This window comes from Streptomyces albiaxialis (genome assembly GCF_039530985.1).
Classification (GTDB): domain Bacteria; phylum Actinomycetota; class Actinomycetes; order Streptomycetales; family Streptomycetaceae; genus Streptomyces; species Streptomyces albiaxialis.
On record NZ_BAAAPE010000013.1, the window covers coordinates 961,759 to 1,016,685 of the forward strand.

The window sequence follows — 54,927 nt, forward strand, 5'->3', positions numbered from 1 at the left end:
CCCCTTCTTGCCGACGGCGAGGTCGTCCTTCCCGTCGCCGTTGAAGTCGCCCGCGGCCAGCTTGGAGCCGTCGACCTCCTTCTCCACCGCGTTGGCGCCGTCGAGGCCCTTGCCCTTCGAGCCCCACAGGATGGTGACGCCGGTGTCGTTGCCGGGCGCGGAGACCGCGAGGTCGGTGACGCCGTTGCCGTCGAAGTCGCGGGCCGCGAGGACACCGCCCCAGCCGCCGCCCTGCTCCGGGTCACCGGGGACCCACGAGGTCTTCTGGGTGATGATCTGGCGGTGCTTGGGGTCGGCGCCCTTGGCCGAGCCGTAGACGACCGTGACGTAACCGGCGCCCTTGACGCCGGCGACCGTCCCGTTGGAGCCGGCGCTCACGGTGTCCGCGTAGCCGTCGCCGTTGAAGTCCGCCTTGTACGCGGCGGCCTTGGCGGCCTTGGCCGCCTTCTTCCCTGCCTTCGCGTCCGTGTCGCCGGTCGCCGCACCTGCCGTCTGCACCGCGACGAGGGAGAGGCCCGCCGCCATGGCACTCGCCACCGCGATGCCGGCGGTAAGAGATCGCTTGCGCACTGTTCCTCCAAACAGGACTGCCCGGTAGCTGTGGGGGGTGGCGCTCCTGCGCGCCAGCGCTCCGTGCTCTGTGGGGTACGACACGGCGCCGCCGTGGTCGGTTGTACGAACCTGTGCGTTCTCGGGCGATTGTGAAGGGATCATGACATTCCGCTTTCGCCCCCGCGTTGCCCCACGTTCACCTCCCAGGACACACGGGCCCCGGCCAACGGTTCCGGCTTGCCCGGATCCGCCCCCTGTGTTCGGGCAGACTTTCCCTTATGCCCCACTACACGTCGTACGACGGAGCACAGCTCGCCTACCGCGTGCTCGGCGGCGCTCATCCGGGCGGCGACGACGGCCCGGAAGCGGAGCTTCCCGCTCCTCTCGTCTGCCTCGCCGGAGGGCCCGCGCGTGATGCCGCGTATCTCGGGGACCTCGGCGGGCTGAGCGCCTTCCGCCCCCTCGTCGTCCCCGACCAGCGCGGCACGGGCGGCTCGCCGCCGCCCGCCACGCCCGGCGCCTACGCCTTCCCGCGCCTCGCCGAGGACGTCGAGGCCCTGCGCGCCCATCTCGGCCTGGAGCGCTTCGCGCTGCTCGCGCACGACGCGGGGACCGCCACGGCGCAGGCGTACGCCGCCGCGCACCCCGGCCGCCTCTCGCACCTCGTCCTCCTCAACCCCGGCTCCCGTCTCCAGGGCCTGCTGCCCGACGACGCCCGCGAGATCTTCGAGGCCCGTGCCGCGGAGGAGGACTGGTGGGAGGACGCCTACGTCGCCGTCCGGCTCCTCTCCCACGCGACGGATCTCGACGAGATCCGCAGCCTGCTGCTGCGGGCCGCGCCGATGGCGTACGGGCGCTGGGAGCCGCCGCAGCAGGAGCACGCCGCCGACGAGGGCGTCCAGCTCAACCCCGTGCCGCGCGCGGCCTTCTGGCAGGGCGTCACGGAGGGCGAGCGGCAGGCGGTCGTCGACGGGCTGGCCGCCGTGGAGGCGCCGGTGCTCGTCGTGACCGGCGACCGCGACGCGGTCACGGGCATGCGCGCGGGCGAGGCCGTGGCCGCCTGCTTCCCCGACGCCCGCCTCCGCCCCCTGCACGGCGTCGGCCACTACCCCTGGGTCGACGAGCCGGAGCTTCTCCGGCCGCTCCTCGACGAGTTCCTCGCGTAGCGAGCTATTGCACTGCCCAGTGCAATAGTTCTACTGTTCAGTCTCCTTGCTGCACCACATGGTGCAATCCGCTCACGGTCAGCTCAAGGAGAGCCGCGTATGCCCGATCCCCCGGCGCCGCGCCCCGGCGGCGGCAGGCCCGACAAGCGCCAGGCCATCTGCCGTGCCGCGCGGCTGGTGTTCGGGCGGGAGGGGTACACCCGCGCGAGCGTGGACGCCATCGCCGCCGAGTCGGGCGTCGCCAAGCGCACGATCTACAACCACTTCGCGGACAAGGAGGACCTCTTCCGCTCCGTCGCGGTCGAGGGCGCCGACGCGGTCACCGAGGCCGTGCACGTCCTGCTGGAGAGGCACCTGCGGAAGATCGTGGACCTGGAGGAGGACCTCACCGCCTTCTGCCTCGAACGGGCCCTGGCCGTCACCGAGTTCCCCGAGCACTTCGCGCTCGTCCGCGCGATCCACGCCGAGGTGCACCGGCTGCCCCCGCACGTGCTGGAGAAGTGGCGCGAGCACGGCCCGCCCTCCGCGCACCGGCGGCTCGCCCCCTATCTGCGGCGGATCGCGGACCGGGGCCTGCTGGACCTCGACGACGCGGAGAAGGCCGCCGCCCGCCTCAACTCGCTGACCCAGAACGACGTGCTGCTCCGCTCCTTCCACGGAGCGCTGCCCCTCCCCCCGGCCACGGTCGAGGAGATCGTCACCGACGGCGTACGGGCCTTCCTGCGCCTCTACGCCCCCGCACCCACGCCCCGAAGGAGCCGGCCATGACCTTCCTCTCCCCCGACTATCCCGAGATCCGCTACGACGGCGACGAGGGCGAGGTCAGCGCGTCCTTCCGGCCCGCCGACGCCCCGGCCGACTACGCGCCGCGCCCCGGCACCGAGTTCCACTATCTCTCCACCCGGCTGAGCACGAACGGCCTCTTCGGGCTCTACAGGAACGTCATGGGCCCCGAGCCCGGCGGGACCAGCACGCACTTCCACAAGACGATGTCCGAGTCGTTCTACGTCCTGTCCGGCGAGATCCATGTCTTCGACGGCGAGCGCTGGTTCGACGCGACGCAGGGCGACTACCTCTACATCCCGCCGGGCGGCGTGCACTCCTTCGGCAACATCTCCGGCGAGCCCGCCGAGTTCCTCATGCTCTTCGCGCCCGGAGCGGCACGCGAGGGCTACTTCGAGGGGCTCGCCACGGTCGGCGGCATGACCGACGAGGAGCGCGCCGAGTTCTTCCGCCGCCACGACAGCTTCTTCCCGGACATGGCCAAGGGCCCCGCGGCGGAGTCCTGGGAGGACAAGGCGGCGCTCCGCCGCTCGTTCAAGACTCGCTGACCCGGGGCGCGCCCGCTCAGCCCCCGCTGACCGCCGCCTGGGGGCGGATCGGGAGGCGGTTGACCGGGCGGCCCGTCGCCGACCGTACGGCCGCGGCGACCGCCGCCGGGGAGACGACGACCGGGACCGTCGAGGCCGCCTTCGCGCCGAACGGCGCGACGACGTCCCGCTCCTCGATCAGCTTGACGATCTTGACGTCCGGGGCGTCCAGGGCCGTCGGCAGCGCGTACGCCGTCAGGTCGGGGTGGCGGACGACGCCCTTGGCGACGCGCAGATGCTCCGTGAGCGCCGTGCCGACGCCCTGGGTGACGCCCGCCTCGATACGGGCCCTGAGCTGGCGCGGGTTGAGGACCCGGCCCACGTCCTGCGCGAGGGCGACCTCGACGACCCGGACGGAGCCCAGCTCGATGTCCACGTCCACCACGGCCCGTACGGCGGCGAAGGCGAGGCCGACGAAGGCGTCGCCCTGGCCCGTCTCGTCCAGGGGCTCGGTCGGGTGGGGGCGGCACTGGGCCGTGGCCCACAGCTCCTTGCCCTCCAGGGCCTCGGCGACGGTCGTGGAGAGGACGCCGTCGTACGAGGTGATCTTGCCGTCGGCGATCGACAGCAGCTCCGTGGACATCCCGAACTTGGCGGCGAGCGGCTGGAGGAGCTGGGTGCGGACCATCTTCGCCGCGCGCTCGACCGCGCCGCCCGAGACCCAGGTGTGGCGCCCGCGCGCGCCCGCGCCCGCCGGGGGCTGGTCGGTGTCGATGGAGGCGACGTGCACCTCGTCGATGCCGAGGGTCTCCTGGACGATCTGCCGGGCGAGCGTCGCGAAGCCCTGGCCCGCCTCGACCGCCGCGCACATCACCGTGGCGACCGAGCCGCTGACCTTGACGGTGGCGGTGGAGACCTCGTCGGTGCCCTCGGCGCCGAGCATGTGGACCATGCCGAGCGCGTATCCGATCCCGCGCCGCACGGCCGACGGCTCGCCCGCGCCCTCGGGGCCGCCGGGCAGCAGCCACTCGGACTCGGGGCCCTCCTTGGGCAGCGCGGGCAGCGGCGCCTCCCGTACGGCGGTGAGGAGTTCGGCCACGGGCGCCGGGCAGGTCACGGTCTGGCCGGTGGGCAGCAGGTCGCCGGTCGCGAGGACGTTCCGCATCCGCAGCTCGGCCGGCTCGATGCCGAGCCGCTCGGCGAGCTTGTCCATCTGGCCCTCGTACGCGGCGCAGACCTGCATGGCGCCCTCGCCGCGCACATGGCCCGACGGCGGGTTGTTCGTCCGTACGACCCAGCCGTCGATCACCGCGTGCGGCACGACGTAAGGGCCCGCGGCGAAGGAGACGGCGGCGGCGAGCGCGTCCGAGGACGTGTCGGCGTAGGCGCCGCCGTCGAGCAGGATCTGCGCCTCGACCTTGAGGAGCTTGCCCTCGCTGTCCGCGTGGTGGCGGTAGCGCAGCAGGGTGGGGTGGCGGTGGGGGTGGCCCAGGAAGGATTCCTCACGGGTCACCGCGATCTTCACCGGGCAGCCGGTGCGCATCGCGAGGAGCCCGAGCGGCACGCCGAGACTCGCGTCGTCGCGGTCGCCGAGCGCGCCGGGGACGCCGGTCACGACGATCTTGACCTGCTCGGGCGGCAGTCCGAAGCAGGCGGCGGCCAGGTCGCGGTCGGTGTGCGGGTCGGTGGAGGCCGTGTAGATCTCCACGCCGCCGTCCGGGCGGGGCACCGCGAGCGCGGCCTCGGCCCCTACGGGCGCGGGGTCCTGGCGGCCGATCCGGTAGAGCCCCTCGACCACCACGTCGCCGACCACGTCGTGGTCGCCGTAGCGCAGCGGGATGTGCCGGAGCAGATTGCCGTCGGGGTGCAGCGGCTCGGACTCGAAGGACTTCTCCGGGTCGGTGACCGGCTCCAGCACCTCGTACTCGACGTCGATGGCGGCGGCGGCGAGGCGCGCGGTGTCGGGGTGGTCGGCGGCGACGGCGGCGATCGGCTCGCCGTAGTACCGCACCACGTCCCGCGCGAACGCGGGCTGGTCGGCGACGCGGCGGCCGTGCGCGGCGTCGCCCGGCACGTCCGCGTGCGTGATCACGGCGCGCACGCCGGGCATCGCGGCGGCCTGCTCGGTGTCGATCGAGACGATACGGGCGTGCGGGTGCGGGGCACGGTGGACGGCCGCCCAGAGCAGGCCCTCGGCCCACAGGTCGGCGGCGTACGGATACGTGCCCGCCGCCTTCGCGTAGACGTCGGCGGCCTGCACGGAGGCCCCGAGCCCGTGCGGCTCGGGCTCGCCGTCCAGGCGGATGCCGGATGTGTCAACGGTCTCGGTCATCGCCCTGTGCCTTTCTGTGCGTACCCGGCATGGGGGGCTGCGCTTGCCCACCCTGCGCCCCTGGCGCAGGGTGCCCAAGCTTCGCGGGAGGCCGAAGCGGAGGTGCCCCGTCAGGGGCGCGGGGAACTGCGCGACCGGCCACGAAGCACGCGCGGTCGCGCACGCGCCGCACGGGGCTGCCCGGAAGGCGTCCACAGCAGACAGCAGGACGCATCACGCGCCACCCCACTCGGGGTGCCGGGCCTGCTGGGGGATCTCGGCATCGTGTCCCCCTGCCCCCTCCGCGGACGCGGCCTGGGCGGACCGGTCGCTCACGACCTTCTGGACGGCGTCGAGCACGCCCCGGTACCCGGAGCACCGGCACAGGTTGCCGCTGATCGCCTGGCGGGTCTCCAGCTCGGAGGGCGCGTGGTTGCCCTCCAGCAGGTCGTGCACAGTCATGGCCAGACCGGGCACGCAGAAGCCGCACTGCACGGAGCCGCTCTCGGCGAGGGCGCACTGCACATCGGACGGGACGCCGCCCGAGGCGAGCCCCTCGACCGTACGGATCTCGCACCCGGCGGTCGTCGCCGCGGGCACCAGGCAGGAGGCCACGAGGCGGCCGTCGACCTGGACGGAGCAGGCGCCGCACTCGCCCTGCGCACAGCCGTCCTTGGCCCCGGCGAGGCCGAGGCGCTCCCGCAGCACGTAGAGCAGCGACTCGCCGATCCACGCGCTGGTGACGGGGCGGTCGACCCCGTTGACGTGCAGGACGTAGGAGGTGTGCGGGTGTTCGCTGTCGACGGCCGGGGTGTTGGGCGCGAACGGGTCGTCGGCGTCGGCCTCGGCGGCGTCCGCCCCGGGCTCCGGCGAGGGCTCGGCACCGACGGGCTCGGCCGCCTCGACCGCGACCTCGCGCGAGGGCTCGGGCGACGGCGCGGGCCCGGGCTCGGGCTCGGACAGGGCGGGCTCCGGCTGGGCCGGAACCGGTGCCGCGCCCGGCCACTCCTCGGGGGCCGGGGCCGGGGCCGGAGGCGCGGCCGGAGTCATGGGCGCGGGCTCCGCCTGCCACGGCTCGGCCACCGCACCGGCATCGGCGACGGTGCCACCGGCACCGGGGACGCCCGGCGTGCCCGGAACACTCGGCGCACCCGGAACGGCCGGTTCGCCGCCCGGAACGCCCGTGCCCGGAACGGCCGGGTCGCTGCCCGGAACGCCCGGTGTGCCCGCGCCGCCGCCCTCGCCGAGCGGGCGGCGCTGGGTGCGGGCCTCGTGCGAGCCGGCGAGGGCCGCGGCGGCGCCCTGGCCGAGCGCGGCGGCCGGGCCGCCGTACGTCTCCTGCTCCGGTTCCGCTTCCGGTTCCGCCGCGGGCGCGTGCCCGGACGCCTCCGGCGCCGTTCCGGCGAACGGCATCGTCCAGTGGCCCGTGGCCGACGGGTCGGTGGCGGCGGCGGGCGTCATCGGGGAGCCGTGCGGCGGGGTCGGGTCGATGGGCGGCGGGGTGTAGCCGCCCTGGCCCGTGCCGGGCGCGGCGAGCGGCATGTCCTGCGGCGGCAGCCCGTCGGGCGGGAGCTGCACGAAGGCGGTGGCGTCGGCGTCGTACTCGCCGGTGCCCCAGGCCTGCGGGCGCTCCTGGCCGTACGGGCCGCCGGGGCCCCCGGGACCGCCCTGCGCGTACGGGTCGGGCGTGCCCGGCGAACCGTACTGCTCCGGGTTCCGGTTGGCGTTCCGGTCGGGGTGCCCCTCGACGTTGCCCTCGTCGTCCGGGTAGTTCCGGTTGTCGTGCGGTGCGCCGCTCATGCGAGTGCCCTCCCGAGTCCACGGCGGGCCAGTGTCGCCACCGTACGCCGCAGGTGCAGCGCGGCGGGCGGTAGTGCGGGGGCGGCTCCCGGCGCTCCGGGATCCGCGCCCTCCTCAGGGGGCGGGTCGGGGATGCACGCCATCGCGACGTACTCCCCGAAGGCGCTCAGCGCCTCCGGCGCCAGGCCCCTCTCCCCGTCCCAGTCGATCAGCGAGGCGATCCAGCGTTCCGCCTCCAGGGGGCGCAGCGGCATCGGCGCCACCGCGCCCACGGCGCACCGCACCCCGCGCCGCACGGGGTCGAGCACCACGGCCACCGAGGCGAGCGCCCTGCTGGGGCCCGTGCGCCCGGTGGCCTTGAGGAAGGTCTGCGGCGCGTGCAGCAGCGGCACGCGCACATAGCCGACGACCTCGCCGGGCCGCAGCATCTCCATGCCCGCGAGGAGGTGGCTCACGGGCAGCTCGCGGCGGGCGCCCTCGGGGCCCGCGATGGAGAGGGTGGCCTCCAGCGCGGCGAGCACGGGCAGCGCGTCGCCGGTCGGGGAGGCGCTGACGACGTTCCCGCCGAGCGTTCCGGCGTTACGGATCTGGGGCGGGCCCGCGGCGCGGGCCGCGGCGGCGAGGGCGGGGATGAGCGCGGCGAAGTCGGGGCGGCCCATGCGGGCGTGGGTGAGACCGGCGCCGAGCACGGCGTGCCCGTCCTGGTACTCCCAGCCGCGGATCTCGCTGATCCGCCCGAGGCCGACGAGCGCGGCGGGGCGGAGCTGGCCGGAGTTCACCTCGGCCATCAGGTCGGTGCCGCCCGCGACGGGCACGGCGGCGGGCACGGCGGCGAGCGCCGCGACCGCCTCGTCCAGCGTGTTCGGCAGCATGACAGAGGGCACAGCGTGCGCGTCGCGCGGTGCATGCGATACGTGCTGTACGTGCGTGCTCAACCTGGCTGCCCCTTCCCCGGATTCCCCCGGTCTCCCGGCTGCACTGCCGTACGGTACGTGCTCACAGCCCGGACGAGGCAACTCTGGCACATCTCGGCGGGCTGCTGACACGAGGGTCCAGGAAGGGCGGATCCGTCCATGACACCCCATGTGTCCCCGCTGACGGACCTGTCCGAGCTGTCCCTTCGGGAGCGGAATACCGTGCTTGGCGAGTGTTGGGCAGGAGCCGGGAAGGCCGGGGCAGCCCCGGCGCTTCCTCACACGATCGGGGGCGGCCCTTCGAGCGGACGTCCGGGAACGCCGGGGCGACGCTGCCACGGAGAAGGCCCGGACGGCGGGCGGTAGTTCACCCCGAGGGCGTCCAGCCGCGCGTAGTGGGCGTCCGCCATGCGCCGCTCGAAGTCCGCGAAGTCCCTTTCGTCCGGTGCCGCGAGGGCCGACCACGCGACCTCGGCGAAGGCGCTGAGCCGGGGGAAGACCTGGTAGTCCAGGCGCTGCCGGGTGTCGGCGCACTCGGTCCACATGTTGGCCTGGGTGCCGACGACGTGCCGCGCGGCCGGGGTCCCGGCCAGGCGCGGGGGCAGCGGCTCGAAGCGGTAGACGTCGCGCAGCGTCCGTACGTAGCCGACGGGCGCGGGCTCGTCCTCGCCCTCCGCCTGCCGGAAGTTGAGGTACACCTGCTGCTCGGGGCACATCACCACATCGTGCCCGGCCTCGGCGGCGGCGACGCCGCCCGAGTAGCCGCGCCAGGAGCAGATGAGGGCGCCCTCGGGGATCTCCCGGTCGCCCGTGGGCTCGCCGGAGGGGCTTTCGCGGGGGTCTCGGCTCTCCAGGATCTCGTCCCAGCCCGCGAGCCGCCTCCCGCGCGCGGCGAGCCAGCGCCCGAAGTGCCGGTTGAACCACGCCTGGAGGTCGCCGGGTCCGGCCAGCCCCTCCTTCGCCACCCGCTCCCGGGCCGTGGCCGAGGCGCTCCACTGGCCGGTCGGGCACTCGTCGCCGCCGACGTGCACGTACGGCGAGGGGAACAGCTCCAGGACCTCTTCCAGCACGTCCTCGTAGAAGCGGAGGACGGCGTCGGTGGGCGCGAGGACATTGGGGTTCACGCCCCACTCGGTCCAGGGGGTCAGGGATTCGGTGTCGATGACGTCCGCGTTCCCCAGGAACGGGTAGGCGGCGATGGCGGCCTGCGAGTGCCCCGGGATGTCGATCTCCGGGACGACGGTGATGTGGCGGTCGGCGGCGTACGCGACGATCTCGCGGATGTCGTCCTGGGTGTAGAAGCCGCCGTGCGGCTGCTCGTCCCACATCTCGCCGTCGCGGTGCCCGACGCGCGAGCGGGGGCGGGTGGCGCCGACGGTGGTCAGCCGCGGGTGCCTGCGGATCTCGATCCGCCAGCCCTGGTCGTCGGTGAGGTGGAAGTGGAAGACGTTGAGCTTGTGCGCGGCGAGCAGGTCGAGCGTGCGCAGCACGCCGTCCTTCGGGGTGAAGTGCCGCGAGACGTCGAGCATGAACCCGCGCCAGGAGAAGCGGGGTTCGTCCTCGACGCGGACGGGACGTACGCGTGTTTCCGACGCTCCGGCGCGGCGGAGGAGGGCGGGCGGCAGGAGCTGGCGGAGCGTCTGGACGCCCCAGTACGTCCCGGCGGCCGATCCGCCGGTGATCCCGATCCGCCCGGCGCCGACGGTGAGGCGGTACGCCTCCTCGCCGAGGGCGGGGTCGAGGGCGAGGACGATCTCGTTGCGCTCGTTCCCGTCCGGGGGCAGGAGGGGCAGGGCGGGCAGTTCGCGCCGGAGCTGCCGGGCCACCTCTTCCGTGCCGTCGCCAGCGCGCAGCGCCGTACGCCCGTCCAGGACGAAGTCCTCCCCCTCTCCCTCCTGGACGAGGCGGGGGGCGGGGATCAGGTCGTGCATGGTGTTCCTTCCGTACGGAGCAGCGGAACGGGTCAGTCCTTGACGGCGCCGCCGAGGCCGGAGACCAGCCTCCGGTGCACGGCCACGAAGAAGATCAGAACGGGGATCGTCATCACCGTCGAGGCCGCCATGACGCCGCCCCAGTCCGGTGTCTCCTTGTCGAAGAAGACGAGGAGGGCCATCGGCAGGGTCTGGTTCGAGGGCTCGTTGATGATGAAGGACTTCGCGAAGAGGAAGTCGTTCCAGGTCGAGATGAAGGAGAAGACGCTCGTCGCGACGAGGCCGGGGAAGACGAGCGGGAAGAGGATCTGCCACAGGAAGCGGGTGCGGCTCGCGCCGTCGATGAACGCCTGCTCCTCCAGCGAGTCCGGCACCGCCTTCACGAAGCCCCGCAGCATCCACACGGCGAAGGGGAGCGAGAAGGCGAGGTGCGGCAAGACCAGCGAGAGCAGCGAGTTGAGCGCCCCGAAGTCCCGCATCAGGAAGAACATCGGGATCGTCAGCGCCTCGACCGGCACCATCTGGGCGACGAGGAAGAGGACGAGCACCGTCGTGCGCAGCTTGAAGCGGAAGCGGGTGACGGCGGTCGCGGCGAGGAAGGCGATCAGCGCGGAGACGACCACGACGCTCAGCGCGACGACCACGCTGTTGACGAAGTACCGCCCGAAGTCCTCGTTCTCGAAGACCCGCCGGAAGGAGTCGAGCGAGGGCGAGAGCGTCCAGGGCACGGGCCGGTCGCCGCGCACCTCCCCGGCGGGCTTGAACGCCGAGAGCACCATCCAGTAGAGGGGGAAGGCGACGACGACGGCGATGAGCAGCGCGCTCAGCTCGGCGGCCGTCCGCCAGGGCTTCTGTATCAGTGACCTCGATGGCCTCACAGCTCTTCCCCGTTCCGCCGCAGCAGCCGCAGATACACGAGCGTCACGCCGAGCAGGATGAGCAGCATGACGACGCCGATCGCGGAGCCGAGGCCGTACTGGGAGGAGGAGAACGCCTTCTGGTACGCGTAGACGTTGAGCACCAGGTTCTGGCCGGCGATGCCGCCGCCTCCCGTCATGACGTAGATCTGGGTGAAGACCTTGAAGTCCCAGATGATCGACTGGATGGTGACAACGATCAGGATCGGGCGCAGCATCGGCGCCATCACGCTGCGCCAGATCCGGAAGACGCTCGCCCCGTCCAGCGAGGCGGCCTCCAGCACCTCGGCGGGGATCGCGCGGATGCCCGCGTACGTGGTGACCATCACCAGCGGGAACGAGCACCAGACGACCTCGAAGAAGACGAGGGCGAACGCGCTCATCCGCTCGTACGTCCACGAGTGGTCGCCCAGGCCGAGGATCCGGTTGACGGGGCCGAAGTCGGGGTCGAAGAGGAAGACCCAGACCGTGGACCCGGTGATGGCGGGCGTGGCCCAGGCGCCGAGCGCGGCCAGCATCAGCGCCAGCCGGGGCACGGCCCGTATCCGGGTCAGCAGGACGGCCAGCGAGCAGCCGACGGCCAGGGTGCCGATCACGCAGGCGCCCGCGAAGAGCACGGTGGCCAGCAGGACGTCCCAGAACTGGCTGTCGCCGAGCAGCTCGGAGTAGTTGGCGAAGCCCTGGAAAGTGGCGGGCTCGCCGCCGCTGGCCTGTGCCTGGGTGTAGTGGAAGAGGGAGATCAGGCCGAGCTGGTAGATGGGGTAGACGAGGAGTCCGCCGATGACCACCAGCGCGGGCAGGAGATAGAGCCAGGGCGTCCACCGGGGGTGGCGGCGCACGGCGCCGCCGCGCCGCTCCCGCCCGCCTCCCCCGTCCTTCGGCCCCGGAGCCGTGGCGGCCGGGGACGCCACGGCGGTCGTCGTGCCGCTCACTTCCGGAAGACCTCGTCCATCTTCTCGGCGGCGTCGCCGGAGGCGCCCTCGACGTCCTTCTTACCGCTGACGATCTCCTGGAACATGCCGGGCAGGATCAGCGAGGCGTCGATCTCGCCCCAGGCCGGGCTGACGGGCACGAACTTCGTCCCGGCGTCGAGGGTCTCGACGAACGGCTCGACGAAGGGCTCCTTCTTCGCGACCTTCTCGCGGGTGTCGCTGAAGGTGGGCAGGAAGCCCATGGCGGAGAACAGCTCCTCCTGGGTGCGCTTGCCCGCGATCTCCTTGAGGAAGTCGACGGCGAGCGTGCGGTGGTCGCTGCTCTTGAGGACGCCGATGTTGTTGCCCCCGGCGAACGCGGGCGCGATGTCGCCCTTCTTGACGCCGGGCAGCGGGACGACGCCGTACTTGCCCTTGACCGCGCCGTCCTCCATGGCCTGGCGGTTGAAGTCGCCGCCGATGGCCATGCCGGCCTTGCCGCCCGCGAACGCCTCGACGGTCTCGTTGCCGCCCATCTTGGCGCACTTGCCCGCGGGGCAGTTGTCGTCGCCGAACAGGTCGGTGTAGGCCTTGATCCCCTTGCGGGCCTCGGGCGAGTCGACGGCCGCGGCGAACTCCTCGCCCTTGGGCTCGGCCAGTTCGCCGCCGTGCGCCCAGACGAAGGGCATCGCGCCGTACGTATAGGCGCCGCCGACCGCGATCCCGTACAGCTCGGGCTTCTTCTCGCGGATCTTCTTCGCGGTGGAGGCGATCTCGCCGAGGGTCTCCGGGGGCTTGAGGTCCAGCTCCTTGAAGACGTCGGTGCGGTAGTAGAGCGCGCGGACGCCGACGAAGAGCGGGGCTCCGTACTGCTTGCCGTCGACGGTGACCGACTCCTTGGCGGTCTTGTCGGTCTGGCTGGTGGCACCCCAGTCGGCGAACTCCTCGCTGATGTCGGCGAGTCCGCCGTCCTTGACGTATCCGGCGGTGTCGGTGTTGCCGTACTCGATGACGTCCGGGGCCGATTCGGGGTCGTTGAGGGCGCCCTTGATCTTCTCGGCGCGGCTGTCGACCGGGATGTACTGGACGTCGACGGTGACGTCCTTGTGCTTCTTCTCGTAGCGGGCGACGACGTCGTCGACGACCTTCTCCTTGGGCTTGTTGCCGACCTCCCTGAAGAGCCAGACGCGGAGCTTGCCGCTCTTCTCGTCCTCCTTCGCGCCGCCGTCCGAAGTCGACGGCGCGCAGCCCGCCGCGGCGAGCCCGGCCATCCCCAGTGCCGCCACCGAGGCGGCTATCCGCACGGACACCTTCACGACGTGACCCCCAAGTTCCGTTGCAGTATGTGCAATGCACGTTTCGCGCTGCACAACATGCGCAGGAGGCTACGAGTTCCGTGCCCGCGCGGCAATAGGTCCGGACCTGTTCGTCGGGGACAATGCGCGAAGGGCCCAGGCCACCCTTCCCGTGGCCTGGGCCCTCCCCTGTGCCGTTACTGGTAGCGCTGCCCCTCGATCTCGAGGAACTCCACGCGCTGGGCGAACCCGTTGTAGTGCGCGAAGAGGTACTGGCCCGGGAAGCCGAACGACCGCTGGATCAGGTCGATCTGCTGGAGGCCCAGGTTCTGCACGGGCACGATGCCGATGCCGTGCAGCTCGACGTAGAGCGAGGCGGGCTGGTGCGGGTCGGTCGCGACGCGGATCTGGATGCGCTGGACCTGCACGCGGACGAGCTGCGCGCCGCCCTGCTGCTGCGTCCCCGGCTGCTGCTGGCCGAACTGCTGGAGCAGCGACTGGAACGGCTGCTGCTGGCCGAGCTGCTGGAGCTGCTGCTGAAGCTGCGGCGGCACCTGCTGCTGCCCGGGCTGGCCCATCTGGCCCTGCTGGCCGTACGACTGCTGGCCGTAGCCCTGCTGGCCGAACGGCTGCTGCTGGATGCCGGGCTGCTGCTGCCCGTAGGACTGCTGCTGGCCGAACGGCTGCTGGCCGATGCCCTGCTGCTGGGGCGAGGTGCCGATGCCGCTCATGCCGGCGGGTGCGTACGAGGACATGCCTGATCTGCCTTTCGCTCGGGTGCTCGGGTGACTTACCGGTGACTCGGTGACAGGTACAGCGCCTGACGGCGCCGCCGACGGATCAGCCGTCGTCGGTGACGACCACTCCCACGATCTCGTCGTCGGCGTACCAGACGCGCACGGACGGCCGTCCGCCCGCGAAGGCGGTGTGCACCGCCTGCCGGACGTGCGGCTCGGGGTCGGTGAGCGCGCGCCACGCCCCGTTCACGAACAGCCGCAGCGTGGGGGCGTTGTCGCGCGGATACGGGACGAGTTCGTCCCAGTAGCGTTCGGCCGTGCCCATGACCACGCGCTGCGGCACGAGGTACGAGACGAGGGCACGGATGTCCGGACGGGCGCCGATGCGCTGGGACGCGGGACGGCCCGGCGCCTCCTGCTGCGGCGTGCCCGTCGCGCGGAGCAGTTCGCGGGCGCGGTCCGGGGAGAGCGGCGCGAGTCCGGCCGCGCGCAGCATCCCCTGGAGGGAGGCGAGCGCCCCGGCCGCCATGGCCGCAGCGGGCGAGGTGCCGGAGAACGCGTCCGTGTACCAGACCTCGTCCCCGTCGCCGCCCTGGAGGTCCCCGCTCCGGTTCCAGGAGCCGCCCGTCGTGGTGACCTCGTGGCCCCAGCCCTGGGCGTCCAGCCGCGTCCCGAAGTTGGAGAACTCCAGCCGCGAGCGGTCGGGCCCGTGGTCGCGGCCGTGGGTGCCGGGCGGCGGCGCGCCCGCGCCGATCACCAGCGCCCCGGAGGCGGGGCCCGAGGGGTTGAAGGGGTTGTGCCACCAGGCGGGGAAGCCCTCGGGCCGCGTCTCGTAGACGGCGTCGTCGAGGCTGTCCGCGCCGTTGCCCGCCGCCTCGACGACGAGGACGCCGCGCGCGGTGGCGTAGCGGATCGCCGCGTAGTCGTCGGGCCACCACTCCAGCGGGATGTGACCGCGCTGGTCGTCGCGTTCCGCGTACTCGAAGCGGGGCCCGGGACGGTGCAGCGGGAGCAGCAGCAGATCGCCGGGGGACAGCCGGTCGGCGGTCTCCTTGACGGCGCGCGCCGTGCCGATGCCGTACGGCGAGAGGCCCGCGGTCACCGTCTCCGGCACGATCCCGACGGTGCCGGAGCCCGTGCGCGCCGCGCTCAGTACGCCCAGCACATTGGTGCCGTGGTTGCGCCAGGCCAGGTCGTCCACGGGCGTCCCGCCCGCGGATCCGGCGACCCGGTGGCTCAGGCCCTGGTGCGCGAACTGCCAGGCGCCCTCGATGTCCACGAGGGTCACGCCCTCGCCGGAGCCGCCCGCCTGGCACCAGGCCCAGGCCGCGTCCACGCCCTGCGGCGCGGGCAGGAGATAGCCCTGCCGCCCGCTGAAGTCGGGGGTGACGACGGCCTTCTCGTGCTTCTCTCGCTGCTCCTCGTCGCCTTCCCGTCCCTCGCCCGCGCCCGGGACCGGACTTGGCCCGCGTGTCGCGGGCAGGGCGCTGGGCTTGACGTAGGCGGTGTCGATCTGCGGCAGCGCGGCGAGGCGTGCCGCCAGTTCCTCGGCGCGCTCCTCGGCGCCGCGCACCCGGTAGAAGAGCGTCAGGTCGGGTACGTCCTCGCGGGCACGGGGCAGTCCCGTGAGCGCGGCCGCGACCTGCTCCTCGCCGCCGAACAGCGGCTCCAGGGCGATCTGCTGGTCCGTCAGGAACATCTGGAGCGCCGAGGTGTCCGACCCGTTCACGGACCGGGGGCCCTCGCCGCCGGCGCGCAGCCCTGCCTGCGGGCTCGCGAGGACGATCAGCTCCCGTTCCACGGGGTGGTAGGTGAAGCCCGCTCCGTCCGGTCCTGGGTCCTGCGAACCGGCACGGGGGCCGGGGTGTCCGGAGTCGACCATCGTTCCACTACTCCCCATCCGATGAGTGAGCGTGCGTGCGGTACGGCCGATCGGCTCGGTCCGGAACTCTCTTCCGTCGCCAGCGCCAACCCTGCTGCGCGGTGCGGGGAGTGTCCAGGAGGATTTCGGGCCACTGCGACGGCACGGGACAGAGGGACGTTTTCCGGCCGGTTCGGGGTGACGGACTGGCCGTGGAGACTCCCTCACGGAATCTCCACAAAGTCCGGAATCGCCCTGGCCGCATGCGCGACAATCAGCCACCGCACTCGCACCGAGAGTGACCGGCGGGACGGGGGTCCGTCCCCTCCCGGGCATCCGCGTCGGAGAGACTCCCTCCGCAAGGTCCGGCAACAATATGTGAAGGGACAATCACTGTGCGCACAATCACCAAGCGGGTGGCGACGGGCGCCGCGGCGGTCGCGAGCTGTCTGGCCATGACGGCGGGCGCCGCGGGCACGGCGAGCGCCGCGCAGCCCGCGGAGGCCCCCAAGGCGGCGAAGGCCGCGAAGGCCGCGGGCACTTCGACGCTCGTGCTCGGCGTCGGTCACGGCGGCTTCACCGGCCGCATGGTCCCCTCGCGCGTCGTGACGCTGGAGTGCGGCGCCTACGTGCCCGGGGGCGACCACCCGAGGGCGGCCCGCGCCTGCGACGACCTGGAGCGGGTCGACGGCGCCTTCTCCAGCCTGGTCGGGCTCAACAGGAACGACGCGTGCACCAAGGAGTTCAGCCCGGTCACGGTGACCGTCGACGGCTACTGGAAGGGGCGGCACGTCAACTTCGCGCACACCTTCGAGAACCCGTGCGTGAAGCGGCTGAACGCCTCGTACCTGTTCCAGTTCTAGGCGCGTGACAAGAGGCCCCGGACAAGTGTGGTGTCCGGGGCCTCGGCCTGTTCTGTGGGGGGTTACCCAGCAGCGGGGCGCGCACGCCTCCGCGCGCCGGGCGTCTCAGGGGATGAGCACGAGCTTGCCCGTGGTGCGGTTGGTCTCGCCCAGCTCGTGCACCTTCGCGGCCTGCTCCAGCGGGTAGGTGCCCGCGACCTCCGCGCGGAGCCTGCCCTCGCGGGCGAGGTCCGCGACGGCCCGCATGCCCTCCTGGTCGGCCTCGACGATCATCACCTCGCCGCGCACGCCGTGCTTCTGCGCCGTCTCCGGCAGCGTCCGCATCACCCCGGGGCCCGGCACGATCGTCACGAGGGTGCCGCCCCTGCGCAGGGTGCGCAGCGAGCGTTCGGTGTAGTCGCCGCCGACGGTGTCGAGGACGACGTCGACGTCCGAGACGGCCTCCGCGAAGTCCGCCGTCCGATAGTCGATCAGTTCGTCGGCGCCGAGCCCCCGCAGGAACTCGTGCTTGGCGGCGCTGGCCGTGCCGATGACGTACGCGCCGCGCGCCTTGGCGATCTGGACGGCGAGATGACCGACCCCGCCCGCCGCGGCGTGGACGAGCACGCGCTGCCCCTCCTGGACGCCCGCCGTGTCGACGAGGGCCTGGTAGGCGGTGAGCGCGGCCAGGGGCAGGGCGCCCGCCTGGACGTGGTCGAGGGCCTCGGGCTTGGTGACCAGGGACCTGGCCGGGGCGACCACGTACTCGGCGAAGGCGCCCACCCCGTCCGGGTAGGGCAGCATGCCGAACACCTCGTCGCCCGCCCTGTGCACGGTCACGCCGGGGCCGGCGGCCTCGACCGTGCCGGAGACGTCCCAGCCGAGCACGAGCGGCAGGGGCTTGGTGACGGTGGACCCCGCGGCGCGGTTCTTCCAGTCCGTCGGGTTGACCCCGGCGGCGCGGACGCGGACGAGGACCTCCCCGATCCCCGGCGCCGGGCGCGGGATCTGGACCTCCTTCAGGACCTCGGCCCCGCCGAACTCGTCCTGGCGGATCGCGCGCATCGTGGGCGTGGACGCGGAGGTGGACGTGGGCTGTGTGCTGTCGCTGTTGCTCATACCCCCAGGTTCTCGCCCGGGCCCCGCCGGGAACATGGCATGATTGCCATCATTCGATAGAGTTCTGCCATGCACAGGATCGTGGTCCTCGCCCTCGACGGTGTCTATCCGTTCGAACTCGCCATCCCCCAGCGCGTCTTCGGCTCCGCCGGGGGGCGGTACGAGGTGGTGACGTGCGGCGTCGACGGAGGCCCCGTGCGGACCACGTCCGACTTCGCGCTCGCCGTGTCGCACGGCCCCGAGGCCCTGGAGACCGCCGACACCGTGGTGATCCCGCCCTCGGCGGTGACCGAGGCGGCGGACATCGCCCCGGCGCTGGCCCGGATCCGGCCGGGCACGCGGCTCGTCTCGATCTGCACGGGCTCGTTCGTGCTGGCCTCCTCGGGGCTGCTGGACGACCGCCCGGCGACCACGCACTGGATCGAGGCCGACAGCTTCCGGCGGCGCTTCCCGAGGGTGCGGCTGGATCCGAACGTGCTCTTCGTGGACGACGGCGACGTGCTGACCTCGGCGGGCGCGGCCTCGGGCCTCGACGTCTGCCTCCACATCGTCCGCGAGGACCACGGCAGCGAGGTCGCCAACCAGGTGGCGCGCGCCTGCGTGGTCCCGGCCTGGCGGGACGGCGGCCAGGCGCAGTACATCGAGCGTCCCGTACCCGAGCCCTCGGCCGAGAGTACGGCCCCCGCCCGCACCTGGGCCCTCGCCCATCTCCATCTGCCGCTCACCCTCGCGGAGCTGGCGGAACGGGCGCGGATGAGCGGACGTACGTTCGCGCGCCGCTTCCAGCGCGAGGTCGGCATGAGCCCGGGCCGCTGGCTGATCCAGCAGCGCGTCGAGCGCGCCCGGCACCTGCTGGAGTCCAGCGACCTGTCCGTCGACCACATCGCCCGCGAGGTCGGCTTCGCGACGGCCGCCTCCCTCCGCCAGCACCTCCACGCGACGCTGGGCGTCTCCCCGCTCGCCTACCGCCGCACGTTCCGGGCGACGGCGTCGTCCTCGGCCTCGACCTCGGCCCCGTCGCGCGCGTCGGCCCCGTCGCGCGCCTCCGCCTCGTCCGGGGCGCGCTGAGCCGGCGGCGGCAGCGGCGAGGAGGGGACTTCCGGCTCCGCTCCCGGGCCCTCCCCCCACGCCCGTTCGCGCAGCAGCCGCAGCCCGTTGAGGCCGACGAGGACCGTGGAGCCCTCGTGGCCCGCGACGCCCAGCGGGAGGGGGAGGTGGCCGAGGACGTCCCAGGCCACGAGGGCCACGATGAACGCCCCCGCGATCACCAGGTTCTGCGTCACCAGGCGGCGGGCCCGGCGCGAGAGGGCCATCGCGCGGGGCACGGCGGCGAGTTCGTCCCGGACCACGACCGCGTCGGCGGTCTCCAGCGCGAGGTCGGCGCCGACGCCGCCCATCGCGACGCCCGTGTGCGCGGCGGCGAGCGCGGGCGCGTCGTTGACGCCGTCCCCCACGAGCAGCACCTCGTGCCCGGCGCCGGTCATCTCCCGTACGGCGGCGACCTTGTCCTGCGGCAGCAGCCCGGCCCGTACGTCCGCGATCCCGGCCTCCCGCGCGAGCGGCGCCGCCGCGCGCGGGTTGTCGCCGGTGAGCAGGACGGGCGGGCGGCCGGTGAGCGCCGCGAGCTCGGCGACCGTACGGGCGGCGTCCGCGCGGAGCCGGTCGGCCAGGCCCAGCACGCCGACGGGCTCGCCGTCGCGCGTGACCAGCACGGCCGTACGGCCCCTGCGCTCCAGCTTCTCCGCTTCGAGCGAGGCACGGGCCGTGCCCTGACCGGCTTGCTCCCTCAGCAACCGCGCGGGCGAACCGGCCGCGATCCGGCGCCCGCCGACCGTCGCGCGCACGCCCGTCCCCGGCGCCGAGCCGAAGTCCTCCGCGTCCGGGACGGCGAGCCCCCGGCGCCGCGCCGCGTCCACGACAGCGCGGCCCAGGGGGTGTTCGCTGGGCCGCTCGGCCCCGGCGGCGAGGGCGAGCAGCCCGTCCTCGTCCAGTTCCGCGCCCGGCAGCGGCACGACGTCCGTCACGCGCGGGGTGCCCTCGGTGAGCGTGCCGGTCTTGTCGAGCGCGACGGCGTCCGGGCGGCCGAGCCGCTCCATGACCACGGCCGACTTGACGAGGACCCCGTGCCGTCCGGCGTTCGCCATCGCGGAGAGCAGCGGCGGCATCGTGGCCAGCACCACCGCGCAGGGCGAGGCGACGATCATGAACGTCATGGCGCGCGGCAGCGCCTCGTCCAGCGTGGCGCCGAGCAGCAGCGGCACCGCGAAGAGCAGCACGGTGGCGGCCACCATGCCGACGGAGTAGCGCTGTTCGACCTTCTCGATGAAGAGCTGGGTCGGCGCCTTGGTCTCCGAGGCCTCCTCGACCATCCGCACGATGCGGGCGACCAGCGACGAGGAGGCGTCCCGCGTGACCCGTACGCGCAGCGCGCCCGTCCCGTTGAGGGTCCCGGCGAACACCTCGTCGCCCGGCTCCTTCGCGGCGGGCAGCGGCTCGCCGGTGATGGTGGCCTGGTCGACGTCGCTCGCGCCCTCGCACACGAGCCCGTCGGCGGGCAGGCGTTCGCCGGGGCGGACGAGCACGGTGTCGCCGACGGCGAGGTCCGCGACGGGCACGGTCTCCTCCGTCGTGCCCGGAGTCCCGTCCGGGCCCAGCCGGGTGGCCGTCGCGGGCGCGAGGTCGAGCAGGCCGCGCACCGAGTCGGCGGTCCGCGCGGTGGCGACGGCCTCCAGCGCACCGGACGCGGCGAAGATGACGATCAGCAGCGCGCCGTCGAGCACCTGTCCGATCGCGGCGGCGCCGAGCGCGGCGACGACCATCAGCAGATCCACGTCCAGCGTCCGCGCGCGCAGCGCCTTCAGCCCCTCCCAGCCGGAGTCCCATCCCCCGCACACGTACGTGAGGGCGTAGAGCGGGCCCCACAGCCAGACGGGGCCGCCGAGGAGATGGACGGGGAGCGCGGCGAGGAAGAGCAGCAGTGCGGCGGCCGCCCATCGCACCTCGGGCAGCCGCCGGATCCACGCAGGAACGCATGAACATGGATTCATTCTTTCATGATGCCATGTCGCCGCGTGTCCTCGCGCGTAGAGTGGGCCCATGGGCCATGGAGTCACCCCACCCCCGCGGAGCACCGGCACCAGCGGCGGCACCGCGCCCGCCGGCACCGCGCCGCCCCGCACCCGTCTCGACCCGGAGAGCGCGCCGAAGGTCGCCGCCACTCTCCAGGCCCTCTCCACCCCGTCCCGGCTGCTGATCCTCGCCCGGCTGCGCGAGGGCCCCTGCGCCGCGACGGAGCTGGCGGCGGCGGTCGGCATGGAGCAGTCGGCCTGCTCGCACCAGCTCCGCCTGCTCCGCAACCTCGGCCTGGTCACCGGCACCCGCCAGGGCCGCTCGGTGGTCTACGCGCTGTACGACAACCACGTCGCGGAGCTGCTCGACCAGGCCCTCTACCACGTGGAGCACCTACGCCTGGGGCTCCCCGACGACGCCTGAGCGCGGCGCGGGCAAAACCCGTTCGGTTTCCGGGCGTTCTCCCCCATAGCCTTCCGGGGAGCGGCGGAAGTCCCAGGAAGGGGGCGCGGGTGCACTGCGGAACGCGTGTGGGGGTGTACGGGGTGCTCGAACCGTACCCGTGGCTGGCGGCCGAGGGGGACACGCTGCGCGAGCGCGTGCTCGATCTCGCGCTCGCCCGCGCGGACGCACCCGGACCCGACGAGGGCGAGCCGCGCTGGCGCGCGTGCGACCACGGCGGCGACTGGTCCCGCGCCTCGGGAGAGCTCGTCTGGCTGCGCGCCGACGTCCCCGAGGACGTGCGCCACCCGCGCCTCCCCGTCCAGCCCATGACCCGCCTGCTCGTCGCCGCGCTCGGCCGCGCGGGAGCCCTCGTCCTGTCCGGCGTGCGCGCCGACCTGCCCCTGCAGATCACGGCCGGGGACGCGACCGGCGAACTGGAGGATCTGCGCGACTGGTTCGCGCTCGCCGACCCGTCCGCGTCCGTCGGGACGACCCTGGTGGCCACCGGCGTACGGGCCTCGCGCGCGGAGGCGGAGCGCGTCCGCGACGCCCTGCGGGAACGGATCGCCCCGGCGGCCGAGCCGCACGACGTACGGGGCGGGGGACCGGGCCCCGACGCCGACCGGCTCCGCTTCCACGTCCGTACGCGCGAGTGGTCGCCCGAGGTCGCCGTGTGGCTCGTCGAGGCGGCCGGGGACGCGCTGCGCGCCACGGGCCACGCCGTGCCCGTCACCCTGACCGCCTCGGCCCCCTGACGCCCATGGGACTCGACCTCACCCTCTTCATGGCCGACTGGGACCGGCTGCGCACGTTCCCCGTCGAGGACCGCGTCGACGCGCTCGAAGACGCGGTCTGGCCCCCGGGGCGCGACATCGAGCTGTTCGAGGAGCGCGCGGGGAAGGACGGCTGGCTCTGGCCGCCGGACGACGGCGACGGCGACGGCGACGGGCCCGCCTGGTGCGCGGAGTACAGCTTCCACAGCACCACCGGCAGCTACATATGGCACGCCCGCGCGGGCGACGGCTGGGACGACATGCGCGCCTACGCCGAACCGTCCCTCCGCGCCGCGCTCGACACCTTCCTCGCCGGCCTCATCTGGGACGCCGTCCCCGAAGAGCCCGGCGTCCTGCGGGAGTACGGGGGCGTCTTCCCCGCGGAGACGGACCCCGGCCGCGCGCGGCTCCTCCTCTTCAGCCCGCCGGAGGCGCAGCCGGAGCGGGCACGCGCCTGGGAGCGCGCGGCACCGCGCCTGGACGAGCTGCGCGAGCCGTTCGCCCTGGAGTGCGCGGAGTGGGGCGGACGGCCGGACACCTTCGAGGAGTTCACGGTGCTGCTGGGCGAGTGGGGCGACGTCGTCACGGAGTCCGCGCGGCGCGGCTGGGGCCTGGTCGGCCTGCCGTAAGGGACCGTTCGGCCCGGTCGGCGACGACTCGCAGCGGCGCGGCCTCGCAGCGGTACCGACCCGCAGCGGCGCGGCCTCGCAGTGGCGCCGCTCTCAGTGGTGCAGTTCCTCCGAGGGCAGCGTCCCGTAGCGCTCGCGGTAGCGGGCGGCGAACCGCGACGGGTGGAGGAAGCCCCAGCGCAGCGCGATGTCGGCGACCGTCGTCCCGGGCGGCTGCGGGCGTGCGAGGTCCCGGCGGGCCCGTTCGAGGCGCAGGCGGCGGAGATAGACCAGCGGCGTCATGCCGTGGTGCCCCTGGAAGGCCCGCTGGAGCGAGCGGACGCTGACCCCCGCGATCCGGGCCAGCTCGGTCGCCGTGAACGGGTGCGCGGGATCCGCCGCCATCGCCTCCACCGCCCGCTTGACCTGCCGGGGCGCGGGCGCCGCCGGACGCGCGAGCGCCTCGGCGTACTGGTGCGGGGTCACGTGCAGCATCGTGGTCAGCAGCGCGCTGCCCATCCGCGCGGCGACGCTGGGCCGGTCCAGCGTCGTGTGCGGGCCCGCGAGTTCGTCGGCGAGCATCTGGCACTGGTCGAAGAACAGCCGCGCCGGCCCCTCGCACCCGAAGGTGAAGGGGAACTCCAGCGGCTGAGTGACCGAACGCTCCAGCTCCGTCTCCAGCTCCTGCTGGAGCGCGTACCGGTCGAAGCCCAGGATCAGCACGTCGCTGTGCCGGGCCAGATGCGACTCGGCCCCGGCGAACGGACCGACCATCGTGCCCGAGCGCCGCCCCTCCTCCACGCAGCCCCGCTCGTCGCGCTGGGTCAGGACCATCTTCCCCGTGCGCGGAAAGCACAGCGAATAGAAGCTCCCCTGCGGCGGGGCCATCCAGCGGCTCTCCGTGCCGAAGCCGAGCAGCCCGAGGTTCACCGGGCCGACCCGAGCCGCCCGCATGCGGAACGCGAAGTCGGCGACGTCCGTCAGCGGCCGGTACGTCAGCGCGACGCCGAAGAAGGCGGTCATCAGGGTCCTGGCCGCGTCCACGTCGTCCGACTCCAGGCGGAAGGTGAGCCCGGGATCCGGGGTACCCGGCACCGCGTCGTCCCGGTATGCCATCGCTTCTCCTCCGAGCCCCTCCGGACCCGGCAAGGGAGACGGAGGCGCTCCGGGGGCCGCTGTGTGACGCTTTCCGGCTCAGTTTGGCGCACAGCGGCTTCCCTGATGCCCCGTATACCGAATTCACTGAACTCCATGGACGAGGAAGGAGAAGGCAGTCATATGCCTTACCCCTTGGCGCTCGACGCCACGGACGAATCAGCGGAACCCCTCGAACGCGAACGGCGCACGGTCGACGCGCTGCTGGAGCTGTCGACGGCGGCGCGTGACCGCGGCACGGACGAGCACCTGGACCTGCTGCTCGGCCACGCCCGCCGGACCCTGGCCCCCTACGGCCCGGTGGAGCACCTGGCCGCCGCGCCCCTGCCCGGAGCGGCGCCCCGGGTGACCACGGAGACCGCGCGGGTCCTGTGCTCCCTCGAAGAGGGCGCCGACCGCGGCCCGTTGGCCGAGGCGCTCGCCGGCCGTCCCACGGACGACGTGCCCCTCACCGACGGGCCGGGACAGCGCTGGCCCGAGCTGGCCGCCCGGGCCCGCGGGCTCGGCCTCCACCGCGTCGTCGCCCTCCCGCTCTGCGCACAGACCGAACCCGGCGGCACCCCGCTCGGGGCGCTCGTCGTCCTCCGGCCGCAGTCCGCCCCGCTCCCCGAGCACGCCCGGTACCTCCTGGGCGCGCTCACGGTCGCCTCGGCGGTCCAGATACGCCAGCGGCTGACCAGGGAACGCGTCGCCGAGCTGCAACACGCCCTGGACAGCCGGGTCCTGATCGAACAGGTCAAGGGGATGCTCGCGGAACGGTCCGGGCAGACGCCCGACGAGGCCTTCGCCGCGCTACGGCACTACGCGCGCACGAACCGCCGCAGGCTGCACGACCTGGCGCGCGCCATCCTCGACGGAACGGAGCCCGGACCGACGCCCTGACCCCGCCTATCCGCCTGGCCGCCCGTCCCGCCGTCCGCCGGTGCCGCTGCCGCTACTGCTGCTTCTTGCCGATCATGCTGGCCATGCCGAAGACGCCGCCGCCCGCGACCGCGAGGCCGAGCAGGGCGAAGCCCGCCTTGAGCCCCTTCCACCAGAACTCGGCGGGGGCGCCGGGCTCGTGCTCGAACATCGACTCCAGCAGATCGGTGCCGCCCGCGTCGAGGAGGACGAACACATAGCCGTTGCAGGTGCCCATGAAGACGGCGAACATCGCCAGCAGCGCGGGCGCGACGTACGCACCGGGGTTCGGGCCGCCCGTCTTGCCCGCGATCCCGCCGACGGCCACCGCGAGCACGAGCGCGAAGACGACGTACATCACGCGGAGGCCGACCTTGGAGAGGTCCTCGTAGCTGGCGAGGAGGAGCCCCGCGAAGAGCGTCGCGCCGAAGCCGGTGACGAGCCAGCTCAGCAGGAACGCCTTCACGCCGCTGCCGCGCCGCTGCGGCGGGAAGGGCATCGGCATCGGATAGCCGGGCGGCTGCATGGGCTGCATCGGCTGGCCCATGGGCGGCTGCATCGGCGGCTGCATGGGCTGCTGCGGTGGCCAAGGCTGATTCATCTGTCGTCCCCCGTGGCTGAAAACCTGAGCTGAAAGCATGAACGTACGAGCGCCAAAGGTACCAAGGCCGCTCGACCGTATCCGGTACCCTGCGAGTGCTTTTTGACATGCACGGGCATCACCACGGGGGATCACATGCGCATACGCCGCGCCATTGGCGCCGTCGCACTCGTTCTGGCCACCACCGCGCTCGCAGGATGTGCGGACGACCCCAAGGACAAGGCGTTCGGCGGCCTCGGTGACATGGACGGAATTCCGACAGGCGCGCCCTCCGGGCTCCCGTCCGCGCCGAGCGACCTGCCGAGCCTGGACGGCCCGGGGACGTCGAGCGGCGGCCTGGACGGCGGGGGCACGGGCGGCAGCACCGACCTGCCCACCTCGCCCTCGACGCCGTCGAGCGCGCCGACGTACAACCCGAGCGCGATCGGCGAGGTCAACGGGGAGAACTGCCGGTACAGCCGGGCGACGTCGCAGATCAAGTACGACGTCGACATCTCCAACTCGTCCACGGACCAGTCGTTCACGTACCGCATCTCGGTGCAGTTCAAGATCGGCAGCTCGCCGGACTCGTCGGTCGCGACCGTGCCCATCGGAACGGACTACGAGACGGTGACGGTCGGCCCCGGCGGCGACCGTACGCTCACGATGGACCAGACCCACAGCACCAACCAGGGCCTGCGGTTCTCCTGCCAGGTGATGACGGCGACGAAGTCCCCCTCGTAGCCCGGGCGGAGGGGCGCGAGCGCGATGTCGGATTCCCGCCAGTGGGCGGGGCGGGGGCGCGCACACACTTGCCGCATGCGTGTTCCCCAGGATTCCGATGACACCCTGTTCGCCCTCCTCGACGACGCGCACGCGGGCTTCGCGCGCCGCGTGCGCGCGATCGGCCCCGGCCGCTGGAAGGACCCGACGCCCTGCCCCGACTGGACGGTCACGGAGCTCGTGAACCACGCGGTGCAGGGCAACCTCGTCTACACGGCGCTGCTGGGCGGCGGGAAGGCCGAGGACTTCCTGACGTCGCTGGACGAGGACGCGCTCGGCGACGGGCCCGAGGCGGCCCTGGCCTCCTTCGAGCGGGCCGCGGCGTCCTGCGCGGCGGCGCTGCGCGAGCCCGGGGCCCTGGAGAGGCCCGTGGACTATCCGTTCGGCCCGGCCGTGGGGCGCAAGCTGCTGGGCCTGATGGTCACCGACATGACCGTGCACGCCTGGGACCTCGCGCGGGCGGTCGACGGCGACGACCAGCTTCCGCCGCGCCTCGTGGCGTGGATCGCGGCCCACGTCGAGTGGCTCTACGACGAGATGGAGGAGAGCCCCCTCTCCCCCACCAACAGCTTCCGCTACTACGCGGCACCGCTCCCGCCCGGCGGCGACGGCACGGACCCGGACGGCCCGCAGCACCGTCTCCTGCGCCTGATGGGGCGCGACCCGGGCTGGGTGGGTGCGACGCTCCCTGGCTGATCCCCCGTGACCTGCGCAGACTCTTCGGCGCAGGCACGGAGAGGAGCGGAACCATGCACGGCACGGACTGCGGACGGCTGGCGGGAAAGGTGGCGCTGATCACGGGCGCGGCCGGAGGGATCGGCCGCGCGACGGCGGAACTGTTCGCCCGCGAGGGGGCGCGGCTCGCGCTCGCCGACGTCGAGGGCGACGCGGCAGCGGACCTCGCGGCACGGCTGGTGGAGGCGGAGGGCGCGGAGAGCGGCACGGCGACCGGCGCGGCGACCGGCACGGAGGCGCTGGGCCTGGCGCTCGACGTGACGTCGGAGGAGCGGTGGGGCGAGGTCCTGGACCTGGTCGAGCGGCGCTTCGGGCGGCTGGACGTCCTGGTGAACGTCGCGGGCGTCGTGGACTGGCCCGGCATCGAGGACACCGGGCGCGAGGCGTGGGACCGCGTGATCGCCGTCAACCAGACGGGCACCTGGCTGGGCATGAAGACGGCCCTTCCGCTGCTGCGCGCCTCCGGCAACGCCTCGGTGATCAACACCTCGTCCGTGCTGGGCCTGGTCGGCAGCGGCGCGGCGGCGGCGTACCAGGCGTCCAAGGGCGCGGTGCGGCTGCTGACGAAGACGGCGGCGGTCGAGTACGCGACGCGAGGGGTCCGGGTGAACTCGGTGCACCCGGGGGTCGTCGCCACGCCCATGATCCAGGACCTCCTGGACGCGGAGGGCGACGCCCAGCCCGACGTGGCCCGCACCCCGATGCGCCGGGCCGGGCGGCCCGGGGAGATCGCGCCGGTGATGCTGTTCCTGGCGGGCGACGAGTCCTCGTTCGTGACGGGGGCGGAGTTCGTGGTGGACGGGGGCCTCACGGCCCACTGAGGGCTACGGCCTGACGGCCATGGTCTGACGGCCACGGTCTGGCGGGTTACGGCCCCTGGAGGAGGAATCCGAGGGGCGCCCGGAGGTCGTCGGGGGCGCGGTAGTGGACGCCGGACATGCCGAGGCCGGTGGCGGCCTGGACGTTCTCCAGGTTGTCGTCGACGAACAGGCACCGGGCGTGCGGGACGCCCGCGCGGGCCGCCGCGATCTCGTAGATCTCCCGGTCCGGCTTGGCCACGCCGACGCGGGCGCTGCTGACGACGTGGTGGGCGAGGTCGGTGAGACCGAGCGCCGCGAGATCCTCGTCCAGCTCGACGGTCGCGTTCGTCACGAGCACGAGCGGCATCCGCGCGCGCACGCGGCGCAGCATGCCGACCACCTCCTCGTCGGCCCGGAACGGCGAGGCGGCGAGCGCGGCGCCCAGCTCCCGCGCCCGCCCGGCGTCGAGCCGCCCGGCCTCCCGCTCGACGAGCCCGGCCGCGACGGTCTCCACCCACTCCGCCTTGGTGATCTCCCCGAGCAGCAGCGGCCGGTCCCGCTCCGGGGCGAACGCGACCCGCGCGGTGGTCCCCTCCGCGAGCCCGGCGGCCCGCTCCAGGCGGGCCAGGGGCGCCGGATCGTAGATCCGGATCACGTTGTCGAGATCGCACAGCACCGCATCGAACGGGGCGGGCCCGGCGTCGAACGGGGTGGCGTCGGTGGCGTCGGTCATCGGCCCTGAATACCACGGCGAGGACCGTCCCGCCGGGCGCCGGGCGTCCGGCGTCCGGCGTCCGGCGTCCGGTATCCGGCGTCCGGGCACCCGGTATCCGGGCCTCGGGGGCCTCCCTTCGTCCGGGCGCGGAACCGGGGCGGGGACCTTAGGATGACGGGGCGAGGCGCCGCGGGGGCAGCGTCTCCTGGCCCTGGCCAGGACGGCACGGGCCCCGACGATCACGGAGTGGCCATGGCCCGCCGCCGCCCCCGCGCGGTGAACGCCGACGACCTGCTGACCAGGCTCGGGCGGCTGACCGCCCAGGCCCGCGAGCGGGTGGAGCTCCAGCAGGCGCGGGTCGAGCTGGCCGAGGCCCTGCAGCGCGGGATGCTGCCCGCCGAGCTGCCGTCGCTGCCCGGCATCCGGATCGCCGCCCGTTACGCGCCCGCGCGGCACGGGCTCGAGATCGGCGGCGACTGGTACGACGGCTTCCAGCTCCCCGACGGCTCCCTCGCTTTCTCCATCGGCGATGTGCAGGGGCACGACGTCGAGGCCGCGGCGTTCATGGGCCAGATCCGGATCGGGCTGCGCGCGGTGGCGACGATGGCGCCCCAGGCCTGCCCCGGGGAGGTCCTCGGCCGGGCCAACGAGCTGCTGCTGGCCACCGGCTCCGAGCTCTTCGCGACCTGCGCGTTCTTCCACTTCGACCCGGTCACCCGGGTGCTCGCGGGCGCGCGCGCCGGACACGTGGGCGCGGTCTGGGCCACGGTCGACGGCCGGTCCGGGGTCATCGAGGACGAGGGCGGCCTGCCGCTGGGGATCCAGCCCGGCGAGGCGTACCCGGTGACGCGGCGGCGGCTGACGGCCCCCGGCGCGCTCGTACTCCTGACCGACGGCGTGGTCGAGGGCCCCTCGCTCCCGATCGAGCAGGGCCTCGCGCGGGTCGCCGAGGTCGCGGGTACGGGCGCGGGCGCGGCGGCGGAGGAGCTGGCCGCCGAGGTGATGGGCGTCGCCGCGCTCAGCGACCACACGGACGACGCGGCGGTGCTGGTGCTGCGGCACGACGGGGTGTCGTAATCGAACGTCGGACGAAGCGCGGCGAACGGGCGCGTGTCACATACACACGAAGCACCAGGCGTTGTCTGATGACGGGGTGTCCCGCTCGAACCCTCTCCGCAAGCTCCGCGAACCCGGCGGACTCCGCGAACCCCGCGAACTCCGCGGCCTCCGCCCCCGCCCCTCCGACCTGATCCGGGTGCTGGCGGTCGCTCTCGCCTACTACGCGGCGGGACGCGTCGGCATGCTGAAGCACGTCGAGATCGAGGGCACGATCGTCACGCCCCTGTGGCCCCCGACGGGCGTCGCGCTGAGCTGCCTGCTGCTGATGGGGCTGCGCGTCTGGCCGGGGATCGCGCTGGGCACGTTCGGGGTGATCCTCACGATCAGCACGCTCAGCCCGACGGGGCTGCTGATCGCGACGGGCAACACCGTCGCGCCGATCGCCTCCTACCTGCTGCTGCGGCGCGTCGGCTTCCGCCTCGAACTCGACCGGCTCCGCGACGGCCTGGCCCTCGTCTTCCTCGGGGCGCTCGCCGGCATGCTGATCAGCGCGACGACCGGGCCCTCGCTGATGCTGGCCCTCGGACAGGTGGACTCGGACTCCTTCTGGCCCGTCTGGTCGGCGTGGTGGACCGGCGACGCGATGGGAGTGCTGGTCTTCACGCCCCTGCTGCTCCTCGCCCGCAAGCTCCGCATGCCGAGGGACCCGCTGCGGGTGGCCGAGGGGGCGGGCCTGGCGATCACCGCCGTGGTCCTGACCCCCCTGGTCATGACGTCGGAGCTGAGCCTCCTCTTCCTGACCTTCCCGCTCCTCGTCTGGGCCGCGCTCCGCTTCCAGCTCGCGGGGAGCGCGCCGTGCGCGGCCCTGGCCTCGGTCGCCGCGACATCGGCGGCGACGGACGAGGCGGGCCCCTTCGCGAGCCACACCTTCCTGGAGGGCATGGTCACCCTCCAGGCCTTCAACGGCTCGGTCTCCCTCACCGCCCTCCTCCTCGCCGCCCTCGTCACGGAGCAGCTCAACATCCGCCGCAGCGTCGAAAGAGCCTGCCTGGAACTGACAGAACTGGTCGAACACCTCGCCCCAGGCCGCACCGGCCAAACCTGGCCCCCACAACAACGCTGACCGTCAGTCGCGGTTGACCGACTGGACCTCCTGGACCGGGACCGGCTGTTCGTTGCCGAAGACGCCGTCCGGGAGCTTGTCGCCGGTGCCGTCCGTGCCCTTCCACTCCGCGTTCCAGACGACGGACGCCTTCATCGCGTACGTCTCGCCCTTCGGCGTGGACCGCAGGTACGTCATGCCGCACGGCGGGGTCTTCTTCGCGTTCCCCTTGGTGTACGGGGTGCCGATCGTGCCGTCCTCGCCGGCCGCGCACTCCCCGGACGCCGGGTGCGTCTCCGCGTCCTCGGTCCCCGGCTCCAGCTTCAGCGCGCCGGGCTCGACCGTCGTCGTCGCGGACAGCTCCACGCCGCCGCCGAGGTCGATCGAGGCCGTCACGGACAGGGGCTTGAACGTCCCCTTGTCGAGCCACGCCCAGGTCGGCAGCCGTACCGTCTGCTTGTTCTCCGGGTTCAGCTCGACTTTCGTCTCCGGCACCTGGATGCGCTGGTACGCGAGTGCCGCGAGGATCTTCGTGTCGATCGCCCCGGGAACGTCCGGCTGCTCGCCCTTCTTCACCCAGAACGGCAGCTCCGTGCAGGACTCCCTCTTCGCCGCGTCCTTCTCGTTCGGATTGGGCACGGCGGCCCAGAACATCCCGTCGCCCTGCTTCTTGAGGTTGAAGTTCTTGTAGTCGCCCTTCGAGTACTTCTCGCGGATCGACCCGTCGATCTCCTGCTTCTTCGCGCCGTTGTCGGGCCGCTTCCCTGTCAGCTCGTACGGGGACTCGTCGACCGCCTTCTTGAGCTGCTTCGGCGTATACGTCGGGGCGTACCAGCAAGGAGGCGGCTCCCAATCCGCCCCCGAAACAGCCAAATTCCCCCCACCGTTCCCGGCTCCCCCGTCCCCACTGAACTGAACGACCCGCTGGCCCTTCGCCTCCGTCGAGTATCTGCCGTTATCCTCCTGCTGACCCTTACCGGTCGGCCCGTAGGGGACTCTCCTCGCATGCGCATCGGTGCTCCCGACCACCACTAACACGGGCACAATCAATGCGAGCACGGTTCTCGCTGCTACCTTGCGCACTCCTTCACCGCCTCCAGCTTCAATTCGTTGGTGCGGGCTCGCCAGGTCTTCGCGGACTTCGAGGCGCGTTCCATCACGAGCGTGAAGTACATGTAGTCCTTGTCGCTCGGCTTCGTCCGCAGGACCTTGCCCGTCTTGATCTCCTTGCTGAAGAACTTGGACTGGTCGGCGCAGAAGGAGACCTCGACCAGCTTCCCCTTGACGATCTCGCCGACCTTGGCCCGGTACTGGGGCCACTCGCCCGTGGCCGTGTGACGGTTCTTGACGTCTTCCTTCACGACGTCGGTGGCGAACTTCTGCGCACTCTGGAAGGGAACCGTGTGCTTCGCGATCAACGGGTCCTTGACCTTCTGCACGACGGTCCCATGGGTCATCGCCCGCATATAGTCCGCCGCCCCGTCGAGCGCTGCTGCCTTCTCCGGGTCCGAGGGCTTCTTCCAGTCGAAGGTCAGTTTCAGATCCGAGGGCAGTTTGATGTTCGAGGTGCCGAAGTCGTCGTTCGGGGCCTTGGTGGAAGGGGAGGAGGAGGCCGTCGACTTTTTGTCGTTGCCGGCGCCTTCGATCTTGTCGGACTCGGCGCTTCCTCCGTCGTCGCCGCCCCCGCATCCCGTGAGCAGCAACGCGGAGGCGGCGGCGAGGGCGGTCAGTGAGGCGGCGGTACGGGGGTGTCGCACGGTGCGCTCCCTGTGAGACGGAGGGGACGGGCGGGACGTGACGCGTACCTGACCGTAGCAACCGTAACCAGGACGTCGCTCCCCGTATCCGATGTCCGCGATTCAACGACCTCGGCTCAACGCCCGGGCTCGCGGCCCGCCCTGTCGACGACGGCGTGTTCCAGTTCGGCCTCGCTCGACAGGAGCGTGCCCTTCTTGCCGTACGGAAGGTCCTTGGTCAGGCGGCTGCGGGAGCCGAGGAAGGTGAAGTCCTTCTCGTCGAAGACCCATTCCGTGTGGACGCCGTGGCGGGTGTCCTCGCGGGCGATGCCGAGGCCCTGGCGGCCGATCGCGTCCCTGGCGCCGGGCGCGCGTGTGACGCCGGGGAGCTCGGCCGCCGCCCGGTAGAGCGCGGCGGCCGTACGGGGCGGCATCATCCCGCCCAGCAGGGTGCCGATCTGCTCGAAGACGGCCTGGTCCCGTTCGCGCTCCTTCGCGTGCGGGGTCTTCGCGTACAGGTACGCGAGCAGCTTGTCGGGGTCCGTGGGCAGTTCGCTGAGCCAGCGGTACGTGGGACGGCTGAGACCGGCGGGCGTGCCCTCCGTGTCGCCGAGTTCGGCGTTGATGGGGAGGGTCTCGCCGTCGATCCGCGACACCCCGAGCTTCCGCATCGGGCCCTGCCGCTGCGTCGCCCACGTCTCCTGCTCCTTGAGCGGACCGACCACCGCCTTTCCGCTGGTCAGATCGGCCTCGCGGATCTTCGTACGGGTGTAGACGAACTGGTCGTCCCGCACCGGCGGGGTCTTCCTCTCCCCGGCGGCGTCGGAGATCCGGTGCAGGAGCGCCGCCGCGGGCCGCATTTTCGGGGACGTCCCGCCGTTGCCGCCGTCTCCCCCGTCTCCTCCCAGCGCGATGCCCGCCGTGAGGGCGCAGGCCAGGGCGAGCGCGGTCGCCGGGATCAGGAGGGCGGGGCGCCGGAGGCGGTTCCTTCTCCCGTTGTCGCGGTCATTGTCGATGTGGCGCATCAGCAGTTCCTTGTGACGAAGGTGCTGCTCGCGCGGAAGCTCCCGTTCGGCCGGGGCCGGAAGCAGACGGGCAAGCGCCTCACGGTCGTCGCAGTCGCGGTCCTCGCGCTCGTCGTGCTCGTCGTGCTCGTTCATGAGAGTTCCTCCCGCACGGGCAGGGCCGCGAACGCGGCCGCACTTGTCACCTCTCCGCGGGCGGGACGCGGTTCCCCCTGTTCGTACTCCGCGAGCCGCGCCAGCTTCTTACGGGCGCGCGAGAGGCGCGACCGTACGGTGCCGACGGCGATGCCCAGCGCCTCGGCCGTCTGCTGATAGTCCAGCCCCGACCAGACGCACAGCGTGAGCACCTCCCGCTCCTGGCGCCGCAGTTGGCCGAGCGCCTCCTGGACGGCGCGCAGCCGCCGCGCGTCGTCGATGCGTCCGGCCGCACGCGCCGCGAAGTCCTCCTCCGCGTCCTCCGCGCGCGGCCTCGGCTGGCGCGCCAGGAAGCGGCGCCGTCTGCCCTGCGCGCGGCGGGCGTTGTCCGCCTTGTGCGTGGCGATGCCCAGCAGCCAGGGCAGCAGTGAGCCGCCGTCCTCCCGTACGCGCTCGCGCCCGCGCCACGCCGTCAGGAAGGTCTCGGACATGATCTCTTCGGCCGCCGACCAGTCGCCGGTCAGGCGCAGGCCGTGGTTGTAGACGGCGCGGGCGTGTTCCTCGTACAGGCGGGCGAACGTCTCGCGGTCGCCCGCGCGCACCCGGCGCCGCACCTCGTTCTCCGGCTCCGGCTCTGACTCCGGCTCTGAATCTGCGTCCCTCACGGTCACTTGCTCTCCGCGGGCCGGAAGGAGTTCCCGTGACCCGCGTCACGTACGCCTCGGCGGCCAGCGGTCAGCGGCCGACGGCGACGCTCAGCAGTACGGCGCCTGCCCCGTCACCGAGTACGCGACGCCCGAGAAGACCCCGAAGAGGCGGAAGAGCGCGGGCACCTCGCCCGTGACCTCGACCGTACGGTCGTCGCGGCGTGTGACGCCGGGGATGCCCTCCAACTGCGAGGCCACGGACGCCGACTGCCAGCGCACCGCCAGCGTGCGCGGCACCGTGTCCCGCGCCGGACGCGGGGCCTTGGCCGCACGGCGCACGCCCTCCGCCGCCGCCTCCTCGATCAGCTTGCGGGCCTCGGCGGCGGGGAGGAGGCGGGCGGCGAAGCGGTCGCGGGCGTACTTCACGGGCGCGGTGACCACGTCCGGGTCCCACTCGGCGGCCTCCGCGCAGGCCACGTCGTCGCCGGAGAGCATGACGACGGGGACGCCGAGCGCCGTGGCGGTCGCGTGGGCGAAGCCGATCTCGCCCATGGGACGGCCGTCGAGCCACATGTCCTCGATCTCGTGCCCCATGAAGCTGTGGCTGAGGACGCCGAGCGCGCCCGCCCGCGCGTGGTAGCCGACACACAGCATCGTGCCGAAGCCGTCGTCCAGGTCCTGCACCATGCTCATCGGCTTGGGCCTGCCGCGCACGAGTTCGGCCTCGGGGTGGATCTCGTCGGCGAGGAGATTGCGCATCGAGCTGTGGCAGTCGTTGACCAGTACGGAGTCGGCGCCGGCGGCGAGCGCGCCGCGCACGGCGGCGTTGACGTCCTCGGTCATCATGACGCGGCCCCGCTCGTAGTCCCGGCCGCCCATCTGCACGTCGTCCGCGCCGACCAGTCCGGTCACGCCCTCCATGTCCACGCTGATGTAGACCCGCACGCCGTCCTCCGTTGCCGTTGCCGCCGTCACCGCTGCCTGCTGCCCGCTGCCGTTCCCGGCCAACCTACGCGGCGGCGGCCGCCGCTCAGGCGGAGGGCGGGAGGAAGACCAGGCGGTCGGCGACGGGGTCGAGCTGGTGCGGCGGGAGGTCCGCCGTCACCGACAGGTCCTCGGCGGAGGAGAATCCGCCGACCTCGGCCCGCGTCCGTACGATCTCGGCGGCCTTGGCCACCGGCACCCGCAGCGTGCGGGCGATGATCCTGCTGGGCACGTTGTTGACGTCCACGAGCCCGCCGTCGGGGAACTCGCGGCCCTCGACGTCGGCCCGGCCGATCAGCAGCTCCAGCGCCTGCGCGGGGTCGGACTCGGCGAGGGCCCGCGCGGTCTCGCGCGCCGCGCGCGCGTCGTCGCGTGCCGCGAGCACGGCCTGCTGCCGCTCCTGGAGCGCGCGCTGCCGCGGCGTCTCCCGGTGCGGGTCGCGCCACACCGCGTTCCGGATCGCGAAGGTGTGGCCGCTGCCGACGACGATGTTGAACAGCATCCCCGTCCCGAACAGCATCTCCTGCGTGGACGACACATCCGGGTCGAAGAGGAAGACCAGCCCGGTCGCCGCGATGTACGGCACGGTCAGCAGCGCCTGCGCGACCCTCCGCAGCCGCGCCGCCGCGTGCATCATCACCGGCGCCGTCCCGAACCCCAGCGTGAGCACCGGGATCAACGCCCACAGCACACTGCCGACGAGCCGTCCCGTTCCCTGCCGGTCCCTCTTCCCCTTGCCCATGCCGATCCCCCGATCCCGCCATTACGGACGCTCCATCCCAGAATAGGCACGGAGGGGCGCTGATAGGTTCCGGTCGTATGTGGCGGGAGATCGTGGCGACGGCCGACGCGGGCGCGGAGCCCGCCTCCGGTGAACTCCTGGCGCACGTCGAGGCGGGGCTCGGGCACCCGCTCCCGGCGGCGCTCCGCGGATTCCTGGCGGAGGCCGACGGCATCGCGGACGCGTACGGGACCGACCTCGTCTGGAGCGCCGGAAGGGTGCTGCGGGAGAACCTCGCGTTCCGGGAGGAGCCGCGGTTCCGGGAGCTGTACGCGCCCTTCGACGGCCTCGTGCTCTTCGGGGACAACGGCGGCGGCGACCACTTCGCGTTCCGGCGCCCCACCGACGGCGCCGAACACGTGCTCGCGTGGGACCACGAGACCGACCACCGCTACGTGATCGCGCCGTCGTTCGCGGCGTTCCTGCGGGACGCACTCGCGAGCGACGGCGAGGACTGGTACGTGACCCGGCGCGACGAACTGATCGCGCTCGTACGGGCGCTGGCCACCGGGGCGCTGGGGACGGAGGCCGAGGAGGACGCCGCGCTCGACACGCTGCGGGCCCGCGTGCCGCACCCCCGCGTCGCCGACCTCGTCTTCCACCGGGACCCGCCGCTCACGCCCGAGGAGATCGTGGACCGCGCGATGGCGTACCGGCCGGTGGTGCTGTGAGCGGCGCTGCGGCGGCACGGGCCCGGTACTCCCCCGGCGTCACCCCGCACTCCTTCCGGAACGCCAGGTGGAACCCGACCTGGCTCTGGTAGCCGACGCGCGCCGCGACGGCGGCCGGCGGCACCGCGCCGTCGCCCAGCAGCGCGCGGGCCTCCTGGAGGCGGCGGCGCTGGAGATGGCGGGCCGGGGGCTCGCCGACGAGGTCGTGGAAGAGGCGGGAGAAGGCCGAGCGCGACATCCCCGCCTCGCGGGCCAGCGTCCCGACGGTCCAGGGGCGGTCGTACGCGCCGTAGACCGCCGCGAGCGCCCGTCCGATGCCGGGATGGCGCAGGGCCTGGAGCGCGGGGGACTCCTCCGCCGACCGCTCCATCGCGGCCCGCAGGGCGAGCACGAACACCATCTCGAACGCCCGCAGCGAGACGAGCCGCGCCCCCGGAGCCGCACGCTGCCCATGAGCCGTACGCCCCGTATCCGTACGTCCCGTATCCGTACGCCCCGTATCCGTACGCCCCGTAGCCGCACGCCCCGTAGCCGCACGCGGCAGTTCCGTCGCGAGCGCCTCCAGCGTGCCGCGCAGCAGCGGCTCCCCGGCCAGCACGGCCCGCCGCAGGACCAGGACGCGCGGCAGCGCCCGGTAGAGGGCCGGTTCGGCGGCGGCGTCGTACCGGAGCGTGGCGCACAGCATCTCCGTCTCCGCGCCGCCCTCCCCGCCGTCGCCCAGCACCACCGTGCCGGGACCCGGTCCCTCCGGCGGGAGCAGCGAGGCCAACGGGGCCGCGACGCCGCCCTCCCGTGACGCGAACGTGTGTGCCGTCCCGTACGGGAAGAGCGCGAGGTCCCCTTCCTCCACCAGGACCTCGGACGGCCCGTCGGGGAACGTCACCACGCACGACCCCCGCACCATGTGGTGCAGCACCGCGTTGCTGTCCTCGTGCCCCGCCACGGCCCAGCGGCCGCCCGCCAGCCACCTGCTGACGTACAGGCCCGTCAGCCGCAGCGGACCGAGGACATCGCTGAGGACGTCCGGTTCCGTGGCATCCATCGTGGACGATCCTTAAGTCATCGGCGTCATCTGTTGATTGAGCGTACCGAGCCGCCGTCCGAGGCTGGAACGGTGATCAGCGAAACCCGGCGGGCGCCCCTCGATCTCCTCGCCTGCACCCAGTTCGTCCTGCTCCTGGACACCTCCGTCGTCAACGTCGCGGCGCCCTCCATGGGCCGGGACCTCGGCCTCTCCCCCGCCGCGCTGTCCTGGGCGGCGAACGCCTACCTCGTCGCGTTCGGCGGGCTGCTCCTCCTCGCCGGGCGCGCCGCGGACCTGCTGGGGCGGCGCCGGGTGTACGTCGCGGGGCTCGCCCCGCTGAGCGCGGCGAGCCTCCTGGGGGCCTGCGCCCCGAACGCGGCGGCGCTCGTGACGGCCCGCGCGCTCCAGGGCGTCGGCGCCGCGCTCGCGGCGGCGGCGGCGCTGGCCCTGCTGCTTGCCCTCTTCCCCGACGGTCGAACGGCACAGGGCACTCGGCGTCTTCGCCGCGACGGCCGGGGCGGGCGGCGCCGCGGGCACGGTGCTGGGCGGCGTGCTGACGGGCTGGCTGGGCTGGGAGTCGACGTTCGCGGTGAACGTCCTCGCCGGGCTCGCGCTGCTCGCGCCCGCGCCCCGCCTCCTCCCCGAGGGGCGCGTGCCCGGGGCCGTACGCCCGCTCGACGTGCCCGGCGCGGTCACCGTGACGCTCGGCCTGACGCTCCTCGCGTACGCCCTCGTCGGCGCGGGCGAGAGCGGCCGGCCCGCCCCGGGCCCGCTCGTGTCCGGGGCCGCGGCCCTCGCCCTGCTCGGGCTCTTCGCGCGACGCAGGTCGCCGCCACCCACGGCGCGCACGAGCGGGAGGCGGGCCTCGTCTCCGGCCTGGTGAACACGAGCCTCCAGTTCGGCTCCGTACTGGGCCTCGCGGTGCTGTCGGGCGTGTCCGCCACCGTCACCGCCGGGTCCGGCGCGGCGGACCCCCGCGCGGCCCTCACGGAGGGCTTCGCCGCCGCTTTCCTCACCGGGGCCGTACTCGCGGCCCTGGCAGCCCTGTTCAGCGTCCGCCTGCGCCTCGGCGCGCGGACGGACGAACCGACGAAAGGCATGCGATGACGATCCGCCGCTATCTCGTGACCGGCGCCACCGGCGCCCAGGGCGGTGCCGTGGCCCGCCTGCTGGCGGCGCGCGGCGCCGACGTGCGCGGCCTCGCCCGGCGCTCCCGCGCGAGCCCCGCCGGGGTCGCGGTCCACGCGGGCGACCTCGGGGACGCCGCGGCCGTACGCGCCGCCTTCGAGGGCGTCACACACGCCGCCCTCACGCTGCCCCTGGAGTACGACCACGCCACCGTCGTCCGATACGCCCGCAACCTCGCCGGAGCCGCCCGCGCGGCCCGCGTGCGGCGACTGGTCCTCAACACCAATACGCCGCTGCCCGAACGCCCCACGGACCGGCCGGGGTTCGAGACCCGGCGGGCCGCCGAGGAGGTGCTGCGGGCGAGCGGCGTGCCCACGGTCGTCGTCCGGCCGACCGTCTACCTCGACAACCTGCACAGCCCCTGGCACGGCCCGGCCCTCGTCCGTGACGGCGTGCTCGCCTGCCCGCTGCCCGCGGAGCTGCCCGTGGCGTGGATGGCCCACGCCGACCTGGCCCGGGTCGTCGTGGCCGCGCTCGACCGCGAGGGCCCGGAGATGGAGGGGCGGGTGCTGTCCGTCGGGGGCCCGGAGGCGCTCACCGGACCCGAGCTGGCGGATGCGCTCGGGCGGGGGCTGGGGCGGGAGGTGCGGTACGTGCCGCTGGGCGTGGACCGCTTCGAGGCGGGGCTGGCCCGCGCCGTGGGCGCCGGGGCGGCGGCGGGCGTCGCCGGGATCTACCACCACGTCGCGAGCGGGCGGGACCCCGCCCTCCTCGCCCCGGACCCGGCGAGAACCGCCCGCACCCTGGGCGTACGCCTCACGCCCGCCGCCGAGTGGGCCGGAGCACAGCGCTGGGAACGGTGGGCGGAGGCACCCGCGCGGTAGCCCCCGAACGCCTCGCGCGGTAGCCCCCCGAACGCACCGCGTGCCTCGTCCGCACCCGGGAAGGGCGCGGACGAGGCACGCGGTGGAGCCCTACGCGGCCGGTGCGGCCGACAGGAGCGCGGCGCTACTTCTTGCCGTCGCCCTTGCCGTCCTTGCCGCCCTTGTCGCCGCCGGGGCCCATGGTCTCGTAGATCTCCTTGCACATCGGGCAGACCGGGTACTTCTTGGGGTCGCGCCCCGGCACCCAGACCTTCCCGCAGAGCGCGACGACGGGCGTGCCGTCCATCGCGCTCGCCATGATCTTGTCCTTCTGGACATAGTGGGCGTACCGCTCGTGGTCGCCGTCACCGTGCGAAGTCTGCGGCGTGGGCTCGACAAGGGTGCCGGTGCTGCCGCCGCGCTCAGGCTCACTGATGCTCATGCAATCCAAGGGTACTCAGTTCAGGGAAGGGTCGTCCGGGTACGTCGCCACGAGCGCCAACTCGCTGCGTTGCCGTCGCAGTACGGACCGCCACAGCCCCTCGGGCGCGGGCGACGACACATCGCCGGGCTCGGACTCGACCACGTACCAGGCGCCCTCGGACAGCTCGTCCTCCAACTGGCCGGGCCCCCAGCCCGCGTATCCGGCGAAGATCCGCAGCGAGCCCAGCTCGGCGGCGAGCAGCTCGGGCGGGGCCTCCAGGTCGACCAGGCCGATCGCGCCGTGCACCCGGCGCCAGCCCAGCGGCCCGTCGGCACCGTCCCGCCCGTCGGCCCCCTGGCCGCGGCCCTCGGGCCCGTCCTCCTCGGCGCGGCCCTCGCCCGCGTCGCTCCCCTCGGTACCCTCGGTGCGCTCCGCGCCTTCGGTTCCCTCGGCTCCCTCGCCTCTCCCGGCTCTTCCCGGCCGGTCGCCGCCGCCCTGTCCCGGGTACGCACGGTCCGCGCCGTCCGCCGTGTCGAGATCGGCGCGCGGGGCGGCGGCTCTGGTACGGCCCACGCCGCCCGTGGGCACCACGGCGACGCCCAGGGCCGCGTCCAGCGAGACAGGACCGCCCTGGAAGACGACGCCGGGCTCCCCGGCGAGCGCCGCCCAGGGCTCAAGGATGTCGCTGACGTCCACGGGCGTCGGACGGTTCAGCACCACGCCCAGGGAGCCCTCCTCGTCGTGGTCGAGGAGGAGCACCACCGCGCGGTCGAAATTCGGGTCGGCCAGCACCGGAGTGGCGACGAGCAGCCGCCCGGTGAGCGAGGACACCTCGGTCATAGGGCAATGATCCCGCACCCGCGCCCTCCGCGGGGACCCAACCGCCAGATCGGTTCAGCACCCGGAACAGGGGGCACTCGTAGGACTCCCCGGGGGAGCGCTCCCCCGTCCCCGCGCCGCGCGGCGGAACGGATCGGTCCGGACCGCATCGTGACGTTGCGGGAACGGAGCGTGTTATTGCGCACCTGTGACGTTCCCGCACCCCCCTCGGCCCTTCGGGAGGGGTGCGCGTGGCCATTACGATGACCTTTTGTCCCAACCCATCGCCAGGAACGCGGAGATCCATGACCGACAGCCCTGCCGACGTCCTTCTTGTCCACGGTGGCACCCCGCTGGAGGGCGAGATCCGTGTCCGTGGCGCGAAGAACCTCGTACCGAAGGCCATGGTCGCCGCCCTGCTGGGCAGCGCGCCGAGCCGCCTGCGCAACGTGCCGGACATCCGTGACGTACGCGTCGTACGAGGCCTCCTCCAGTTGCACGGCGTCACCGTCCGTTCCGGCGACGAGCCGGGCGAGCTGATGCTCGACCCGTCCCACGTGGAGAGCGCCAACGTCGCGGACATCGACGCGCACGCCGGGTCGTCCCGCATCCCGATCCTCTTCTGCGGGCCGCTGCTGCACCGCCTCGGCCACGCCTTCATCCCGGGCCTGGGCGGCTGCGACATCGGCGGCCGCCCGGTGGACTTCCACTTCGACGTGCTGCGCCAGTTCGGCGCGACGATCGAGAAGCGCGCCGACGGCCAGTACCTGGAGGCCCCGCAGCGGCTGCGGGGCACCAAGATCCGGCTGCCGTACCCCTCGGTCGGCTCGACCGAACAGGTGCTGCTCACGGCCGTCCTCGCGGACGGTGTGACGGAACTCTCCAACGCCGCTGTCGAGCCGGAGATCGAGGACCTGATCTGCGTCCTGCAGAAAATGGGCGCGATCATCTCGATGGACACGGACCGGACGATCCGGATCACCGGTGTGGACTCCCTCGGGGGCTACAACCACAGCGCGCTCCCGGACCGCCTCGAAGCCGCCTCCTGGGCGAGCGCGGCGCTGGCCACCGAGGGCAGCGTGTACGTACGCGGCGCGCAGCAGAAGTCGATGATGACCTTCCTCAACACCTACCGGAAGGTGGGCGGCGCCTTCGAGATCGGCGACGAGGGCATCCGCTTCTGGCACCCGGGCGGCCCGCTCAACGCGATCGCGCTGGAGACGGACGTCCACCCGGGCTTCCAGACCGACTGGCAGCAGCCGCTGGTCGTGGCGCTGACCCAGGCCTCGGGCCTCTCGATCGTCCACGAGACGGTCTACGAGTCGCGGCTCGGCTTCACGTCCGCGCTCAACCAGATGGGCGCGCACATCCAGCTCTACCGCGAGTGCCTGGGCGGCATGCCGTGCCGCTTCGGCCAGCGCAACTTCCTGCACTCCGCGGTCGTCTCGGGGCCCACCAAGCTCCAGGGCGCGGACCTGGTCATCCCCGACCTGCGCGGCGGCTTCTCCTATCTGATCGCCGCGCTCGCGGCCCAGGGCACGTCCCGCGTCCACGGCATCGACCTCATCAACCGCGGCTACGAGAACTTCCAGCAGAAGCTCGTGGAACTCGGCGCCAAGGTGGAACGCCCGTAACCCCTTCAGGGACCTTGCCCGGCCGCGCCCACGCGGCGGAGCCGCACATGGACACAGGCCCGCGCCCCTGACGGGGCGCTCAGGTCGTCGGGGCGGGTTCTCGTTGGGCGGTGGTGGTGACCACGGTCGTCACCACCACCGTTCCGGCGAGGAAAATCGCGGCGGCCCCCAGAAACGCGTGGCCGTGATCCGTCGTACCCGAAAGGGCCGCGAGGCCGACGGCGCCACCGATCTGCTGGGCGGTGTTCAGGACCGCGGAGGCCACCCCCGTCTCCGCGGCGGCGACCCTGGACACCGCTCCGAGGGTCATCGGCACGAACCCGGCCCCCAGCCCGAGCGCCGTCACGAGAGCGGCGGGCAGCACCGCCGTACCGTACGGCGTCTCCGCGTCGAAGCTCGCGAACCAGAACAGGCCCAGCGCCGCCACCAGAAGGCCCGGCCCCGCCAGGGCCCGCGGCGCGACCCGCGCGCTCAGCCGCGAGCTGAGCCCCGCGGCGGCGGCCATCCCGACGCTGAACGGCAGACTCGCGAAACCGGCCTTCACGGGGCTGTACCCGAGCACGAGCTGCAAGTAGAGCGACAGGAAGTAGAACATCGCGAACATCCCGCCGCCCATGAAGAGCATCGTCGCGTAACTCCCCGCCCGGTTCCGGTCCCCCAGCAGCCGCAGCGGCATCATCGGATGCGCCGAGCGCCCCTGGACGCGCAGGAAGACGGCCAGCAGCACCGCCGCGCCTCCGAAGGAGAGCAGCGTGGGGCCGTCGCCCCAGCCGTGCTCGCCGCCCCGCGTGATTCCGTGGACGAGGGCGACCAGCCCGCCCGTGCCGGTGACCGCGCCGGGCACGTCCAGCCGTCCCGGGTGCCGCTCGGCCTCCGCCAGGGTGCGGGATCCGGCGAGGATCAGCACGCCGACCGGGATGTTGATGAAGAAGACCCAGCGCCAGTCGAGCCCGGTCAGCGCCCCGCCCAGCAGCATGCCGATCGTGCCGCCGAGGCCGCCCATGGCCGCGTAGACGCCCATGGCCCGGTTGCGCGGCGGTCCCGCAGGGAACGTCGTGGTGATCAGCGCGAGCGCGCTGGGCGCGGCGAGCGCGGCACCGGCGCCCTGGAGGACGCGGGCCCCGATGAGCGTCCCGGCTCCCGGCGCGAGCCCGCCGAGCAGTGAGGCGAGCGTGAACACGGCGATGCCGAGCCGGAATATCCGGCGCCGTCCGAAGAGGTCCCCGGCGCGCCCGCCGAGGAGCAGCAGGCCGCCGAAGGCGAGCGCGTAGGCGTTGACGACCCAGGCGAGATCCGCGTCGGACACGCGCAGGTCGTTCTGGACGCTGGGCAGGGCGATATTGGTGATCGTGGCGTCGACGACCACGATGAGCTGGGCCGCGGCGATGACGAACAGGGCCGGTACGGGACGGCGTCCGGGCATGGGAAAGGCACTCCGGGGGTGGAAGGAAATCCCGTGAAGGGAGAGAGCGCGGGAAAGGGAAGGGGCTCCTTTCCCGCTCTCCATCCTTCCGTTCGAGCAACTCCGGGAACTTTTCCGCGCGTACGCGCCCGTCACCGGGAACGCGCCCCGGGAAACCCTCAATCGCCGGTGGAAGCCTCCTCCACGAGAACCGGGTTCTCGTGCGGGGTGATCACGCAGCGGGCCCCGACGCCGAGGGACCCGGCCTCCCAGCTCGGCAGGTCCGCCTTGGCCTCCGCGCCGGAGTCCGTGGTCAGGTGCAGCCGGGTGGTCCCGCCGAGGAACGTGGCGACGCGTACGGTCGCGGGCTCGCCGCCGTCCCCCTCCGCCCCCACCTTCAGGCCCTCGGGCCGCAGCAGCACCTCGACCTCCGTACCGGCGGCCGGGCACGCGCCGTGCACGGGCAGGTCGCGGCCGAGCACGGTGACGGTGCCCTTGTCGCGGACGACGCCCGGCAGCCGGTTCATCGTGCCGACGAACTCGGCGACGAAGGGCGTCGCGGGCCGCTCGTACAGCTCGCTCGGCGCGGCGCACTGCTCCAGCCGTCCGTCGCGCATCACCGCGACGCGGTCGGCCATGGACAGCGCCTCCTCCTGGTCGTGGGTGACGAACAGGGTGGTGATGCCCAGCTCCAGTTGCAGCCTGCGGATCTCCTCGCGGAGCTGGAGGCGCACCTTCGCGTCGAGCGCGGAGAGCGGCTCGTCGAGGAGCAGCACGCGCGGGCGTATCGCGAGGGCGCGGGCGAGCGCGACACGCTGCTGCTGGCCGCCGGAGAGCTGGTGCGGGTAGTGCCCGCCGCGCCCGGGCAGCCCGACGAGGTCGAGGAGTTCCTCGGCCCGCGCGGCCCGTTCGGCCTTGGCGGCCTTGCGTACGCGCAGGCCGTAGGCGACGTTCTCGGCGGCCGTCATGTTGGGGAAGAGGCTGTAGGACTGGAAGACCATGCCGATGTCGCGGCGGTGCGCGGGGACGGGCGTGACGTCCTCGCCGTCCATGAGCAGCGCCCCGGAGTCGGCGGTCTCGAAGCCCGCGACGATGCGCAGCGCGGTCGTCTTGCCGCAGCCTGACGGGCCGAGGAGGGCGACGAGTTCGCCGGGGGCGATGTCGAGGTCGAGCCCGTCGAGCGCGGTCGTACGGCCGAAGGAGCGGCGCAGCCCGTCCAGCCGCAGGCCGACTCCCGCGCGGGTGGTGGTGGGTTCCGGTGCGGTCGTGGTCATGAGGTGGTCTTCCTCCGGTCGCGGATCCGCCGGATCCGGCCCCCGGCGAGGTTGGTGAGCAGGAGCAGCAGGCCCCAGGTGATCAGCAGGCTGAGCATGGCGGCGGCGACGGAGAGCTGTGCCTCGTACTCGCCGACGTGCACCATCCACACCGCGAACGGCTCGAAGCCGAGGACCGTGGCGACGGTGAACTCGCCCAGCACCATGGCCAGGCTCAGCACCGCGCCGCTGACGATCGCGGGCCGCAGGTTCGGCACGACGACGCGCCAGAGCGTGGCCGCGCGCGTGGCGCCCAGGCTCCGGGAGGCCTCGACCAGCGTCCGCAGGTCGATCGCGCGCAGCCCGGCGTCCAGCGAACGGTGCAGGAAGGGCAGCGACATGACCGTGTAGACGAGGACGAGGACCAGCGGAAAGCTCTTGTCGTGGAGGAGCTGGAAGGTCCGGTAGAACGGCGTGGTCATCAGGTCCTCCTCCCAGGAGAGGACCGTGCTGACGCCCGCCACCAGCGCGATGGGCGGCACGATCAGCGGCACCATGCACAGCACCTCGACCAGCCGGCGCAGCCTCGGCAGCCGCAGCGTGACGACGACCATGGTCGGCACCATCAGCAGCAGGCCGAGCGCGACGGTCGCGAGCCCGAGCCGCAGCGAGAGCAGCAGGCTGCGCAGCATGCCCTCGTCGCCGATCCCCTTGACGTACGCGTCGAGGTTCAGCCCCTTCGCGGGGTCGTCGACGGTGAACCAGAGGGAGGCGGCGACCGGCACCAGGAAGTAGAGCGCGGCGGCGAACAGGACGGCCGCGCTCCCGAATCGGCTCGTCCTCATCCCAGCCACCTCTCGCTCCGGCGGCGCAGCGGTATCTGGACGGCGATGACGAGCAGCGCGATCACGACCATGTTGAGGCTCATGGCGAGCGCCAGGTTCTCCTGGCCGACGAGGACGTTGCCGGAGAGCGCGTTGGCGATCTGGATGGTGATGAGCGGCACCGAGCTGCCCGTCATCACGGCGGCCGTGGCGTGCGAGGCGAACGCGGTGCCGAACATCAGCACCGCGCCGCCCAGCAGCGACGGCATCAGCACGGGCAGCCCGACGTGCCGCCAGAACTGCGCGCGGGTGGCCCCGCAGGAGGCGGCGGCCTCCCGCCACTGGCCGCGCAGCCCGTCGAGCGCGGGCAGCACGGTCACCACCATGAGCGGCACCATGAAGTAGAGGTAGGCGAGCACGAGTCCGGTGAAGGTGTAGAGGCTGAACCCGGCGCGCTGCAGCTCCAGCAGCCGCGTCACGGTGCCGGTCGTGCCGAGCGTGGCGATGAACGCGAAGGCGAGCGGGGCGCCGCTGAAGTTCGCGAAGACACCGGACGCCGAGACGACGGCTTTCCGGAGGGCGCTGTTCCGGGAGTTGACCACGGCCTGCGCGATCACCGCGCCGAGCGCCGTGGCCAGCACGGCGGTCAGCAGCGAGAGCTTCACGCTCCCGGCGAGCCCGGTGGCGTACTGCCCGGAGAGCGAGGTCGTCACGTTGTGCAGGCTGTACTCGCTCGCCCCGCTGTCGGGGTCGATCACGGTGAAGGCGTTGTACGCCATCGTCCCGGCCGGTACGCCGAAGCAGAGCGCCATGAAGGCGAAGAACGGCACCACGGCGGGCCAGCGGGGCACCCGTCGGGGCGCCTTCCGCGGGACCTCTCGGGGCGCCTCGCGCGGCGCCTCCCCGGGCACCGTCCCGGGCGCCCGTGTTGTCTTCGTCATCGTCATCGTCAACTGACCGCCGCGCCCCAGCCCTCGCTGATCGCCTTCTGGGCCTTGGCCTCCTGAGCGGCCGAGGGGAACTTCGGCGTGCCGCTGACCTCGGGCAGCTTGGCCGCGGCCTTCTTGTCGGCGCTGCCGTCCTTCTCCATCTCCTCCAGCAGGGCGGGGCGGGAGAAGCCCTTGAGCCAGATGTTCTGGCCCTCGGGGCTGTAGAGGAACTCGACCCAGAGGCGGGCCGCGGCCGGGTGCGGGGCGTACTTGTTGACGCCCTGGTTGTAGAACTGCGAGTACTGCCCGTCCTCGGGGACGCTGACCTTCCAGTCCACGCCCTTGGACTTCAGCTCCTCGCCGTAGCCGAGGTTGAGGTAGTCCCAGTCGATGGAGATGGGCGTCTCGCCCTTCTGGATGGTCGCCTTGGTCGACTCGACGGGCACGTAGTTGCCGTTCTTCTTCAGCTTCTTGAAGAAGTCGAGGCCCGGCTTGACGTCGTCGAATCCGCCGCCGTTGGCGAGGGAGGCGGCGATCACGGCGGAGAAGGCGGAGCTGGACTCGTTCGGGTTCCCGTTGAGCGCGACCTTGCCCTTGTACTTCGGGTCGAGCAGGTCCTTGAAGCTCTCCGGGCACTCCTTGACGTCCTTGGCGTCGCAGCCGATGGAGATGTAGCCGCCGTAGTTGTTCATGAAGGAGCCGTCGGGCTGCTTCTGCGCGGCCGGAATGTCCTTCCAGCCCTTGACCTTGTACGGCGCGAGGAGCTTCTTGGACTTGGCGGCCTGCATGAAGGCCGTACCGAGGTCGAGCGCGTCCACGGCCCGGTCCTGGCCCTTGCGCTTGGCGGCGGCGTTGAGCGCGCCCTGGCTGCTGCCGCCCGGGTCCTCGTTGTTGACCTCGATCCCGTACTTCTTCTCGAAGGCGCGGATCATCTCGCCGTAGTTGGCCCAGGTCGGCGCGAGGGCGTAGACGTTCAGCTCGCCCTCCTTCTTCGCCGCCTTCACCAGCTTGTCCATCCCGCCGAAGTCGGCGGCCGAGGTGGCCTTGCCCGCCTTGCTGCCCGCGCCCTCGGCCGGCGCGGCTCCGCAGCCGGTGGCCGCGACGGACAGGGTGACGGCCGCGGTGACGGCTCCCATCAGGGTCCGGCGCCTTGGGCGGCTCAGATGATCTGCCTTCACGTGCTCCACTCCACCTGTATGGACAAGTAACTGCTTGGGCCTGGGCAAGCTAACAGGGTCGGCAGCCGCGAGCAAAGCCCTGGGCTCCTAAAAAACCGCAGCTCAAAGCGTTACGACAGAAGAGGTTTAGGGGTCACGAGAGCGGTTATACGCATCGCTCGCACCCGTCGAGATGCGCGATCCTGTGCGCAGGTGACATGATCAGGCCCACGGCACACCGCAGTCACGCGGTCACGCAGTCCCGGCACAGAGGAGCCCCGTTGTCCCGACGCCACGAGCAGATCGCCGACGATCTGCGCCGCGCGATCTCCGAGGGGCGCCACCCCGTGGGGTCGTCGCTCCCCTCCGAGGCCGAACTCGCCGCCGCGCACGGCGCGTCCCGCGGCACCGTCCGGCAGGCCATCGCCGCGCTCCAGGCCGAGGGGCTGATCGGCTCCCGCCAGGGCGCCCGCCGCGTCGTGCTCTCCGCCACGCCCAGCCAGAGCTTCACCGAGCTGCGCAGCTTCGCCCAGTGGGCCCGCGCGGGCGGCCGTACGGCGGGCGGACAGGTCGTCACCTCGTCCTGGGACACGGCACACGGCGACGAGGCCGCCCTCCTCCAGATCGAGCCCGGCGCCCGCGTCCTGCGCGTGCTGCGCGTCCGTACGCTCGACGGGACGCCCGTCCTCCTCGAACGCACCGCGTACGCCGAGTGGATCGCACCCGCCGTGCGCGAACTCCCCGACGACTGCGAGTCGGTCACCCAGGCCCTCTACGACAGCCGCGGCCTGGTCTTCGCCAACGGCGAGCACCACATCGACGCGGTCGCCGCCGGTACGGCCGACGCCGAGCACCTCAGGCTGCGCCGCGGCGCCCCGCTGCTGCGCGTGCGCCGCACCACGACCACCGCCGAGGGACGGCCCGTCGAGACCTCCGACGACCGCTACAGCCCCGGCTCCGTCGTCTTCACGGTCCGCAACTCCACGCAGACCAACCCCCTCACCCGCACCAGCCCCGAATGAGCGAGCCCTCCTTGCCCACCCTCCCCCTCCCGGCTGCCCTCCTGTGCGACATGGACGGCACGCTGGTGGACACCGAACGCGACTGGCTGGCGACGGTCGCGCAGATCCTGCCCCCCGGCACCGACACCACCCCGTTCGCGGGCCTCCCGATCCCCACGGCCGCGCGGCGGCTCGCGGCGCTGCTCCCGTCCCTCACGCCGGAGGACGCCTGGAACCGCCTCGACACGGCCTTCACCGCGCGCGTACGGGCGGGCGTCACGGTCCAGCCCGGCGCCCTCCGCCTGCTGGACCGGGCCCGCGCGCTCGGCGTCCCCGTGGCACTTGTCACAGCCTCCGAGCGCGCGGTCGCGGACGAGGTCCTGCGCACCCTGGGCCCGCACCGCTTCGCCCACTCGGTCGCCTCGGGCGAGACCCCCGAGGGCAAGCCTCACCCGGCCCCCTATCTCGCCGCCGCCCGGGCCCTGGGCGTCGCACCGGACGCCTGCCTGGCGGTGGAGGACACCCCGACGGGCGTCTCGGCGGCGCGCGCTGCGGGCTGCCGGGTCCTGGCGGTCCCCACGGTCCCCGGCATCGAGCCCGGCCCGGCGGTCACCCTGGCGGTCACCCTGGCGGACTCGCTGGAGGACGTGGCCTTCGGGGCCTGAGAGCGGCCGCGGACGCAGACGGACACAGACGCGGACGCAGACGCGACGAGGGGCGTACCGGAAAGGATCCGGTACGCCCCTCGTCATGTGGGCCCTTCAGAGCGTGAGGGGGCTCACTTGCCCTTGGCGGCTTCCTTCAGCTTCGAGCCCGCCGAAACCTTGACGCTGTACCCGGCCGGGATCTGGATCGGGTCACCGGTCTGCGGGTTCCGCGCGGTGCGAGCGGCACGGTGGGTGCGCTCGAAGGTGAGGAAGCCGGGGATGGTGACCTTCTCGTCGCCCTTGGCGACGACCTCGCCGACGGTCTCGGCGAAGGCCGCGAGGATCGCGTCGGCGTCCTTACGGGTCACCTCGGCGCGCTCGGACAGAGCGGCCACCAGCTCACTGCGGTTCATATTCGTACTCCCGTGTTTTTCTTGCCGATGAGGCGTGCCACGCGGCGGAGCCGCATATCGGGCACAGCGAAGCCGATGCTGCCAGGGCCCTGTGACAGTCCCCGGACCCGGGTCCGCCTCTGACCCTTGCGCCCCTTGGGGTGTCCCCCTGGACGGAGTCCACGAGGGAGCATCCTGCCCCTACCTGCGGCGGGAAAGCCAATCCGGCGCCTTCGCTGTGGTGACATCCCCTGCCTTTGTCTGCCGCAACATTACGGGCGCCGTCCGGGCAACCTTCCACCCGACGCGCCGTACCCGCGTGCGCGAGCACGGCGCAAAGCACTCACTGAGCGCCAAAAACGGATGAATGCCCGATCAGCGTGCCGCCTTCGCGGCGTCCCGGGCGGTGTCGCGGGCCGCGTCGCGGACGGCTCCGGCGACGGCGCCCGAGACCTTCTCGTTGAAGACGCTCGGCACGATGTAGTTCGCGTTCAGCTCGTCCTCCTGCACCACGTCGGCCAGCGCCTTCGCGGCAGCGATCATCATCGCGTCGTCGACCGTGCGCGACTGCGCGTCCAGCAGGCCGCGGAAGACACCGGGGAAGACCAGCACGTTGTTGATCTGGTTCGGGAAGTCGGAACGGCCCGTGGCGACCACGGACGCCGTCTCGCGCGCCGCGGCCGGGTCCACCTCGGGGTCCGGATTGGCGAGCGCGAACACGATCGCGCCGTCGGCCATCTTCGCGACGTCGCTGCCGTCCAGCACGTTCGGCGCGGAGACGCCGATGAAGACGTCGGCGCCGACGACCGCGTCCTTGAGGGTGCCGGTGCGGCCCTCGGGGTTGGTGTTGTCCGCGACCCAGCGCATCGGCGAGCCCTCCTCGGCGTTCGCGAGGTCCTCGCGGCCCGAGTGGACGACGCCGTGGATGTCGGCGACGACCGCGTGCTGGACGCCCGCCTCCAGGAGGAGCTTCAGGATGGCCGTACCGGCCGCGCCCGCGCCGGACATGACGACGCGGATGTCCTCGATCCGCTTGTTCACGACCCGCAGCGCGTTGTAGAGCGCGGAGAGCACGACGATGGCCGTGCCGTGCTGGTCGTCGTGGAAGACGGGGATGTCGACGGCCTCGCGCAGCCGGGCCTCGATCTCGAAGCAGCGGGGTGCGGAGATGTCCTCCAGGTTGATGCCCGCGAAGCCGGGGGCGATGGCCTTGACGATCTCCACGATCGCGTCGGTGTCCTGCGTGTCGAGGCAGAGCGGCCAGGCGTCGATCCCGGCGAAGCGCTTGAAGAGCGCCGCCTTGCCCTCCATGACGGGCAGCGCGGCCTGCGGGCCGATGTTGCCGAGGCCGAGGACGGCGGAGCCGTCGGTCACGACGGCAACGCTGTTGCGCTTGATGGTGAGGCGGCGCGCGTCCTCCGGGTTCTCCGCGATCTGCGTGCAGACGCGGGCCACGCCCGGCGTGTAGATCATCGAAAGGTCGTCGCGATTGCGAATGGGATGCTTCGACGACATCTCGATCTTGCCGCCGAGGTGCATCAGGAACGTACGGTCCGAGACCTTGCCGAGCGCGACGCCCTCGATGGCGCTGAGCTTGGAGACGATCTCGTCGGCGTGGTCCGTCGAGCTGGCGGCGATCGTCACGTCGATACGGAGCCGCTCGTGGCCGGACGCGGTCACGTCGAGGCCGGTCACGGAGCCGCCCGAGGATTCCACGACCGTGGTGATCTGACTGACCGCTGTACCGCCCGCCGGGACCTCGAGGCGGACCGTCATCGAGTAGGAGACGCTTGGCGCCATTGCCGACTTCCCTCTGCTTTCCCTTGTCACGTTGTGCACGTACCCCACCCCTCCGGGACCGGGCACGTCAACCGATCGTCCCACCTACCCCTCGGTACGCGGTAACGAGCCCCTCGGCCACTCCTTCGCGCGAAAACCCCCATCAATACACCGGAAGCGGGCTGAATCCTGCCTAAGATCCCCCCCGCATACCGCCACGCACACGCGGCGATTCGGGAAATCTAGGAGATCAGGTACATGGCTCAGGGCACGGTCAAGTGGTTCAACGCGGAGAAGGGATACGGCTTCATCGCCCAGGAGGGCGGCGGTCCCGACGTCTTCGTGCACTACAGCTCGATCGACAGTGACGGCTACCGCAGCTTGGAGGACGCCCAGCGCGTCGAGTTCGAGATCGCCCAGGGGCGCAAGGGCCCGCAGGCGGAACAGGTGCGCGTCGTCAAGGCCGGCTGAGGGCCGGACGACGAAGAGGTAAGTGACACCGACCCGCCAGCTCGCCTCGCGGCAAGTGGTCGCTCGTAGCGACAATGGTTGGGCCCGGGGGCATGGATCGGGCCGGTGCCACGTACAAGGCTAACAAAGAGACTCACGGGACGATTCCCGTACCGGCGACGGATTTTGATCCGTTCCGGAACCGCCCGGATCACTCTCTGAGCAGGTCCGGGACCCCCGCTCCGTCCGGCAGGTCCTGCGCCGCCGACAGCACCGTCAGCCGCTGGGTGGCCCGGGTCAGCGCGACGTACAGCACGCGCAGCCCCGCCGGGGACTCGTCCGCGATCTGGGCGGGCGAGACGACCAGCGTCGCGTCGTACTCCAGGCCCTTGGCCTCCAGGCTGCCGAGCGCGACGACGCGCTCGCCCAGGCCCGCCAGCCAGCGCGCGGCCTCCTCGCGGCGGCCCATCGCGACCACGACCCCGACCGTGCCCTCGACCTCCGCCAGCAGCCGGTCCGCCTCCGCCCGTACGGCCGCGCCCAGCTCGCCGTCCGCGACGGCGAACCGCGGCGCGATGCCCGTCGAACGCACCGCGCGCGGCGGCTCCACGCCCGGCATCGCCAGCCGCAGCACCCGGTCGGCCAGCTCGGCCAGCTCGGCCGGGTTGCGGTAGTTGACGGTCAGCTCGAAGCGGCGGCGGGGACGCTTGCCCAGCGCCTCGTCACGGGCCTCGGCGGCCTCGTCCGGATCGGACCAGGACGACTGCGCCGGGTCACCGACGATCGTCCACGTCGCGTGCCGCCCGCGCCGCCCGACCATCCGCCACTGCATCGGCGTGAGGTCCTGCGCCTCGTCGACGATCACGTGCGCGTACTCGGTGCGCTCCTCCGCCAGCCGCTCGGTCCTCTCGCGGCGTGAGGGCTCGCGGTCGGCGTACGTCGTCAGCTCGTCCAGGCCCGTGAGCTGGTCCAGCGGGTCGGCCTCGCGCTTCCTGGGGCGGGCCGGGGCGCCGAGCAGCCCCCGCAGCTCGTCCAGGAGCGCCACGTCGTGCACGGAGAGCGGGCCGTCGCCCCCGTCGTCCAGCCGCCGCAGGGAACGGGCCAGCTCGCGCACCTCGCCGGGCCGCAGCACGCGCCGCGACCAGCGCGCCAGCCGGCCCTCGTCGGCCATCGCCCCGAGCACCTGGCGCGGCGTCAGCTCGGGCCACCAGGCGTCCAGGAAGGCCAGGAAGTCGTCCTCGGCCGACAGGTCCTCGTCGAAGCCCTGCCTGGCCTCCGCCGCCAGCTCCGGGTCGTCCGGATAGCGGCGGGCGCCGCCGGAGCGCTCCCAGAGCGCGTCGAGCAGCAGCTTGCGGGCGCGCGGGCGCATCAGGTTCACGGGCGCGGTGCCCGCGAGGACCTGCTGGCGGACCTTGCGCAGCTCGTCGGCGCCCAGCTCCACGCGCGCCCCGAAGGCCACCACGCGCAGCCGCTCCGGAACGGGCCCGCGCAGCCCCAGGTCCAGCGCCCCGCGCGCCGCCTTGCGCAGCACCTTCTGCATCCGCGCCGAGCCCTTGACCCGGGCGACCGCCTGGGTGTCGTACGTGTCGGCCACCGCGCCCCTGGTGCCCGGGGCGTCCTCGGCCAGCGAGCCCAGCGCGCGGATCGCGACCTGCCCCTCCTCGCCGAGCGAGGGCAGCACGCCCTCGGTGTACGAGACGAGCAGCGGGGTCGGGCTGACGATCAGGATGCCGCCCGCGTACCGCCGCCGGTCCTGGTAGAGCAGATACGCGGCACGGTGCAGCGCCACCGCCGTCTTGCCGGTGCCGGGGCCGCCCTCGACCTCCGTCACGGAGGCCGCGGGCGCCCTGATCACCTCGTCCTGCTCGGCCTGGATCGAGGAAACGATGTCCCTCATGGCGTGGCCGCGGGCGCGCCCCAGCGCGGCCATCAGCGCGCCGTCGCCGACGACCGGCAGCTCGCCGCCCTCCAGCGCCTCGACCCTCAGTTCGGGGCGCAGCAGATCGTCCTCGACGCCCAGGACCCGGCGGCCCTTACTGCGGATGACGCGGCGGCGCACGACGCGCCCGGGCGCGACCGGCGTCGCCCGGTAGAACGGCGCGGCTGCGGGCGCGCGCCAGTCGATCACCAGCGGCGCGTAGTCGGCGTCGAGCACGCCGAGGCGGCCGATGTGCAGGATCTCGGCGATCCCGGCCGTGCCGTCGTCCCGCACGGCGCCGTCGGCGGGCTCGACGGACGTGTACGCGCCGTCCGGGCCGCGCTTGCCGTCCTTGCCCTCCAGCAGGTCGATACGGCCGAAGAGGAAGTCCTCGAACTCGCTGTTCAGGCGATTGAGGTGGACGCCGGCCCGGAAGACCTGCGCGTCCCGCTCGGCGAGCGCGCCGGGGGTGCCGACCTGGCCGCGTTTCGAGGCGTCGTCCATCAGGAACTCCGCCTCGTGGATCTTCTCCTCCAGGCGCCGGTAGACCTGGTCGAGGTGCGACTGCTCCGCGCGGATCTCCCGCGCCCGCAGGCCGTCGCCCTCCGCGTCTGTGTTCTCCGCGTTCTCCGCGAGCAATGCGGCGTTCCCCTTCTCATGGCCGTAGAGCAGCCGTCCACCCTACCGCCGCCGCGGGGAATGCCCTCAGACCTCGACCGTGGCCAGGCGCTCGCCGGAGAGGGTGCGGACCTCGAAGCGGGCGATGTCGTCGCGGGAGAAGGCGGCGCCCCCGTGCGCGTAGAGGGGCGCGGCGGCACTGCTCACGCCGTACCCCGCCGCGGGCACGGACCAGGTGGTGACCGTCTGGCGCTCGCCGTCGCGGCCGACGGCGACCAGCTCGCACTCCTTCGGCCC

55 protein-coding genes and 1 pseudogene (2 of these 56 cut by a window edge) are annotated in these 54,927 nt (G+C 73.1%); 23 read left to right on the plus strand and 33 right to left on the minus strand.

The annotated features are described in order from the left end of the window. Positions 1-570, minus strand: the beginning of a protein-coding gene (locus tag ABD343_RS27945; RefSeq protein WP_344532098.1) for an FG-GAP-like repeat-containing protein. Its footprint begins 897 nt before the window's first position; only the first 570 of its 1,467 coding nucleotides appear in the window; its start codon is at positions 568-570; the stop codon falls past the left edge of the window. A gap of 260 nt (positions 571-830) precedes the next feature. Here ABD343_RS27945 and ABD343_RS27950 point away from each other — a divergent pair, with 260 nt between their 5' ends. The 3 genes from ABD343_RS27950 to ABD343_RS27960 all read left to right on the plus strand — a co-directional run bounded on the left by ABD343_RS27950 (position 831) and on the right by ABD343_RS27960 (position 3,049). Beyond that, on the plus strand, positions 831-1,718 hold the full coding sequence (locus ABD343_RS27950) for an alpha/beta fold hydrolase (protein WP_344532099.1): 888 nt from the start codon (positions 831-833) through the stop codon (positions 1,716-1,718). 99 nt (positions 1,719-1,817) lie between these two features. Then, the gene (locus ABD343_RS27955; RefSeq protein ID WP_344532100.1) at positions 1,818-2,486 is read left to right on the plus strand and encodes a TetR/AcrR family transcriptional regulator; all 669 of its coding nucleotides are present in this window, start codon (positions 1,818-1,820) and stop codon (positions 2,484-2,486) included. After that, positions 2,483-3,049, plus strand: a complete 567-nt coding sequence (locus ABD343_RS27960) for a cupin domain-containing protein (protein WP_344532101.1) — start codon at positions 2,483-2,485, stop codon at positions 3,047-3,049. Before ABD343_RS27955 ends, ABD343_RS27960 begins: the two co-directional genes overlap by 4 nt. A gap of 16 nt (positions 3,050-3,065) precedes the next feature. Here ABD343_RS27960 and ABD343_RS27965 read toward each other — a convergent pair whose 3' ends face one another. From ABD343_RS27965 to ABD343_RS28005, 9 genes are all read right to left on the minus strand, one after another. Then, positions 3,066-5,360: a xanthine dehydrogenase family protein molybdopterin-binding subunit gene (locus tag ABD343_RS27965; RefSeq protein ID WP_344532102.1), complete on the minus strand. Its 2,295-nt coding sequence runs from the start codon at positions 5,358-5,360 to the stop codon at positions 3,066-3,068. Between the two features lie 213 nt (positions 5,361-5,573). After that, a complete protein-coding gene (locus ABD343_RS27970) occupies positions 5,574-7,139 on the minus strand; it encodes a 2Fe-2S iron-sulfur cluster-binding protein (RefSeq protein ID WP_344532103.1) in 1,566 nt (521 codons plus the stop codon). Then, entirely contained in the window at positions 7,136-8,011 is an 876-nt protein-coding gene (locus tag ABD343_RS27975) for an FAD binding domain-containing protein (RefSeq protein ID WP_344532104.1), read from the minus strand. Before ABD343_RS27975 ends, ABD343_RS27970 begins: the two co-directional genes overlap by 4 nt. Positions 8,012-8,331: 320 nt before the next feature. Then, positions 8,332-9,984 (minus strand): beta-N-acetylhexosaminidase, encoded by a 1,653-nt coding sequence (locus tag ABD343_RS27980; protein ID WP_344532105.1) that lies wholly within the window; start codon positions 9,982-9,984, stop codon positions 8,332-8,334. A gap of 32 nt (positions 9,985-10,016) precedes the next feature. After that, positions 10,017-10,862, minus strand: coding sequence for a carbohydrate ABC transporter permease (locus ABD343_RS27985; protein WP_344532106.1), 846 nt, complete (start codon positions 10,860-10,862; stop codon positions 10,017-10,019). Next, the gene (locus tag ABD343_RS27990; RefSeq protein ID WP_425578283.1) at positions 10,859-11,833 is read right to left on the minus strand and encodes a carbohydrate ABC transporter permease; all 975 of its coding nucleotides are present in this window, start codon (positions 11,831-11,833) and stop codon (positions 10,859-10,861) included. The genes ABD343_RS27985 and ABD343_RS27990 overlap by 4 nt, the downstream gene beginning before the upstream one ends. Beyond that, entirely contained in the window at positions 11,830-13,128 is a 1,299-nt protein-coding gene (locus ABD343_RS27995) for an extracellular solute-binding protein (protein ID WP_344532107.1), read from the minus strand. Before ABD343_RS27995 ends, ABD343_RS27990 begins: the two co-directional genes overlap by 4 nt. Before the next feature lie 176 nt (positions 13,129-13,304). Beyond that, the gene (locus ABD343_RS28000) at positions 13,305-13,862 is read right to left on the minus strand and encodes a hypothetical protein (protein WP_344532108.1); all 558 of its coding nucleotides are present in this window, start codon (positions 13,860-13,862) and stop codon (positions 13,305-13,307) included. 85 nt (positions 13,863-13,947) lie between these two features. Beyond that, positions 13,948-15,726 (minus strand): S8 family serine peptidase, encoded by a 1,779-nt coding sequence (locus ABD343_RS28005; protein WP_344532109.1) that lies wholly within the window; start codon positions 15,724-15,726, stop codon positions 13,948-13,950. A 374-nt stretch (positions 15,727-16,100) separates the two neighbouring features. Between ABD343_RS28005 and ABD343_RS28010 the strand changes: the two genes are divergently transcribed. Continuing rightward, entirely contained in the window at positions 16,101-16,568 is a 468-nt protein-coding gene (locus ABD343_RS28010) for an SSI family serine proteinase inhibitor (RefSeq protein WP_344532110.1), read from the plus strand. Between the two features lie 105 nt (positions 16,569-16,673). Here ABD343_RS28010 and ABD343_RS28015 read toward each other — a convergent pair whose 3' ends face one another. After that, the gene (locus ABD343_RS28015; protein ID WP_344532111.1) at positions 16,674-17,666 is read right to left on the minus strand and encodes an NADP-dependent oxidoreductase; all 993 of its coding nucleotides are present in this window, start codon (positions 17,664-17,666) and stop codon (positions 16,674-16,676) included. Between the two features lie 69 nt (positions 17,667-17,735). Here ABD343_RS28015 and ABD343_RS28020 point away from each other — a divergent pair, with 69 nt between their 5' ends. Next, positions 17,736-18,734 carry a GlxA family transcriptional regulator gene (locus ABD343_RS28020; protein WP_344532112.1) on the plus strand — a complete coding sequence of 333 codons (999 nt, stop codon included), beginning with the start codon at positions 17,736-17,738 and terminating at the stop codon, positions 18,732-18,734. On the opposite strand, the gene ABD343_RS28025 is transcribed toward ABD343_RS28020, so the two are convergent. Further along, positions 18,629-20,713, minus strand: a complete 2,085-nt coding sequence (locus ABD343_RS28025) for a heavy metal translocating P-type ATPase (RefSeq protein WP_344532113.1) — start codon at positions 20,711-20,713, stop codon at positions 18,629-18,631. The genes ABD343_RS28020 and ABD343_RS28025 overlap by 106 nt on opposite strands. 49 nt (positions 20,714-20,762) lie before the next feature. Here ABD343_RS28025 and ABD343_RS28030 point away from each other — a divergent pair, with 49 nt between their 5' ends. The 3 genes from ABD343_RS28030 to ABD343_RS28040 all read left to right on the plus strand — a co-directional run bounded on the left by ABD343_RS28030 (position 20,763) and on the right by ABD343_RS28040 (position 22,581). Next, on the plus strand, positions 20,763-21,158 hold the full coding sequence (locus tag ABD343_RS28030; RefSeq protein ID WP_344532114.1) for an ArsR/SmtB family transcription factor: 396 nt from the start codon (positions 20,763-20,765) through the stop codon (positions 21,156-21,158). A gap of 122 nt (positions 21,159-21,280) precedes the next feature. After that, the gene (locus tag ABD343_RS28035; RefSeq protein ID WP_344532115.1) at positions 21,281-21,934 is read left to right on the plus strand and encodes a hypothetical protein; all 654 of its coding nucleotides are present in this window, start codon (positions 21,281-21,283) and stop codon (positions 21,932-21,934) included. 5 nt (positions 21,935-21,939) lie between these two features. After that, on the plus strand, positions 21,940-22,581 hold the full coding sequence (locus ABD343_RS28040) for a hypothetical protein (RefSeq protein ID WP_344532116.1): 642 nt from the start codon (positions 21,940-21,942) through the stop codon (positions 22,579-22,581). Positions 22,582-22,674: 93 nt separating this feature from the next. Here ABD343_RS28040 and ABD343_RS28045 read toward each other — a convergent pair whose 3' ends face one another. Next, positions 22,675-23,676, minus strand: coding sequence for an AraC family transcriptional regulator (locus tag ABD343_RS28045; RefSeq protein WP_344532117.1), 1,002 nt, complete (start codon positions 23,674-23,676; stop codon positions 22,675-22,677). Positions 23,677-23,838: 162 nt separating this feature from the next. Between ABD343_RS28045 and ABD343_RS28050 the strand changes: the two genes are divergently transcribed. Further along, positions 23,839-24,597: an ANTAR domain-containing response regulator gene (locus ABD343_RS28050; protein WP_344532118.1), complete on the plus strand. Its 759-nt coding sequence runs from the start codon at positions 23,839-23,841 to the stop codon at positions 24,595-24,597. Positions 24,598-24,649: 52 nt separating this feature from the next. Here the strand turns inward: ABD343_RS28050 and ABD343_RS28055 are convergent, their stop codons facing one another. Next, the gene (locus ABD343_RS28055; RefSeq protein WP_344532119.1) at positions 24,650-25,216 is read right to left on the minus strand and encodes a hypothetical protein; all 567 of its coding nucleotides are present in this window, start codon (positions 25,214-25,216) and stop codon (positions 24,650-24,652) included. A gap of 135 nt (positions 25,217-25,351) precedes the next feature. Between ABD343_RS28055 and ABD343_RS28060 the strand changes: the two genes are divergently transcribed. From ABD343_RS28060 to ABD343_RS28070, 3 genes are all read left to right on the plus strand, one after another. Continuing rightward, positions 25,352-25,939: a hypothetical protein gene (locus tag ABD343_RS28060; RefSeq protein ID WP_344532120.1), complete on the plus strand. Its 588-nt coding sequence runs from the start codon at positions 25,352-25,354 to the stop codon at positions 25,937-25,939. Positions 25,940-26,014: 75 nt separating this feature from the next. Beyond that, positions 26,015-26,674 (plus strand): TIGR03086 family metal-binding protein, encoded by a 660-nt coding sequence (locus ABD343_RS28065; protein ID WP_344532121.1) that lies wholly within the window; start codon positions 26,015-26,017, stop codon positions 26,672-26,674. A 53-nt stretch (positions 26,675-26,727) separates the two neighbouring features. Beyond that, on the plus strand, positions 26,728-27,534 hold the full coding sequence (locus ABD343_RS28070) for an SDR family NAD(P)-dependent oxidoreductase (protein WP_344532122.1): 807 nt from the start codon (positions 26,728-26,730) through the stop codon (positions 27,532-27,534). A 46-nt stretch (positions 27,535-27,580) separates the two neighbouring features. On the opposite strand, the gene ABD343_RS28075 is transcribed toward ABD343_RS28070, so the two are convergent. After that, on the minus strand, positions 27,581-28,246 hold the full coding sequence (locus ABD343_RS28075) for an HAD family hydrolase (RefSeq protein ID WP_344532123.1): 666 nt from the start codon (positions 28,244-28,246) through the stop codon (positions 27,581-27,583). A 234-nt stretch (positions 28,247-28,480) separates the two neighbouring features. Between ABD343_RS28075 and ABD343_RS28080 the strand changes: the two genes are divergently transcribed. Together ABD343_RS28080 and ABD343_RS28085 are read left to right on the plus strand one after the other, a co-directional pair. Next, on the plus strand, positions 28,481-29,305 hold the full coding sequence (locus tag ABD343_RS28080; protein WP_344532124.1) for a PP2C family protein-serine/threonine phosphatase: 825 nt from the start codon (positions 28,481-28,483) through the stop codon (positions 29,303-29,305). Between the two features lie 169 nt (positions 29,306-29,474). Further along, positions 29,475-30,410 carry an MASE1 domain-containing protein gene (locus ABD343_RS28085; RefSeq protein WP_344532274.1) on the plus strand — a complete coding sequence of 312 codons (936 nt, stop codon included), beginning with the start codon at positions 29,475-29,477 and terminating at the stop codon, positions 30,408-30,410. A 3-nt stretch (positions 30,411-30,413) separates the two neighbouring features. Here ABD343_RS28085 and ABD343_RS28090 read toward each other — a convergent pair whose 3' ends face one another. The 6 genes from ABD343_RS28090 to ABD343_RS28115 all read right to left on the minus strand — a co-directional run bounded on the left by ABD343_RS28090 (position 30,414) and on the right by ABD343_RS28115 (position 35,658). Beyond that, a complete protein-coding gene (locus ABD343_RS28090) occupies positions 30,414-31,262 on the minus strand; it encodes a hypothetical protein (RefSeq protein WP_344532125.1) in 849 nt (282 codons plus the stop codon). A 197-nt stretch (positions 31,263-31,459) separates the two neighbouring features. Beyond that, positions 31,460-32,146 carry a hypothetical protein gene (locus ABD343_RS28095; protein WP_344532126.1) on the minus strand — a complete coding sequence of 229 codons (687 nt, stop codon included), beginning with the start codon at positions 32,144-32,146 and terminating at the stop codon, positions 31,460-31,462. Positions 32,147-32,262: 116 nt separating this feature from the next. After that, positions 32,263-33,285, minus strand: a complete 1,023-nt coding sequence (locus ABD343_RS28100; protein ID WP_344532127.1) for a CU044_5270 family protein — start codon at positions 33,283-33,285, stop codon at positions 32,263-32,265. Beyond that, the gene (locus tag ABD343_RS28105) at positions 33,282-33,899 is read right to left on the minus strand and encodes an RNA polymerase sigma factor (protein WP_344532275.1); all 618 of its coding nucleotides are present in this window, start codon (positions 33,897-33,899) and stop codon (positions 33,282-33,284) included. The genes ABD343_RS28100 and ABD343_RS28105 overlap by 4 nt, the downstream gene beginning before the upstream one ends. Before the next feature lie 141 nt (positions 33,900-34,040). Further along, complete coding sequence (locus ABD343_RS28110) at positions 34,041-34,877, minus strand: M55 family metallopeptidase (RefSeq protein WP_344532128.1); 837 nt, start codon at positions 34,875-34,877, stop codon at positions 34,041-34,043. A gap of 85 nt (positions 34,878-34,962) precedes the next feature. Then, positions 34,963-35,658: a ComEA family DNA-binding protein gene (locus tag ABD343_RS28115; protein ID WP_344532129.1), complete on the minus strand. Its 696-nt coding sequence runs from the start codon at positions 35,656-35,658 to the stop codon at positions 34,963-34,965. A gap of 77 nt (positions 35,659-35,735) precedes the next feature. On the opposite strand from ABD343_RS28115, the gene ABD343_RS28120 reads away from it, so the two are divergent. Continuing rightward, on the plus strand, positions 35,736-36,368 hold the full coding sequence (locus tag ABD343_RS28120) for an SMI1/KNR4 family protein (protein ID WP_344532130.1): 633 nt from the start codon (positions 35,736-35,738) through the stop codon (positions 36,366-36,368). Here ABD343_RS28120 and ABD343_RS28125 read toward each other — a convergent pair. Beyond that, the gene (locus ABD343_RS28125) at positions 36,313-37,410 is read right to left on the minus strand and encodes an AraC family transcriptional regulator (RefSeq protein WP_344532131.1); all 1,098 of its coding nucleotides are present in this window, start codon (positions 37,408-37,410) and stop codon (positions 36,313-36,315) included. The two genes, ABD343_RS28120 and ABD343_RS28125, sit on opposite strands and share 56 nt — an antisense overlap. A gap of 72 nt (positions 37,411-37,482) precedes the next feature. On the opposite strand from ABD343_RS28125, the pseudogene ABD343_RS28130 reads away from it, so the two are divergent. The 4 genes and pseudogenes from ABD343_RS28130 to ABD343_RS28145 form a co-directional block, all read left to right on the plus strand. Beyond that, positions 37,483-37,815: pseudogene (locus ABD343_RS28130) on the plus strand (MFS transporter); the annotation flags it as partial. Positions 37,816-37,846: 31 nt separating this feature from the next. Continuing rightward, positions 37,847-38,275, plus strand: coding sequence for a hypothetical protein (locus ABD343_RS28135; RefSeq protein ID WP_344532283.1), 429 nt, complete (start codon positions 37,847-37,849; stop codon positions 38,273-38,275). Continuing rightward, positions 38,272-38,499 carry a hypothetical protein gene (locus ABD343_RS28140; RefSeq protein ID WP_344532284.1) on the plus strand — a complete coding sequence of 76 codons (228 nt, stop codon included), beginning with the start codon at positions 38,272-38,274 and terminating at the stop codon, positions 38,497-38,499. The genes ABD343_RS28135 and ABD343_RS28140 overlap by 4 nt, the downstream gene beginning before the upstream one ends. Next, on the plus strand, positions 38,496-39,404 hold the full coding sequence (locus ABD343_RS28145; protein ID WP_344532132.1) for an SDR family oxidoreductase: 909 nt from the start codon (positions 38,496-38,498) through the stop codon (positions 39,402-39,404). Before ABD343_RS28140 ends, ABD343_RS28145 begins: the two co-directional genes overlap by 4 nt. 124 nt (positions 39,405-39,528) lie before the next feature. On the opposite strand, the gene ABD343_RS28150 is transcribed toward ABD343_RS28145, so the two are convergent. Continuing rightward, a complete protein-coding gene (locus ABD343_RS28150) occupies positions 39,529-39,825 on the minus strand; it encodes a DUF3039 domain-containing protein (RefSeq protein ID WP_344532133.1) in 297 nt (98 codons plus the stop codon). Positions 39,826-39,840: 15 nt separating this feature from the next. Next, positions 39,841-40,647: a YqgE/AlgH family protein gene (locus ABD343_RS28155; RefSeq protein WP_344532134.1), complete on the minus strand. Its 807-nt coding sequence runs from the start codon at positions 40,645-40,647 to the stop codon at positions 39,841-39,843. Positions 40,648-40,931: 284 nt separating this feature from the next. Between ABD343_RS28155 and murA the strand changes: the two genes are divergently transcribed. Next, entirely contained in the window at positions 40,932-42,260 is a 1,329-nt protein-coding gene (gene murA / locus ABD343_RS28160; protein ID WP_344532135.1) for a UDP-N-acetylglucosamine 1-carboxyvinyltransferase, read from the plus strand. Positions 42,261-42,339: 79 nt separating this feature from the next. Here murA and ABD343_RS28165 read toward each other — a convergent pair whose 3' ends face one another. From ABD343_RS28165 to ABD343_RS28185, 5 genes are all read right to left on the minus strand, one after another. After that, positions 42,340-43,683: an MFS transporter gene (locus tag ABD343_RS28165; protein WP_344532136.1), complete on the minus strand. Its 1,344-nt coding sequence runs from the start codon at positions 43,681-43,683 to the stop codon at positions 42,340-42,342. A 158-nt stretch (positions 43,684-43,841) separates the two neighbouring features. Continuing rightward, entirely contained in the window at positions 43,842-44,936 is a 1,095-nt protein-coding gene (locus ABD343_RS28170) for an ABC transporter ATP-binding protein (RefSeq protein ID WP_344532137.1), read from the minus strand. Beyond that, positions 44,933-45,760: an ABC transporter permease gene (locus ABD343_RS28175; RefSeq protein WP_344532138.1), complete on the minus strand. Its 828-nt coding sequence runs from the start codon at positions 45,758-45,760 to the stop codon at positions 44,933-44,935. The genes ABD343_RS28170 and ABD343_RS28175 overlap by 4 nt, the downstream gene beginning before the upstream one ends. Beyond that, positions 45,757-46,686, minus strand: a complete 930-nt coding sequence (locus tag ABD343_RS28180) for an ABC transporter permease (RefSeq protein WP_344532139.1) — start codon at positions 46,684-46,686, stop codon at positions 45,757-45,759. Before ABD343_RS28180 ends, ABD343_RS28175 begins: the two co-directional genes overlap by 4 nt. A gap of 2 nt (positions 46,687-46,688) precedes the next feature. After that, entirely contained in the window at positions 46,689-47,804 is a 1,116-nt protein-coding gene (locus tag ABD343_RS28185) for an ABC transporter substrate-binding protein (protein WP_344532140.1), read from the minus strand. 302 nt (positions 47,805-48,106) lie between these two features. On the opposite strand from ABD343_RS28185, the gene ABD343_RS28190 reads away from it, so the two are divergent. Together ABD343_RS28190 and ABD343_RS28195 are read left to right on the plus strand one after the other, a co-directional pair. Beyond that, the gene (locus tag ABD343_RS28190) at positions 48,107-48,847 is read left to right on the plus strand and encodes a GntR family transcriptional regulator (protein ID WP_344532141.1); all 741 of its coding nucleotides are present in this window, start codon (positions 48,107-48,109) and stop codon (positions 48,845-48,847) included. Then, on the plus strand, positions 48,844-49,491 hold the full coding sequence (locus ABD343_RS28195) for an HAD family hydrolase (protein ID WP_344532142.1): 648 nt from the start codon (positions 48,844-48,846) through the stop codon (positions 49,489-49,491). Before ABD343_RS28190 ends, ABD343_RS28195 begins: the two co-directional genes overlap by 4 nt. A gap of 113 nt (positions 49,492-49,604) precedes the next feature. Here ABD343_RS28195 and ABD343_RS28200 read toward each other — a convergent pair whose 3' ends face one another. After that, the gene (locus tag ABD343_RS28200) at positions 49,605-49,886 is read right to left on the minus strand and encodes an HU family DNA-binding protein (protein ID WP_326690048.1); all 282 of its coding nucleotides are present in this window, start codon (positions 49,884-49,886) and stop codon (positions 49,605-49,607) included. A 354-nt stretch (positions 49,887-50,240) separates the two neighbouring features. Continuing rightward, positions 50,241-51,665, minus strand: a complete 1,425-nt coding sequence (locus tag ABD343_RS28205) for an NAD-dependent malic enzyme (protein WP_344532143.1) — start codon at positions 51,663-51,665, stop codon at positions 50,241-50,243. A 237-nt stretch (positions 51,666-51,902) separates the two neighbouring features. Between ABD343_RS28205 and ABD343_RS28210 the strand changes: the two genes are divergently transcribed. After that, a complete protein-coding gene (locus ABD343_RS28210) occupies positions 51,903-52,115 on the plus strand; it encodes a cold-shock protein (protein WP_344532144.1) in 213 nt (70 codons plus the stop codon). 190 nt (positions 52,116-52,305) lie between these two features. Here the strand turns inward: ABD343_RS28210 and ABD343_RS28215 are convergent, their stop codons facing one another. Next, positions 52,306-54,651: a HelD family protein gene (locus tag ABD343_RS28215; protein ID WP_344532145.1), complete on the minus strand. Its 2,346-nt coding sequence runs from the start codon at positions 54,649-54,651 to the stop codon at positions 52,306-52,308. A gap of 66 nt (positions 54,652-54,717) precedes the next feature. After that, on the minus strand, positions 54,718-54,927 hold the end of the coding sequence (locus tag ABD343_RS28220; RefSeq protein WP_344532146.1) for an anti-sigma factor family protein. Its footprint extends 504 nt past the window's final position; the window shows 210 of its 714 coding nt (coding positions 505-714); the start codon falls outside the window, past its right edge — the gene reads right to left on this strand; its stop codon occupies positions 54,718-54,720.

Excerpts from the sequence above, each read along its gene's own strand:
- ABD343_RS28000 (WP_344532108.1), bottom strand. The coding sequence starts at position 13,862 with ATGTCCTCGTACGCACCCGCCGGCATGAGCGGCATCGGCACCTCGCCC.
- ABD343_RS28040 (WP_344532116.1), top strand. The coding sequence starts at position 21,940 with ATGGGACTCGACCTCACCCTCTTCATGGCCGACTGGGACCGGCTGCGC.
- ABD343_RS28205 (WP_344532143.1), bottom strand. The coding sequence starts at position 51,665 with ATGGCGCCAAGCGTCTCCTACTCGATGACGGTCCGCCTCGAGGTCCCG.
- ABD343_RS28125 (WP_344532131.1), bottom strand. The coding sequence starts at position 37,410 with ATGGATGCCACGGAACCGGACGTCCTCAGCGATGTCCTCGGTCCGCTG.
- ABD343_RS28155 (WP_344532134.1), bottom strand. The coding sequence starts at position 40,647 with ATGACCGAGGTGTCCTCGCTCACCGGGCGGCTGCTCGTCGCCACTCCG.
- ABD343_RS28045 (WP_344532117.1), bottom strand. The coding sequence starts at position 23,676 with ATGGCATACCGGGACGACGCGGTGCCGGGTACCCCGGATCCCGGGCTC.
- ABD343_RS28170 (WP_344532137.1), bottom strand. The coding sequence starts at position 44,936 with ATGACCACGACCGCACCGGAACCCACCACCACCCGCGCGGGAGTCGGC.
- ABD343_RS28195 (WP_344532142.1), top strand. The coding sequence starts at position 48,844 with ATGAGCGAGCCCTCCTTGCCCACCCTCCCCCTCCCGGCTGCCCTCCTG.
- ABD343_RS28020 (WP_344532112.1), top strand. The coding sequence starts at position 17,736 with ATGCACAGGATCGTGGTCCTCGCCCTCGACGGTGTCTATCCGTTCGAA.
- ABD343_RS28185 (WP_344532140.1), bottom strand. The coding sequence starts at position 47,804 with ATGGGAGCCGTCACCGCGGCCGTCACCCTGTCCGTCGCGGCCACCGGC.
- ABD343_RS28030 (WP_344532114.1), top strand. The coding sequence starts at position 20,763 with ATGGGCCATGGAGTCACCCCACCCCCGCGGAGCACCGGCACCAGCGGC.
- ABD343_RS28200 (WP_326690048.1), bottom strand. The coding sequence starts at position 49,886 with ATGAACCGCAGTGAGCTGGTGGCCGCTCTGTCCGAGCGCGCCGAGGTG.
- ABD343_RS28055 (WP_344532119.1), bottom strand. The coding sequence starts at position 25,216 with ATGAATCAGCCTTGGCCACCGCAGCAGCCCATGCAGCCGCCGATGCAG.
- ABD343_RS28165 (WP_344532136.1), bottom strand. The coding sequence starts at position 43,683 with ATGCCCGGACGCCGTCCCGTACCGGCCCTGTTCGTCATCGCCGCGGCC.
- ABD343_RS28100 (WP_344532127.1), bottom strand. The coding sequence starts at position 33,285 with ATGAACGAGCACGACGAGCACGACGAGCGCGAGGACCGCGACTGCGAC.
- ABD343_RS28070 (WP_344532122.1), top strand. The coding sequence starts at position 26,728 with ATGCACGGCACGGACTGCGGACGGCTGGCGGGAAAGGTGGCGCTGATC.
- ABD343_RS27950 (WP_344532099.1), top strand. The coding sequence starts at position 831 with ATGCCCCACTACACGTCGTACGACGGAGCACAGCTCGCCTACCGCGTG.
- ABD343_RS28025 (WP_344532113.1), bottom strand. The coding sequence starts at position 20,713 with ATGAATCCATGTTCATGCGTTCCTGCGTGGATCCGGCGGCTGCCCGAG.
- ABD343_RS27955 (WP_344532100.1), top strand. The coding sequence starts at position 1,818 with ATGCCCGATCCCCCGGCGCCGCGCCCCGGCGGCGGCAGGCCCGACAAG.
- ABD343_RS28080 (WP_344532124.1), top strand. The coding sequence starts at position 28,481 with ATGGCCCGCCGCCGCCCCCGCGCGGTGAACGCCGACGACCTGCTGACC.
- ABD343_RS28175 (WP_344532138.1), bottom strand. The coding sequence starts at position 45,760 with ATGAGGACGAGCCGATTCGGGAGCGCGGCCGTCCTGTTCGCCGCCGCG.
- ABD343_RS28065 (WP_344532121.1), top strand. The coding sequence starts at position 26,015 with ATGCGTGTTCCCCAGGATTCCGATGACACCCTGTTCGCCCTCCTCGAC.
- ABD343_RS27975 (WP_344532104.1), bottom strand. The coding sequence starts at position 8,011 with ATGCTGCCGAACACGCTGGACGAGGCGGTCGCGGCGCTCGCCGCCGTG.
- ABD343_RS28060 (WP_344532120.1), top strand. The coding sequence starts at position 25,352 with ATGCGCATACGCCGCGCCATTGGCGCCGTCGCACTCGTTCTGGCCACC.
- ABD343_RS28145 (WP_344532132.1), top strand. The coding sequence starts at position 38,496 with ATGACGATCCGCCGCTATCTCGTGACCGGCGCCACCGGCGCCCAGGGC.
- ABD343_RS28015 (WP_344532111.1), bottom strand. The coding sequence starts at position 17,666 with ATGAGCAACAGCGACAGCACACAGCCCACGTCCACCTCCGCGTCCACG.
- ABD343_RS27970 (WP_344532103.1), bottom strand. The coding sequence starts at position 7,139 with ATGAGCGGCGCACCGCACGACAACCGGAACTACCCGGACGACGAGGGC.
- ABD343_RS28120 (WP_344532130.1), top strand. The coding sequence starts at position 35,736 with ATGTGGCGGGAGATCGTGGCGACGGCCGACGCGGGCGCGGAGCCCGCC.
- ABD343_RS28005 (WP_344532109.1), bottom strand. The coding sequence starts at position 15,726 with ATGGTCGACTCCGGACACCCCGGCCCCCGTGCCGGTTCGCAGGACCCA.
- ABD343_RS28180 (WP_344532139.1), bottom strand. The coding sequence starts at position 46,686 with ATGACGATGACGAAGACAACACGGGCGCCCGGGACGGTGCCCGGGGAG.
- ABD343_RS28210 (WP_344532144.1), top strand. The coding sequence starts at position 51,903 with ATGGCTCAGGGCACGGTCAAGTGGTTCAACGCGGAGAAGGGATACGGC.
- ABD343_RS28115 (WP_344532129.1), bottom strand. The coding sequence starts at position 35,658 with ATGGGCAAGGGGAAGAGGGACCGGCAGGGAACGGGACGGCTCGTCGGC.
- murA (WP_344532135.1), top strand. The coding sequence starts at position 40,932 with ATGACCGACAGCCCTGCCGACGTCCTTCTTGTCCACGGTGGCACCCCG.
- ABD343_RS27965 (WP_344532102.1), bottom strand. The coding sequence starts at position 5,360 with ATGACCGAGACCGTTGACACATCCGGCATCCGCCTGGACGGCGAGCCC.
- ABD343_RS27960 (WP_344532101.1), top strand. The coding sequence starts at position 2,483 with ATGACCTTCCTCTCCCCCGACTATCCCGAGATCCGCTACGACGGCGAC.
- ABD343_RS28150 (WP_344532133.1), bottom strand. The coding sequence starts at position 39,825 with ATGAGCATCAGTGAGCCTGAGCGCGGCGGCAGCACCGGCACCCTTGTC.
- ABD343_RS28050 (WP_344532118.1), top strand. The coding sequence starts at position 23,839 with ATGCCTTACCCCTTGGCGCTCGACGCCACGGACGAATCAGCGGAACCC.
- ABD343_RS27980 (WP_344532105.1), bottom strand. The coding sequence starts at position 9,984 with ATGCACGACCTGATCCCCGCCCCCCGCCTCGTCCAGGAGGGAGAGGGG.
- ABD343_RS28075 (WP_344532123.1), bottom strand. The coding sequence starts at position 28,246 with ATGACCGACGCCACCGACGCCACCCCGTTCGACGCCGGGCCCGCCCCG.